This is a genomic window from Vagococcus sp. JNUCC 83, from assembly GCF_053667615.1.
In genome coordinates, this window is sequence record NZ_CM132204.1 from 1 (window position 1) to 57,671 (window position 57,671).

The following is a 57,671-nucleotide window of genomic DNA, read 5'->3' on the forward strand; positions in this document are numbered from 1 at the left end:
GTTAATCATTCACCTCGTTTAGAATGGTTAAAGCTAGTTTTATCGAATTTAGTTCCCCGTTAGCAACTAAATCTTCTTCATTGACTAAATTATTAACGCCCTCAGCTAAGTCAGCTTCGTATAAGACCACATTATTTAATATAGAAAGAGTTTGCATGTTTTTTAAGCTACCTAGGACATATAAAGCACTGCTTTCCATATCAGCTCCTAAAATACCAAAATGAGACCAGTATTTTTCTGATTCTGCATTGTTTTCCATATAAAAACCATCATGAGAGCGAGTAATACCAAAGTAAGCATTTGGACTAAATGTTTTCGCTAAATTTAATAACTCACTATCTGCCACAGCTGGAAAATCAACTGGAACATATTTTTTAGTCAATCCCTCATCACGTACAACTCCCGTTGGAATAATCAATGATCCTAGAGAAATACCGTGTTGCATTGCACCGCAACTTCCAACGCGAATGATTGTTTTTATACCAATGTTAAATAACTCTTCGATTACAATCGCAGTAGAAGGAGCACCAATCCCTGTCGCAATAACAACTAATGCAGTATTTTTGTACTCGCCTTTAATAGAAAGGTATCCTCTATTGTCACTTAATTTTTCCGCGTTTTTTAAACAATTGGCGATAGTATAGACACGTTTAGGGTCTCCAACAATGATTGCTTTTGTAATATTTTCCATTTTCTCTAATTGAATATGTGCTTGTTTTGTCATTTTTTTCCTTTCTTTTAATTATTTGTATATTATTTTTATTATTAGATAATATAATACACTAAAATAGCGTAAAATGTAATAAGACTTCGATTTAGATTATTATATAAATTATCGAGACAAAATAATTGCACAATTAAAAATGTGGTGTTAATATAAATGTATAGAAACACTTACAAAATGTAAGTTAAAATGAGGAGACGATTATTATGAAAAAATATGGTGTTATTGTAGGTTCAACTAGAAAAAATTCTTACTCAGAGGCAGTTGCTAAAGCGATTGTAAAAGGTTTACCAAATGATGCAGAGGTTACTTTTATCAACATTAGTGATTTACCTTTATACAATCAAGATTTAGATGCAGACTCTCCGAAAGAATACACTCGTTTTAGAGAAGAAGTTGCAAAACAAGATGCCATCGTTTTTGTGACGCCAGAGCATAACAGAAGTATCCCAGCAGCGCTTAAAAATGCGTTGGACGTTGCATCAAGACCATGGGGACAAAATGTATGGGCTGGAAAACCAGCTTTAGTTGCATCACAATCCATTTCAGGGATTTCTGGCGTGTTAGCACACCACGTGTTAAGACAATCACTTGTCTTTTTAGATATGCCAACCATGCAACAACCGGAACTTTATATTGGTCATTCTGATCAGTTATTTGACGAAAATTTAGAGCCAACAAACGAAGGAACAAAAGACTTTTTAGCCAATGCGGGTAAACTATTTAGTGAGTTCGCTGCAAAATTTGATTAATAAATGTCATAAAAACCAACATGGTATAGGAACTGACCCCAAAAGATGAGACAAATATAAAAACACCCCTGTTGAATTCATGTAAAATGAATTTAACGGAGGTGTATTTTTTATGGTTAAAAGGATTGCTTATCCAGTAGAAGTAAAAGAAGAAGCTATAAAAATGAAACTTGAAGGTAAAACAACATCAGAAATTATGAATAAACTCAACATTCGGAATAAAACTCAGGTGAAAACATGGTGGAAATGGTATAGAAATGGAGAATCTTATCGATTCTCTCAAGGTGTGGGAAAACAATATACTTATGGAAAAGGTAATGAACACTTTTCACCTTTAGAAGTTCTAGAAAGAGAAAACAAGTACTTGAAACAGGAAATTGATGTTTTAAAAAAATACAAGGAGTTGGAAAGGATGTGGAAAAAGAAGTATTCATAAATTTAGTTGATTCTTATAAAGGAAAACTATCTATAACATGGTTATGTCACTATTTTGGGATAGCTAGAAGTACTTACTATCGTTGGTCTAAGAAAGAATATGTTGCCGATAATCGAATTAAAATGATTGAGCAGCTGTGTAAAGAAAACAAGTTCACTTATGGTTATCGAAAAATCACTTTTTTACTTCGTAAAAAGATAAAAGTGAATCATAAAGTTGTTCAGCGTATTATGCAAAAATATGGATGGAGTTGTCAGGTGAAAATAAAGAAAGAAAAACGTCCTGGTTCTATTTATTTTAAAACTACTAATGTAATTGATAGAGACTTTAGTTCAAGTAAGCCACTAGAAAAACTAACAACAGACATCACTTATCTTGATTATGGTCCTAAAAGACTCTATCTTTCTAGCATTATGGATTTGTTTAATGGAGAAATACTTTCTTATACAATAAGTGAAAAACAGGACATATCTTGTGTTTTAGACACACTAAATAAATTACCTAAACTTCCAGATAAATGTATACTTCATTCGGATCAAGGTTCTGTGTATACTTCATATGCTTATTATCACGCAACAAAAGAAAAGAGCATTACCAGAAGTATGTCCCGAAAAGGGACTCCTGCAGATAATGCTCCAATAGAATCGTTTCATTCCATCCTAAAGTCTGAAACGTTCTCATTACACCCAGAGCTTGGAAGCTCTACAATTAGTGTAATTGAAACTGTACAAAATTTCATCAACTATTATAATAAAGAAAGAATTCAACAAAAATACGACTACTTATCTCCAGTTGACTATCGGAAAAAAGTAATCGCATAGGTGTTTTTATTACTGTCTCATTTTAGGGGTTCAGTCCCTATATAACTGTGTTGGTTTTTTCTTACTTAAAATGGTATATTTTTTGAGTAAGGGGTGATGTGTTGTTTTCATTGACGAAAATTTTAAAAGAAAAAACATTTTGGATTAGTATATTGTTTATCACATTAGTAGCAATGCTTAATGCTACTATTCCACTTGCAACAAGTTATATTTTAAATGCTAGTTTAGCAGGAGAGACAACGCGTCTTATTAAGTGGTTAATTTTGATTATTGTTAATATTGTGTTGTTAGTACTATTTGAGTCTTTTATCCAATACTACTATAGTGTAAAATTTCAAAACAGCCTGACCTAACTTTAAGAATGGTCTATCAAACACCTTATTTATTTCATGACACATTACATAATAATCTGACAATGTTTGAGAAATTTAACGATACTGACTCATTAAATTATTGGATTAATCAAATGAATTTATCAGTATCTGAAAATAATGATAAAGGATATTCTGGTGGAGAAGTTCAAAAAATTAGTTTGGTGAGAGCGTTACAGAGTCAACCAGATTGTTTGTTGCTTGATGAAGCAACCTCAGCGTTAGATGAACAAAATTATCAATTAGTGGAACACCATTTATTGACTTCGTATGAAGGATTACTGATAGCTGTTTCTCATCGCTTGACGGATGATATAAAAGAATTATATGACATAATTTTATTACTAAAAGATGGAAAATTAATCGAAATAAAAAAATAACTACTGACTCGAAAAATTGATTTTAGAGTCAGTAGTTATTTTTTTATTGTTGACAAGATAAAAAAAGTCTGATAACATTCAAAAACATAAAGCGTAATTATTACGATTTGATTTTATAAAAGTTAGGTAGGGTGTATTTACATGAAGAAAAAATGGTTACTAGGTATGTCAGTCGTGTTATTAGGAGGATTGTTAGCAGCATGTTCGACAGCTTCAAAGGAAGAAAAAAAGTCTGACAAGATAAAAGTTAGTACAACTTTTTATCCGATGTATGAATTTACGAAAGAAGTAGTCGGTGATGCTGGAGAAGTGGAGATGATTGTACCATCAGGTGTTGAAGCGCATGACTTTGAACCATCTGCAAAAGATTTGAAAAAAATTCAAGATAGTGACGTGTTTGTTTATAATAACGAAAACATGGAGACGTGGGTTCCTTCTATCAAATCTGTATTAAAAGAAGGAGATGTTGCAACAATTAAAGCCACTGAAAATATGGTACTGATGCCAGGAAACGAAGAGGAAGACGAGCATCATCACGAACACAATCATGAAACAGAGGAGTCTCATAACCATGGAGAGGAAGGGCATTCACATGAATTAGACCCACATGTTTGGTTGGCTCCTAGTTTAGCTATGAAGGAAGTTGAAGAAATTCGTGATCAATTAATAAAAAAATACCCTCAAAAGGAAAAAACATTTAAAATAAATGCTGATAATTATCTAAAAAAATTATCAACATTAGATCAATCCTATAAAGAAACATTAGCTAATGCTAAACAAAAAAGTTTTGTTACACAACATGCGGCATTTGGTTATTTAGCTTTAGAGTATGGTCTAACTCAAGTTCCTATTTCTGGGTTATCTCCAGATGAAGAGCCTTCTCCAGCAAGATTGGTAGAATTAAACAAGTTTGTTAAAGACAACGATATAAAATATATATACTTTGAATCAAATGCCACTAATGCTATTGCTAAAACATTAGCTAAGGAAACAGGAGTTGAATTGTTAGTATTAAATCCCTTGGAAGGTTTAAGCAAAGAAGAAATAAAAAATGGGGATAACTATTTGTCTGTTATGGAGAAAAATTTGAAAGCTTTAAGCAAAACAACCGGAACAAATACTTCAAAAACATCACAAGCTAAGGAACCTGAAAAAACAGTTCAGACTGGTTATTTTGAAGATAGTCAGATAGAAGACCGTCCTTTATCTAACTGGAAAGGTGAGTGGCAGTCAGTTTACCCATTGTTGAAAGATGGAACGTTGGATCAAGTGTTTGAGTATAAAGCAAAGGCAAAAAAAGATAAGTCAGCAGAAGAGTATAAAAAATATTATGAGACTGGATATAAAACGAATATTAAAGAAATTGATATTACTGATTCAAGCATGACATTTATTGATGATGATGGTAAAAAAATGAGTTCAGATTATAAGTATGTTGGTCGAGAAATTCTAACTTATGAGAAAGGCAATCGTGGAGTGAGATATTGTTTTGAGGCAGTGGATCCTAGCCAGGGAGCTTTTAAATATGTTCAGTTTAGTGACCATGAAATTACTGATACTAAATCAGGACATTTTCATTTGTACTTTGGTAATGATAGCCAAGAATCGTTGTATAAAGAACTTGAAAATTGGCCAACTTATTATCCAAAAGAATTATCAGGTAAAGAAGTAGCTCAAGAGATGATTGCACATTAGAAAGGAAGTTAATAATGAGAACACCGATTATATTAGAATGTTCTGAAACAAAAGAGAGACTGTATTTAACAAGTAAAAACAAGCGTAACACACCCGAACGATTGGAGTTAAGAAAGTATTCTCCAAAATTGAGAAAACATGTCATCTTTAAAGAAACTAAAAAATAGGAGGAATAGTTAATGGCTAAAAAATCAAAAATAGCAAAATATGAGAAGCAAAAAAAATTAGTTGCTGAATATGCAGCACTAAGACAAGAGTTAAAAGCATCAAAGGATTATGAAGCCTTGAGTAAATTACCGAAAGACTCTAACCCAAATCGTTTGAAATTACGAGATGAAATTGATGGTAGACCACGAGCTTATATGCGTAAATTTGGAATGTCTCGTATTAATTTTAGAAATTTAGCTCACAAAGGACTGATACCTGGTGTGAAAAAAGCAAGCTGGTAAATAAAAAGGAGGAAATGTTGTGGCAGTACCAAAAAGAAAAACATCAAAAGCAAAAAAACAGTCAAGACGTACACACAAAAAGTTATCATCAACTGTATCATATGATAGTATCATGGGAATCTATAAAAGAAGTCACTATATCTCTTCAGATGGTTATTACAAAGGAAGAAAAGTACTTGATTAGGAGGAAATGCATATGGAGATCATCTACCCTCCTTTAGTCGAGGATAGTTTGTCGTATTATTTTGGTCAGAAAGGGATTAATGTTGAGGATAAAATTGCTATGTATCAGCACATGGTAGATTCTGAAATCATCACAGAGCAAGGCTTACCCACACAAAAAGCATTAGATTTAGGGTGGGTAAAAGATTTTTATGAAGAAGAGAATTTATCTTTTGATGAATTTTTAGAGTTGTATCCTGTATTTAAATCCTTTGATTCTAATCATTTTAAAATGATTGAAGGATTTTGGGAAATTTCATATTCTTTTAAAGAAACACTAATTAGTTTACTTCAATCAGACACCATGGCATATGATGATAGATTACAATTGACTGAGTACTTATCAGAAAGGTAGGAAGATATGGGGATACCAATCACAATTATTTCTGGCTTTTTAGGTTCAGGAAAAACAACGTTAATAAACCAAGTTATAAAGGGTAGTCAGTTAGCCCCCGAGGAAATTGTTATTATTGAAAATGAATTTGGTGAAACGGGAATTGATCATGAATTATTGATTCATTCGAAAGAAAATATTATCCAAATGAATGGTGGTTGTATTTGTTGCAGTTTACGAGGTGATTTGCTAAATGCTTTAACAGCTGTTCTGGATGTGTTTGTTAAGCAAGGATACCCTATAAAACAAGTCATTATAGAAACCAGTGGCGTATCGGATCCACAACCAATTATTCAAACAATTGTTGCAACACCCCCTCTACAAGCATACTATTATTTGGATAGCGTGATAGGAGTCGTTGATGCGGAAAATATGACCCAAAATTTAACTCACCATGAAGCCATGAAACAACTTGTAATGGCTGATCGCTTATTAATTTCTCAAAAAGGAATAACAAATAAGCAGAGTATAGAGCAAATAAAAGAGCATTTAAGAGACGTCAATCCTCTTGCTGATAGTTATGAGTTTTCATTGATTCACTCATCAGACTCTTTAGCAGAATTAGTGTTAAATAATCAATTATTTAGTCAATCGATTGATGAAGAAACAAGTGAATCTACCCACCATCATCATCACCACCATGAATTTGAATCCATGATATTGGATGCACCATGTAGTGTGAAGGAGTCTTTATTACATAATTGGTTGTCGTGGTTGATGATGAATTATCAAGAATCTATTTTTCGTATGAAAGGATTTATCAATGTGAGTGGCCAAGAATTTCAAACGGAGATTCAAGGTGTGAATCAATTGCTAAATGTTAATTTAACGAATAGATTAACTAAAACACATGAGAATAAATTTGTAATTATTGGCAAAAATATCGATAAAAAAGAAATTACTAAAGCGTTTCAATTAGTCATTGAAAAATCAAAAGAAGGAGTATAAGAGATGGAAAAAACAGATGTTTCAAGTGCATATCGTCGTTTAAGTAGTCCAAACATCAAAACTAAAAAACGTGCACTAAAAATTATTAAAGAAGCAAAAAAAAATAAACGAGTTAGAGTGTCTTGATTATCAAGGCGCTTTTTTAGTTGATAATAATTCTCAATTATTTTATTTTATGATAAACTATAAAAATAGTTCGTTAAATATATTTTTAGGAGGAATTATTATGTATAGTGTAACTAATACTATTCATGTTGAAACACCGTTTGCGGAAAACATGATTAAGGGATTTACATCATCTCATACAAAAGATGCTATGTCAGATATAGATGGTTTTATTAATTTTCAACTGATGGTTCGTGAATTACCTGATGAAAATAATGTCACAGAATTAGTGGTACTTAGTTTATGGGAATCAAAAGAACACCAAAAAGCATGGGTTAAGAGTCAAGCATTTAAAGATGTTCACAAAAAGGATGATCCAAATAAATCAGGACAAAATAGAAGACAAGGCTTTATTAAAAATAGTATCGCTGAATTCGACATATTAGTATAAAATAATTAACCTCTTTTCATAAAAGGGGTTTTTATTTTTGGTAATATCGTAGTATAATTGGCAAATAAAAAAGGAGTGTTTTTATGAAAGATATGAAAAAAATTCAACTCTGGTTAACAATTATTGGAGTAGTGGTATTGTGTTACAATATCTATGAGCTTATTGTTTCAAAATTTTCTTTTAGTCAGAGTGTGACATTAATCATTGAAGCTATTGCTGGAATATGCTTAATTTATTTGCCCAATATTTTAAAGAAACTATTAAAACTTGTCTTCCCAGATGGAATTGTCTTATTTTATTGGTTTTTCTTATTCATTTCAGTTTTCTTAGGAACGTGTCTTCATTTTATGTCGATTATCCCATTTTGGGATAAAGTATTACATTTTATCAGTCCGATGATTTTAACTATTACAGGATATGGGATGATTGCTGCTTTGTTAAAAAAAGTCAAGCTAGCTGAGGTTAGTCCATGGTTATTTCTGGTAATGGGATTTGCCTTTGCTGGAGTGTGTGGCGTTTTTTGGGAGTTCTGGGAATTCTTTTGTGACCAATTCTTTAATATGAATCTCCAACGATACAATGCATCAGGAGGGGTCCCTCTTGTTGGAAGAGCAGCGTTAATGGATACAATGGGTGACTTAATCACTAATACGCTAGGTTCTCTTATGTTGACATTAGTTGCAACGAAAAAAAGCCATCGTAATCCTGAATGGTTTAATCATTTTAAAATTACTCGATTGTAGAGTTGTTCGTAAAAGGTATAAAAGTATAAATATGCCACAAAACGGTCAATTGATAACCGCTTTGTGGCATATTTTTTTTTAGTATTATGGACTATACTAAGTTCATAGGTAAGACACACACCAACTAGTTGCCGCTGATGGGTGTGTGAGACTTGCCAATAATCTATCTTCCTCCTAATTGAAGTATAGAACATGTTAACGCCTACAGTTACTCCCTTTTCTGTAGGTGTTTTTGTGTATAAAAAATTGATTTACATTTAAAACAATAACCCAATAAAAAATAAGACAACTTGTATCACAGCTATCATACCTAAGTTTTTGACTGCTAAAGGAAACGTTTTTGTTTTAACTTGTTCTTTTGAGTAGGTGAGAGTGTTCTTCCAAATTTTAGGGAAAATTAGCCAAATGCCAAGTAATGTGATTGGAACAATCTTTAGTATCACACTAACTGTAGCAAAAACAAATGATAAGATGACTAATAGTTTAAAAAGATTGATAGCATGCTTTTTCCCAATGTAATAAACAAGAGTGTGACGATTATTTAAGATATCCTCTTCTATATCACACGTATTGTTTGCGAGCATTAAGTTTGAAATAGCTAGTGCAGTCGGTAGTGATAGAATAGCTACATTTGCTACAAATTCCCAATTAAATGGTACAATATCAAAAAGGTTTAAATAAACACAGATTAATGGTATAACTATTCCCATAGTAAAACCAGATGTCACTTCACCAACAGGTAAACTCGAGAGTGGTTTAGGTCCTGCTGAATAGAATATGCCAATAGCATAACTAAACATACCAAGCCATAAAATAATCCAGCTTGTTTGTGAAGCTAGATAGATACCTATTAAGGCAGAGACAATGATGAGCCCAATCATGATATTTCTCACAAGAGTTAGTGATAAATTTTCACGACCAATAATATTTGTTTCATCCTTGTAGTCATGGATATCTGTTGCATTATGATAATCCATATAATTATCTAATATATCAACAGCCATATTAAATAATAACATTGAGATAAAAAATAATAGCATATAGAGTGGTTTAATTTGTTGATAATGATACCAAGAGTATAAAAATCCCATAAGAAAAGGGAACACACTCGCAGCTTTTGCTTTAAGCTCGATTAATTCGGCAAATACTTTAAAATTCATTCGTAAACTCCTTCACATTTTATCCACTGTTTATTATACTGTTAGAGTAGATATTTTTCAAAAATGAGTGATTGGAAATTGTTCATTGATTAATTTGTGTACATTATATGAGTTTATTATAGGAGGCCGCTATGACTGTTCACCCACTGTGGGAGACTTATCCTGCAATTCAAAAAGATTTAATTGAAACAAAGCGTGTCATGGAAAAATCGGTAAAAATTAGAAATAAAGAAATTACTGAAACACTGCAATTATTTTTTGGTGCTGGTGGGAAACTATTACGCCCAGCCTATTTTTTATTGTTTTCAAAATTTGGCACAATAGAGTCTGAAAAAAAACGTTATCGTATGGCTGCCTCGCTTGAGATTCTCCATGTTGCAACGCTTATTCATGATGATATTATTGATGATTCACCTATTCGTCGTTCCTTGCCTTCAGTTCAGGCATTGTATGGTAAAGATATTGCTGTCTATACAGGCGATTTTTTATTTACAGTGTATTTTCATTTATTGACTAATGCAACAAATGACTTAAAAATCATTTCTTTAAATGCGCAAAGTATGAAGCGGATTTTAGTGGGTGAGTTGGATCAAATGAATTTGCGTTATAATACGGATATTACGGTTAAACAATATTTTCAGCATATAAAAGGTAAGACAGCCCAGCTATTTGAGTTTTCATGCTATGAAGGCGCACATTATACTCATGCGCCAAAAACAGTTCAGCTACAGGCTAAACGAATTGGTTATAATATCGGGATGGCGTTTCAAATTATGGATGATATTCTTGATTATAAATCCACACAAAAAGACATGCAAAAGCCTGTCTTTGAAGATATGAAAAATGGGTATTACACATTGCCTCTTATATTAGCGATGAATGAGAATAGAGCAGCTTTTTTACCTTATTTAGAAAAGAAAACCGATTTGACTAATCAAGAGATGAAAGAAGTACAAGAGCTCATCGAAGAATATAAAGGTATTGAAAAAGCAGAAGTGATTGCTGAAAGATTTACTAACAAAGCATTAAGCAGTATAAAAAAATTACCAAATATAGCAGAAAAAGAGATTATCTATCATGTCACTGATGTGTTACTTGATCGAAATAATTAAAAAAACAACGTCTAACCTTAGTAGGGGATTTAGACGTTGTTTTTTTACTATGTAAGTTGTAATAAACTTGCTGATAACGGGACAACAATAACAGTTATCACACCAACTAAAATCATTGAAATACTTGCCATTGCTGCTTCTGTTTCCCCTAATTCAATTCCGACTGAAACACCTAAGGCATGTCCAGCTGACCCTAAGGCCAAACCTTTTGCGATAGGGTTATTGATGTGAAAGAATTTTAGAGCCATTTTACCAGTGGCATAGATAATAACTGCATTAAAGATTACTGCAAAAGCAGTTAGAGGAACAATCCCGTTCATTGATTCAGAAATAGGAACAGCAATAGCAGTTGTTGCCGCTTGTGGTAGGAGAGAGACCATCATTTGAGGGTGCATGCCAATAAGTTTTCCCACAGCAACAATACTTGCTACAGAGACAGCAGACCCAATTGTGATAGCAGCAATAATTTCTACCCAATATTTTTTAAGTAAGTCTCTTTTTTTATATAAAGGAATGGCAAAGGCAATGGTTGCAGGTTCTAAAAAGAAACTAATAACTGTGCCACCTTGGTTGTATTGCTCGTAATTGATTCCAGTTACTTTTAAAATGATGACACCTAAAATCATAGCAACAAATAGTGGGGTGAATAAGAAAAATCCTTTTGTTTTTTTAAAAAGAAAGGTTCCAATACCAAAAGCAATAAATGAAATAACGATACCAATATATGGAGTCATTATCTTTGCACCTCCTCTAATTGTTGTTTTTTAATAAAGGCCAATTTTTTCTCTTTAGCACCTGATTTCTCTTTCACACTTAATAGATAAGAAGCACTCCACCCAGTGACTGCAAGAATAATAAATGTTGCAACAAAGATTACCAGTAAAATTGGCACACCATATACTTTTAAAATGTCTAACGAATTATAAAGTGAAATACCAGAAGGAACAAATAGGAAAGAAATAATACCAGTCAAGCTTGTTCCTAAACCTTCAACTTGCTCTAATTTAACAATGTTGGTGCTTAGTGCAACAAATAGAAGAATTAAACCAATAACTGAAGCTGGCATAGGGATGGGTAGAATAAAAGCAATCCCTTTTGAAAGTAACATAATTGCTGCAAAGATAAACGCCTGGTGTAAGAATGAATAAACTTTTTTTTCCATTTGTAAAACCCCTTTTCACTGATTCATTTGATACATTGAGTATAAGTGAAAAGTTGGATGATGTGATAGGTTTGACGTAAAACGCAAAAATGTAAGCGTATAATACAAAAAATCACTCCCGAAATGCATCGCACAAAACAGGAGTGATAGCTAATTATGTTAAACCAATTGTTTCTTTAAAATCTTTGACATATGAGCGACTAACAGGGACTTTTAAACCATTGTCTAATGTAACTTGTAGGGTATTATTAAACCATGGTTGTATTTCCTGGATTTTAGTAGAATTCAATATAAAACTTCGGTGTGTCTTGATGAATCGATCATTTGGTAGTTTTGTTTCGATTTTACTTAGGCTACCGTTTGTTTGGTACGTATCATTTTTGGTGTGGACACTTAATTCCTTATCTTCAACAGAAACGAGATAAATATCTTTGGGGTGGACTAGGAAAATGCGATCTTCTCCTTGAATAGGAATTGTATCCATAGAGTCGCTTGTATGATGTTTCTGAGGTTTTGCGACATCGATAATAGAAATAGCTTTATCTAATGCTTCGTGCACGACAGCCTCATCAAATGGTTTTAGGATATAGTCCATCGCATTAACTTTAAAAGCTTTTAAGGCGTATTCGTCATAGGCAGTTGCAAAAATTAAGTAAGGTGGCTTTTTGAGTTTTTTTAATTTATTTGCTAAATCAAATCCACTTTCATCAGTTAAATGGATATCAAGGAAAATAATATCTGGCTTGTTATCCATGATTTTTTCCATCGCTTCTTCGACAGAATCAGCTTCTGCTGTTGATGTCACACTAGGATGTTGTGACACTAGGTATCCTAATTCATCGCGTGCTAAAGGTTCATCATCAACAAGTAAAACATGTGTCATAGGGAATCATTCCTTTGTATTAAAGTATCTGTGATGTTGTTTCAGTTAGTGGCATTTTAAGTGTAAACATTGCCCCATTATTTTCGTTATTTTCAACATTAAAGGAGGAGTCATCACCAAACAAATTAGTTAGTCTTTTTGCTAAATTTTCTAAGGCGGTTCCTGTTCCTTTTGCTGAATTAACAGCTTCTTGTCCGAGTTGTTTTAATCGCTCATTTGGAATACCTACACCATTGTCGTTTACGGTAATAATTAAAGAGTTGTTTTCTGTATAAATGGACACATGAGCGTGGTTATTTTCTTTTCTAGAGCTAAAGGCATGCTTGATTGTATTTTCAATTAAAATTTGCACAGCATAAGGTGGGACTACATATTGGGTGATATTATCTTCAATATCAAACGTAATATTGTAGCGATTAGGAAATCTTGCTTGTTCAAGAGAAAGGTAGGCATCAACTTGGGCTAATTCTTGTTTAAGTGGAATGAGTGTTTGTCTAGCCCCTTGTAAATTTCCTCTAAAGTATGTACTAAGTTGTAATAAAAGAGTGCGAGCTTGATCACTATTTTTTCTCATTAAGGCAGAGATGGTGTTGATAGCATTAAAGAAAAAATGAGGATTAACTTGTGCTTGCAATGATTTTATTTCAGCTTCTTTTAATAATTTTGACTGCAACTCAGCTTCTCCTAATTCTATTTGAGAAGAAAAAATGGTTCCCAAGCCTTTTGCTAATTGTTCTTCCACATGAGTTAATTGACTTGCGTCAGTAAAGTACATTTTTAAAGTACCAACAATTTTTTTATGTACAAATAGTGGGATAACAATAGCGGCTTCTAAAGGACAATTGGGATTTGAACAACCAATGTGTTCTTTATGGTGCACAATGGATAATTTTCCATTTTTTAGGACATCACGAGATAACTCGGTAATGACTTCTAATTCGGGAATGTGGTGGTCACTTCCTGCACCGTAGTGAGCTAATATTTGGTGGCTATCAGTTAAGCTAATAGCACTTACTTTAGTATAATGCTGAATAATTTCAGCCACTTCTTGAGCAGAGTGTTCTGTTAGACCCTCTCTAAAATACGGGAGGGTCGCTGCAGCAAGTTCCAATACATCGTGTGTTTGGACAGCTTTTGCTTGTTCTTCCTGTTGTAATGTAGTCGTTAAAATAGATAAGAAAATAAATGTTCCTGTACTATTTAATATAATCATAGGAAAAGCGATAAAACTTACTAGATCCATTCCTTGTTGAATACTACCACCACCACTAAATAGCATAATGAATAGCATTTGGACAATCTCCATTAACGCTCCAATCATGGCTGCTTGTGTAGGGGAGGGAAACTTTCCTTTTTTTGAGATTTTCAACCCTAACCAACCTGATAGAATACCAACAACAATCGATGAGGGGACATAAAATAAACTATAGGTGCTTCCTTGAATAAAACGATGAGTCCCAGCGATAACGCCTACCATTCCGCCGACAAATGGTCCAGCGACAATTCCGGAGACGCCAATTGCTAATGTTCTTGTATTAGCAATTGATACATTGTCATGCAGATTAGTTAGGATGCTGCTTTGCACAATTTGATTATCTTTAATCTCGATACCAGTAAAATTTGAGATAATAGCAAATAAACTAAAAATAATAGCTAGTTGCAATTTTGATTGATACTTATCTCGACTTAATAATAATTTTTTGAAGTAGGGAACGTTCACTAATAAAAAAGCAAGTAAGATGATTAGACCTACTCGCTCCATCATTAGAATAAATAATTCAACCAACAATATCACCACCTTTTGATATAAGCATAGTGTAGCACAGAAAAGTTTATTAAATGATATAAAAAAACTGTATTGATAGTATTTCTATCAACACAGTTAGGTTTATTTAACCATACCCCATTTACTTGGTGGCCAAAAAGCAATTTTCGATTTTCCAATAATATTTTCTTTAGGAATAAATCCTACTTCTGGGAATCGACTATCTTTTGAATTTTGACGGTTATCACCCATGACAAAATAGCTGTTTTCAGGGACAGTTTTCTCTCCAGTTAAAGACTCTAAAGAGAAGTCAGGGGTTAGTAAATCATCAGGATTGGTTTGTTTTAGCTCAGCTTTTTTTTCAGCTAAATAAGGCTCATCCATTTTTTTACCGTTAATATAAAGCACGTCATCTTTGTATTCTACTGTGTCTCCAGGCATTCCGATGACACGTTTGACATAATTTTTAGATGGGTCATCAGGTGCAACTAATGAAACAATATCAAATCGCTTGGTATCTCCCATTTTTAAAGCAATGTTTCTTTCTCCATCGACAAGAGTAGGCATCATAGATTCTCCACTCACAGTGACTGGAGTAAATACAAATACTCGTAACAATACTAATGCAATGATTAAGACGACATACCAAATTAAGTCTTTAATCCATGTTGGTTTTGTCATAATAAACCTCCTATAATCTAATTATCATTTCACTGAAATAATAACTTCTGGAGATTATTATACGATATATTAACAAGAATGTCATTTATTTAATGTATAGTAATAGACAATTTCTTTCAATAAAATTAAGCTATTTTTGGAAATATGTTTAGTATAGTAATTAGTAAAACGTTTATCAGATAAATACATATCTACCATTTGTCTATGATATTCTTCTGAATAAAAAGGACTAGCAATGGATAGCCACTTTTTGTGAGATAAAAATGCATCTTTGGCTAATGAATGACTAGCATCAGTGATTTGTTTATCTTCTAGTTCGTTAAGTAGAGAAAATAAGTTTTGTTCAGTAGATTGCCAGTCATTATATGTTTCTTTTGATAGATTCATCCAGTTAGAGTCATATTTTTTTAACGTTTCTTCATCATATGTTTGACGAAGTTCCTCTCCATATGTTTTTCTATTTTCTTCTATTTTTTGTTGCTTAAATGCTACAAATTTTTCTTCATTTGTCATAAGAATCTCTCCTTTGTGGTATTGAATAGTTTGTTCGAGTGAAAAAATAAGAGAATCTAACTGTTCTTTTTGTTGTAAAAGTTGTTCAAAGTGAGACGACAAAGACTTAATAACTTGCGTCGAATTAGTAGATAGGAGTGTTTTGATTTCTTCTAAGGGTAGGTTAAACTGTTTATAAAATAAAATTTGTTGCAATAAATCAAGCTGCTCTTCACTATAAAATCGGTAACCATTATCTTTCACTCGTGTTGGTTTTAATAAGTTGATGCTGTCATAATAGCGAAGTGTTCGTGTGGTGACACCTGAAAGTTTAGCAAGCTCAGTAATTGAATACATTTAAATCCTCCTTCCAACAAATTTAGTATAAGTCTTGACGTAACGTTAAAGTCAACAAATGAAATACTATCTTTTCATATCTTTTTATCGTAGAATAAGTTATATCATATTCAGTGAGGTGAAAAAATGGTTGATTTGTGGCAACGTATGAAGTCGAATGATAGTGTTCGTCGAACGATAGTTTTATTAATTATCTTTTTATGCTTGTATTTAATACGAAATATTATTAGTTTAATTTTATTAACCTTTATTTTAACATACCTAATCATTAGAGGAGTGGAAGGAATACACCACTTAACTAAACTTCCAAAAAAACTAATTGCGATAGCGATGTATCTACTGATTATTGTGTTTTTATATTTTTCGGTTACCGTATATGTTCCAAAATTGTTTAACCAAACAATTCAAATGATAGAAGAAGTTTTTAATTTTTACCAAAAAGCAGATACGAATAATAAACTATATGAATGGATTTCTCAAAATGTTGGTTTTAATGAGATTAAGCAACAATTAACAACTGGGGCTAAAGTTATTTTTACTACGATTACAAGTATTGGCTCGATGGGGATTACGTTCGTCATGTCATTGATTTTAAGTTTCTTTTTCATCATAGAAAAAGATTGGGTGACAGAATTTGGTCAAGCCTTTTTTAAAAGTAAAATAGGATTGTTTAGCAAAGATGTCGCTTATTTAGGCAAAAAATTTGTGAATACATTTGGTGTTGTGATAGAAGCCCAATTTATTATTGCTATTGTGAATACGATATTAACTATTATTGGGTTAATTTTTATGAATTTTCCACAGGATCAACTGCTAAGCTTAGCTTTAATGATTTTTATTTTAAGTTTAATTCCTGTTGCAGGGGTAATTATTTCATGTATTCCGTTGTCTTTGATTGGCTACACGGTTGGTGGCATTCAAGACGTTATATACGTCTTAATTATGATTGCTATTATCCACGCGGTTGAATCTTATTTATTAAACCCAAAATTAATGAGCAGTAAAACAGACTTACCTATTTTTTATGTGTTTGTTATCTTGATGTTTTCAGAAAAATTCTTTGGTGTTTGGGGATTAGTTATTGGAATACCAGCCTTTGTCTTTTTCCTTGATTTACTTGATGTTAAAGTTGATCATAAAAAGTCCCCTGTTATTCCACAAATTAATTCACAAAAATAAACGCGTTGTTCTCTTAAAATTGAGAACAACGCGTTTTTCCATTTAAAAGACATCTGGATTTTTATAATTTCGTAATTTAATTGCAGTCACAAGTTCTGAAACACCAGATAGAGCTAATACGATACCGAAGAATTTGAAAAGCATGATTAGACTACTAAAAGGCTTAAACAGTATAAAAATACCAGCTAAAAGCAAAAGGACGCCATAAATTAACATGGGAACATAACTAATATTGACGTACTGTTTTAAGTTCATTGCTCGTGAGATTTTTGATACACCACCAATAATCACTAAAATACCTAAAAAGATAGGAAGAATGCTAGCTATAGGACGGGCAAATAGCCAAATAATTAACGCAACAATAAAATAAAAAATACTTGTAGAGAGTTGACCATTTTGTTTAGTTCGTAAGGTAGAAAATAAATTAAGTAATCCTAACACAACGTTGTATCCAACAATTAAATAAACGGCCATATTGAATAACTTATTAGGTTGTAGAAAAATTAAAAAACCAATAATCAGATAGAGGATTCCTCTAGCAAAAGCATGATGTTGAATTGAACGAAATATTGAAGACATATAATCACTCCTTGTTAAGATAGTTTCATTATCATTATACGGGTCTCTTTAAAAAATAACCAATAAAAAGATAAAATACGCTACTTCGTTTAATTATCTGAACAGAAGTAGCGCATTTTTTTACATTGAACCTTTAAATACATGTTTATTTTTAACGAAATAGTCCACGCCAGAGTATATCGTTGCAGCTAAACAAATGTATAAAAATATTTGATCAAGTGGTAAATTTATGGCATTGAATGGTACATTGCCAATTAATAAAAGAATAATAGCAACCATTTGAGTAGCAGTTTTCACTTTGCCAGGCCATGCAGCTGCCATCACTTCGCCATCTTCAACCAGTAACAAACGTAAGCCTGTTACTGCAAGTTCACGACAAACAATAATAGAGACAACCCAAGACGGAGCCATCCCTTGACCTACTAGAACAATAAATGCAGTCATGACTAACATTTTATCTGCTAAAGGATCTGCAAACTTACCAAAATTGGTAACTAAATTGTGTTTTCTTGCAATTTTTCCATCTAGCCAATCCGTAATACTAGCGATTGCGAAAATAATTGCTGCTATAAGTTGCGTGATGAGTAGGGGAGAGCCCGCAATTGTTATTGTCCCCCAGTTTAGCGGTGCTAAAGCGACAATCATAAACAATGGAATCATACATATTCTTATTACTGTCAGCTTATTAGGTAAATTCATTTATAAACAACCTTTCTTTTAACTATTCGTTTTTATTTACTCTATTTGTTTATTCATTAAAATTTATAGTGATAATTTTTTTACCAGTTGTCGGGTTAGCTTTGTTAAAGTCTAGAGTTTTATCGTTTACTTTGACTGATAGGTTATTAGACGCTCCAATAATAATGTCAATTCCTTTTGATTCTTCAGGAACCATTGAGCTGATTTGTTCACCTGGTTGTAAAGTATATTGATAATAAATAGCGTTCGTGCCACTTTGTTGTAAGCCAATCCAGACAGGCCCTTCAAGTGCAGTAAAGTCTAATTTGACAGGTGTTGATACATCTGATCCTTCATAAGTGACAGAGTCTGTTGTATCAGCAGTAATTTTAAATTTGTTTTCATTAGAATCTTTTTTTGTAGAAGATTCTTTTGTTTTTTCAGTTGATTCAGATGTACTTGTTTCTTGGCTATCTAAAGTTGATGAATTGTTTGAGTCACTACTTCCTATAACAATGGCTTTTTCTGGTTTAGGAACTAAAGGCCCACTAGCGATATCAAGTCTCATAGCATAAATGATTGTCCCAATAATTGCTATAACAACTAAAGAAAGTAAGATAACAGGTACATAAGATTTTAAGGTTGCTTGTTTTTTTGTTTCTTTTTTGTATTTATCTTTACGAGAACCTCTTACTGGAGTTGCAGAAGGTAGTTGTTCATAATTTTCATCGGGTTTTCCTTCAAATCGGCGAATTAACGGACGTGAATTCAAACCGACAGCTTCAGCATATTGCCTAATAAAGGTTCTAGTATAATAATCACTAGGCATGGCATCGAAATCATTTGCTTCAATAGCAGATAGATAGCGACGTTGAATTTTTGTGATTTTTTGTAAATCTTCTATAGTTAACCCTTTTTTAAGTCGGGCATTTTTTAGTTGTTCACCGATTGTATCCACGTGAGCGTGCACCTTTCTTTCTAAATTTTATTAAATCATCCAGCCTCCAGATATTGGAATGGTCGCTCCTGTTATGTAAGTAGCATCATCGCTTAGTAAATAAGAGACAAGAGAGCTAACTTCTTTTGGCATAGCTAGACGATTCATAGGAATGTCAGCCATTAAGTCTTTTTTTTCCTCTATTGTCCAAGACGAATTCATTTGAGTATCAATCGCGCCTGGAGCAATCGCATTGACGGATAGATTCATTGAAGCGACTTCTTTAGCATAAGCTTTAACAAAGGAAAGTTGAGCCCCTTTAACTGTACTATACATAACTTCCATAGAGCTGCCAATCAGTCCATAGACTGAACTAATAAAAACAATATGACTTGTTTCCTGTTTAGTTAGCTTACTCTGACATAACTGACAAATTCGAATGGGTTGATGGACATGAGTATGCCATAATAACTGCAAATCGTTTTCACTTGTTTCAATTAATAATTTGTAAGTTGTTTGCCCATGAGCAAAAACAATGGCATTGAGCTCAAACAGTGAATTCACTAGATTTGTTGTACTGTTTGACTGACTTAAGTCCGCTTGGATAGCAAAAAAATCCTGTTTGGGATAATCTATCATCAATTCATTAATCATTGTATGAATTTTTTTTTCATTACTAAAATAATGACAGTAAACAGAAAATCCTTTTTTTGCTAGGTCTCTAACACAAGCTTCACCAATATCCCCGCTAGCACCTGTTACTAAAACGTATGGCATATCATCATTTACCTTTCTTCTGGATAAATGAAGAAACGACTCAGTGCTTCAGGTCTAATGAACGCCTGTTGTACAGCTTTTATGTCACTTAATTCAATACTATTAATAACAGTTACCAAATCAAATAACGTAGTATCTCCAAATTTCATCCCACTAAACTGGTTTGCAATGTATTCAAGCGAGTCTAATGATTTTAAGTGTTTTCCAATCATCTTTTTCTTCGCTAAACTTAAATTTTCTTTAGTTAATTCTGAGCTGTTATCTGATTTTAAAAGATAATTGATGATTTGATTTGCGAAACGTTCAGGTTCATCTGTGTCTGAACTGAAATCAGCAAAATGAAAACTACGGTCAAATGAAAATTCAAATGAGAAACTATCATCAATTAAGCCACTATTATACATAGCTAAATAATTTTTTGAACTCATACCAAAAAGTAATTGCAATAATAATTGAATTGTTGTTTGATATTTCAAACGCTCGAATCCATCTTCTGGAGGTGTGTCCAATCCTTTTAGCCCAACAATTGCTTTTGGTCGGTTAACAGAAAGTGTGATACTATCTTCTTTTACGATATCGTCAGCTGTTTCTTTTGGAAAATGTCGTTTGATGTCAGTTGCTTTATCAAATGTTTTAGCCGCTTGATTATCCTTAATAAATGCCATCATTTCATCAGGATTCATTTTTCCAACAATGAATAGATTCATGTTACTTGGATGATAAAAAGTGTTATAGCATAAATACAAATCATCTGCCGTAATTGGTTCAATACTCTCCACAGTCCCAGCTATATCAATGTGTAATGGGTGTTTTGGATACATGTTATTTAGGATACCAAAGAATAATCTCCAGTTAGGCTCATCTTGATACATTTGAATCTCTTGACCAATAATTCCTTTTTCTTTTTGCACGGACTCTTCAGTAAAGTAAGGGGTCTGAACAAAATCAATTAATGTTTCAACATTTTGCATGACATTATCTGTACTAGAAAACAGATAACTTGTACGAGTAAAACTGGTAAAGGCATTTGAGGAAGCACCTTGGCGACCAAATTTTTGAAAGACATCTTCGTCTTCTTTTTCAAATAATTTATGCTCTAGAAAATGCGCAATTCCATCAGGAACAGTCACCAATTCTTTTTGACCGATAGGAACAAATTCACTATCAATAGAGCCATAATTTGTTGTGAATAGGCCATATGTCTTGTGGAAGTCTTCTTTTGGTAATAACATGACTTCTAAACCATTTGGTAACACTTCAGTATAGAGCGTTTCGTTAATTGAAGGATAGTATTTTTTTTCCATGTTATTTTCCTCCTTCCATGAAATAAACTGCTTGTAAATTGACATCTGTTGCGACATTTTGGACGTCTTCTCTTGTGACAGCATTCATTTTTCTTATCCATTCTTCTTGTGACAACTCTGCATAAGGAACATTAGAGAACAGGTAGTGTTGTTCAATGACAGAACGTTGATTATCCGAAGATAATAAGTACTGATTAATCAACATTTTTTTTGTTTGTTCTAATAATTCGTCTGGAAATTCACCAGCTGTCATTTCTTTTAATTGTTCATTAACTAAACGTAAAACACGTTCTCTGTTTGAGCTATCTATACCAGTTTGCACGGTTAAAAAACCTCTGAAAGGGTCAATTGAACTACTAGCGTAATAGGCTAAACTATGCTTTTCACGTACATTTAAAAACAACTTAGAGTGTGGAAAACCACCAAATAATCCATTAAATACCATCAATGGAAAATACATATCATCGTGATAATAAACATCACAGTGATAGCCAATGTTAAGTTTTGATTGCATGACAGGTAATACTTCACTTTTTTGTTGGATAATATTTTTAAATGGTTGTTTGTAGAATAGAGTGGCATCAATTTCTTCGCGATCAGTAAATCCAAAATCTTTAAAACAACGTTCAACATAGCCTTCTTCAACATCACCACTAACAATAATATCGATTTTGTCCTGTGTAATCATTTGTTGGTAATATGTTGCAATTGATTCAGGGGTTTCTGATTTAATTTGGTCAATATCACCAAAGCTAGGTGTTTTTTGATTATTACTATCTGAGAAAAATAAATTTTGTAATGACATTGCAGCATAAGTTTGCTTATCATCAAAGATAGATTCAATATCAATCACTAGATTTTCTTTTTCTCGTTCAAAAGTTTCTTTATCAAATGCATTATTTTTTATATTAGGATTAAAAATAATTTCTTTTAAAAATGCAACAGAATCTTCTAAAATAGAAACGCCATTTGGTGCCATATTATCATTAATAACATTTAAACCAATACTTAGATAATGTTGGTTACCAGTGCGATTAACATTTACGTAAAAACCAGCACCATATAAGTCCGCCAATTTTTTACTTAGTGCCACTTGGTCTGGATAGTTTAAACTGTTTGTTTCAAGTAAGCTTGCCAGTAGTGAACGTTTACTACTAATGCTAGCATCCAATTGTGTTGCAAAACGAACAAGAATACGAGCTGTTTTATATTTTTTCGTTGGAATTATATGTAAATTTACTTGGTTATTTAATTTAATAGTCATAAAAAAACTCCTTTATTATCATCACTGTAATAGAAAATAATTATGACGATACATTCTCTAGGTTACCAAAAAAGAGGCTGGTAAGATAGGAAAACACACTACATTTCATTTTTTTTGATTAAAACTTAACAAAATTGTAATGCTATCTAAAATGATACATCATTACAATATATTATCATATATTACAACAGTGTTACATGTCAATTTATAATAAATGATTTTATGAAAAAAATTTGCTATAATATGAAAATGATTGGGGGAGTATAAATGATAAAGGAATTTAAGGAATTTATCGCACGTGGTAGTGTGATAGATATGGCAGTAGGTATTATTATTGGTGGTGCATTTACAAGTGTGGTGAATGCCATGGTTGATGGTATGATTACACCGATTATAGGATTAATTATTAGTTTTCTTTTTCCTGGAAAAGCAACTGTAGAAGATGCGACTAAAGGGATGACCTTTATGGTGAATGGTGTTACATTTGACTATGGTAAATTAATTTCAGCTATTATTACTTTTTTAATTACCGCATTTGTTTTATTTATTATTGTTAAATCTGTTAATAAGGCAGAAACGCTAATGAAAAAAGAATCAGAAGATGATAGTGAAGAAGAGCCAACCGAAACAACTGAAGATGTATTAAAAGACATTCGTCAATTATTATCAGAGCAAACTAAGTCTGACGTATCTTCTGTAACAAAAGAGGAAACACAAACAGACAAAAAATAAAACCGCGAGGAGAAATTCCTCACGGCTTTTTATTTACTTTTTTTTTCAAATAATGGACTGACAGGTTTGTTCTCATGGATTCGTTTAATCGCATCTCCCATAAGTTCGCCAACGCTAACTGTTTCAATCTTATCAGATTTCTTTTCATCAGGCAGAAGAATAGAATCAGTAATGATTAATCTTTCAATAGCTGAATTGTTAATTCGATCAATAGCAGGTCCTGATAATACTGGGTGAGTACAGCAAGCAACCACTTCTGTTGCTCCTTTTTCTTTTAGGGCTTCTGCTGCAAGGGTAATTGTACCAGCAGTATCAATCATGTCATCAATAATTACACACTTTTTACCTTTTACTTCGCCGATAATATTCATTACTTCTGCAACGTTTGCTTTAGGACGACGTTTGTCGATAATAGCGATAGGAGATTTTAAATTCTCAGCTAATTTACGAGCACGAGTTACACCACCATGGTCTGGTGAAACAACAACAACATCATCACCTTCATAGCCATGGTCAATAAAATAATCAGCCAATAAAGGGGCAGCCATTAAATGATCCACTGGAATATCGAAAAATCCTTGAATTTGAGCAGCATGTAAGTCAAGTGTTAATAAACGAGTAGCTCCTGCTGTTTCTAACATATCTGCCACAAGTTTTGACGTAATTGGCTCACGAGAACGTGCTTTTCTATCTTGTCTAGCATAGCCATAATAAGGCATAACAATGTTAATAGTCTGTGCACTGGCACGTTTAAGCGCATCAATCATAATAAGTAATTCCATTAAATGGTCATTAACTGGATTACTTGTTGATTGGATTAAGTAGACGTGACTACCACGAATACTTTGTTCGATATTGATTTGAATTTCACCATCACTAAATTTTCTAACTTCTGACTTACCAAGCTCGACACCAACAGCATCCGCAATTTTTTGAGCTAATGGTTTATTAGAATTTAACGAAAAGATTTTTAACTTTGGATCAAAGTAATGATTAGACATGAGAACCTCCACTTTCTTGTTTTAACTGAGTATACACTACATACAAATAGTAGACATATTCTACTAATAAATCAAGTGTTTGTTGTGAAATTATTTATTATAGGGTAAATTTTGTGCGTAACCTTCTAAGTTTTTTTGTCTAGCACGAGCAATTCCTAAATCATTTTTTGCTACATCTTGTGTGATAGTTGAGCCAGCTGCTGTCATACTATGATCTTCTAAGGTTAGAGGCGCGACTAGAATAGTTCCACTACCAATAAATACATGATCACCAACTGTAATATGATGCTTGTTTTTACCATCATAGTTAGCAAAAACTGTTCCACAACCAGTATTAATATCTTTTCCTAAGGTAGCATCACCAACATATGTTAAATGACCAACTTTTGAACCGTCATCAATTGAGGCATTCTTTATTTCTACAAAGTTTCCAATATGAACGCCGTTATTAATAACAGTATTGGGGCGTAAGTGAGCATATGGACCTACATCAGAGTGGTTACCCACAATAGCGTTTTGTAAAGTAGAAGATTTTATCTCAACAAAATGTCCAAGTTTACTATCGACAATAGTAGAGTTAGAACGGATTAAACAATTTTCACCAATAATAGTATTTCCTTTAATCATCACACCTGGTTCAATGATAGTATCTGCACCAATGATAACATCAGACTCAATGTAAGTATTGTCTGGATCAACAAAAGAGACCCCTTGAGTCATATGCTTGTTATTGATACGTTGTTTCATTAATTGATTAGCTTTGGCTAAAGCAATACGATCATTCACTCCCATAGATTCTTCTTCTGAATCCATGATGTAAGCAGTCACCACTTCACCTTGCTGTTTTAAAATACTAATGACATCTGGTAAATAATATTCCCCTTGAGCATTATCATTTCCTACTTTTGATAGAGCATCAAACAAGAATTGATTATCAAAACAATAGGTTCCAGTGTTGAACTCTGTTACAGCAAGTTCAGATTCTGACGCATCTTTTTGTTCTACAATTTTTTCCACTAAATTTTCATTATTACGGATAATTCTTCCATAACCTGTTGGATCTTCTGCGATAGCAGAGAGAATGGTCGCTTTAGCATTTAATTGTTCATGATGATTAACTAACTTAGTTAACGTCTCTTTAGTTAGTAAAGGAGTATCCCCACAAATAACTAGAGTTGTTCCTTCTTTACCTTTTAACAAATCGGCTGTTGCTAATACAGCATGACCTGTACCGAGCTGTTCTGTTTGAAGAGCATATTTAGAGCGTTCGCCTAACTGTTCTTGAACTTTTTCAGCACCATATCCTACCACTGTCACAATTTCTGTGGTATCTAATGGCTCAATTTGTTCTAGTACATGTTCGACCATAGGTTTTCCAGCAACAGGATGGAGAACCTTGTACAAAGAAGACTTCATTCGAGAGCCTTTTCCAGCCGCTAAAATAATTGCGTATCTATTTTTCACGTATTTGACACTCCTTAAGTGTAGTTTTAAACACTTTATTTTAACAAAAAAAGGACTTGATATTCAAGTCCTTAACAATACTATATTTCTTCATTTTCCATTACTGAAAAATAGTTACCAGGAACGACGGTAATGTTTTTGGTTTTGGTATCGACTTCTTTGACACAGATAAGCGACGTATAATCTTCTACCATGCGTCTTCCACTGAATGTCGATTCAGCAAAAACAGTGATCCCAACAAGCTCTGCTTCAAATTCTTCGATGAGAGCTTTCATCCCGTTAACCGTTCCGCCACCTTTCATAAAGTCATCAACTACTAATACTCTTGATCCACGTTTTAGGCTTCGTTTAGATAATTCCATTTTTTCAATACGCTCCGATGAGCCAGAGACGTAATTAACACTAACTGTTGACCCCTCAGTGATTTTTGAATCGCGTCGAACAATAACAAACGGTACATTTAAAAAGTAAGAGACAGCTTGAGCAATCGGCACCCCTTTTGTTGCGACCGTCATAACAGCATCTATGTTTTTATTGGCATATTGAGTGGCAATAATTTGCCCGATTTGTTTTAGCAGTTGTGGTTCGCCTAATAAATCTGATAAATAAACGTAACCACCAGGTAGTAAACGATCTTGTTCAGATAAGCGTTCACATAATGAGTCAATCATCTCTTTTGATTCGCTAAAGGGGATAGAGGGGGTGAAAATCACTCCACCAGCAGCACCAGCAACTGTTTCTAGTACTCCAAAGCCACGCTCTTTAAATGTTTTCTTGATAATAGTTAGATCTTCACTAATAGAAGATTTTGCTGATTCATATTTTTTCACAAAATAAGTCAGAGGAGTGAGTGTATGTGGATGATTTAAGATATAAGCAGTCATATCAATCAGTCGTTCACTTCGTTTTATTTTCATGATGCTACTCCTTTTTAAAGTTAAATTTAAGTAATATACACCATTATAGTATGAAAATTCAATAAAGCAAAGTATTTTTAAAAATAAATAAAAAATGTTCGTAAAAACGAACAGATTATTTTAATATCTGTCTGTATTTTTTACGAACATTAGTTAGTAAATTAATCAAGATGAAAATTGCTATAAAGATTAAAGTAATCGTTGCACCAGGAGGGGTATCAAGTTGATATGATGTAACTAAACCAGACGTCATACCAATAAATCCAACAACAATACTACTTAAAATAACGGTGGAAAACGTTTTTCCTATCTTCATTGATATCGTTGCTGGAAGTATCATGATTGCTGATACAAGAAGAGCTCCGGCGATAGGAATCATCACAGTAATAGCTACACCAGTAATTACATTGAATAACATAGACAAGATGTGTATTGGTAATCCATCTACATGTGCTGTATCTTCATCAAATGTTAAAACGTACATTGGTTTTCTTAAAATTAAAAATAGAATGACAATCACAATAAGCAATGCCGATAATATTTTGACTTGTTGCCAGTTAATCGTAACGATAGACCCAAATAAATATTGTTGAATATTCATAGAATTTTTTCCTTTAGTTAAATTCATTAAAACTAAAGCAACTGCTAAGCCACCTGACATAAGGATAGCTGTTGAAACTTCCGAATATGATTTATATAAATTTTTAATATATTCTAATGCAAAGGCTGAAACAATCACTACGATTAAAGTTGTAATGGTTGGGTTAATATTAATAAAAAAACCTAGAGCAATACCAGCAAGAGAGACATGTGATAGTGTGTCAGCTAGAAGTGATTGTCTACGTAATACGAGAAATACCCCAAGAGATGGTGCGATGACTGCCATCATAGACGCAGCAATCAACGCTCGTCTCATGAACTCATATGAAAACATCTCCATTCTGTTTCCTCCTTTCTAACAAGGTGAATATGTCTATCCATGTATTCTTTTATTTCTTCATGATCATGTGTCACCATCAAAATAGCTTTATTATGCTCTTTGACGCTATGCTGTAATAATTTATAAAAATCATTGCGAGAAGATTCATCCATTCCAGTTGTTGGTTCATCTAGAATAAATAAATCTGGGTCAGTAGCAAATACTCGTGCTAGACAGACACGCTGTTTTTGTCCACCTGATAAATCGCCGATTCTTTTTTTTCGCATGTCCCACATGCCAACAGAATTTAATGCTTTTTCTACGTGTTTATGATCGACATTATCTAATCGTTTAAACCATTTTCCACGTTGAAAACGTCCTGATTGAACAAATTCTAAAACAGTGCTTGGAAACCCAGCATTGAAAGAAGCAATTTGTTGGGGGATGTATCCTATTGTCAATTTATCGCCATCTATATTTGTAGGCGAGATATAAACTTCTCCCTCATCAGGTTTTAATAAGCCCAATGTATTTCTAATCAGTGTTGATTTTGCTGCACCGTTTTCACCTGTTAAAATAACAAACTCACCTGGACTAACTGTATACGAAATATCCTGTAACACAGGTTCGTCGTCATAGTAAAACGTGAGGTGTTTAACATCTATATAATTCATGGTAACCTCCTTTAATCGTAACTGTTACGTTTTAAACCAAAAGAATCATAGCATGTGTAAAAAAATAAAGCAAGAATTGTTGATTCGTTTAAGTAAGTATAAAACAGATAAAAAGTAGATAGTTGACCTACTTCTTATCTGTTTAGTGTTCTAACCAAATAAACTTCATCACAAAAACCTTTTAAAGCATTTGCAACATGAACTGCTCGTGAACGTTTTTTGCAAAACGCCAGAACAGTTGGACCACTGCCACTCATGACCGCTGCATCTGCACCAAAATCTATCATTTTATTTTTTATATAACGAACAATAGGAAAGACATCCATTGTATATGATTCTAAAGAGTTACCTAAATGTTGAATCATTTCATTGTAGTCTTGGTTTTCAATTGCTTGGTAGATAGCGTGAATATTAGGGTGTGATAGTGAATCTACTTCTATTTTTGAAAATACGCGAGGGGTAGACACACTTATTTTAGGCTTTACAAGTACGATCCAACACTGTGGCATAGGATGTGATAAAGGCTTAACGCATTCTCCAACTCCTGTGACCAGTGCCGTTTGACCATACAAGCAATAAGGAATATCTGTCCCAATAGGAACGGATAGTTTTGCCATATCTTCTAAAGAAGCCCCTAAGTCAAACAATCTATTAACACCTCTAAAAGCAGCAGCAGCGTCACTGCTACCACCACCCAATCCAGCAGCGACTGGTAGGTTTTTCTTTAAATTTACCTCAACACCTTGAGTAAAGCCATATGTTTTTTTCATGACATCTATGGCTTGATAGATATTGTTTTTACGATCCACTGGTAGGAAGCCATTATCTGTCTTGATGATAATTTCATCAGTTGAAATAGGCTTTAAAATCAGTCGATCAGAAAAATCAACACTAGCCATAATCATTTCAAGTTCATGATAACCATCATCGCGTTTATATAGAACATCAAGTCCTAAATTAATTTTCGCGGGCGCCTTTTCAATGATTTCCATTGACTACCTCCAATTCTCAATTGATTCTATTTGTTTGATTATACATGAAAAAAGAGTGAATATAAAATTTTTTCGATGTTTTGACAGGTATTTTTTAGTATAAATAAAGATAGGAAAGAATCCTATCTTTAACGATACATTTTAAATTTTAAAAATAAATCATTGTATAATTCTAAGTATGTTTGACCTAAGTCATCGTAGACTTCTAAATGTTCGATAATTTTATCATTTGGGTAAAACTGTGAGTCACTAGTAATTTCTTTTGGCAAAATATCAAGAGCTTTTTTATTTGGTGTGGAATAACCAATGTATTCAGCATTTTGTGCAGCGACATCAGGTTTTAACATGAAATTTATAAAATCATAAGCACCATCAATGTTTTTTGCAGTTTTTGGGATAACAAAATTATCAAACCATAAATTAGATCCTTCTTCAGGAATGACATAATGTAAGTGCTCATTTTCTTCTAACATACTGGCAGCTTCACCAGAAAAAGTAACGGCGGCGGCACTTTCGCCATTAATCATATACATTTTAATTTCATCAGCGACAATGGCTTTAACATTTGGGCTTAAACGATCTAATTTTTTTGACACATCTTCTAATTGTTTATTGTTTTTACTGTTTAATGAATGGCCATCACTGTTTAAAGCTAATCCCATCACTTCTCTAGCACCATCAATTAGCATCAAATTATTTTTTAAAGCAGGATCCCATAAATCATCCCAATGCTTAATTTGACCTTCTTTAATAAATTGATCATTGTAAATAATCCCTAAAGTTCCCCAAAAGTAAGGAATAGAAAACTTATTATTCGGATCAAAAGGGATATTTAAAAAACGACTATCAATGTTTTCCAAACCTTTTATCTTAGAATGGTCAAGGGGAATCAGCATATCTTGTTTGACCATTTTTTGAATCATGTATTCACTAGGGATGGTGAGGTCATAAGCTGTTCCTCCTTGTTTGATTTTCGTCATCATCGATTCATTTGAGTCAAACGTTTCATAAATGACTTTATAATTATATTCTTTTTCAAATTGTTTAATGAGTGAGGGATCAATGTAATCACCCCAATTATAAATAGTTAGAACACGTCCACCTGAAGCACCACTTGTTTTTTCAAGATTAAAAGAGGCAAATGTTAGTAAGATGATAATTAGAACAATACCTGAAAATAAAGCATTAAGTTTTTTCATCTCATTTTCCTCCTAGCTGTTGTGTTTTTTTCTTTTTATATTTGAGTTTGTTGTCCTTACTAATAAAGTAGTATCCTGTCACTAATAAAATAGAGAACAAAAATAAGAGGGCACTCAAAGCATTTATCTCTAAGCTAATTCCTTGTCTAGCTCTGGAATAAATTTCAACAGATAAGGTACTAAAGCCATTTCCGGTTACAAAGAACGTTACGGCAAAGTCATCGAGCGAATAAGTAAAGGCCATGAAATAACCTGCAATAATACCTGGTGTTAAATAAGGTAGAATAATTTGTTTTAGTACTTGCCAATTATTTGCTCCTAAATCTCTTGCAGCATCAATAAGTGAGGGGTTCATTTCTTGCATTTTTGGTAAGACCATTAAGACTACGATGGGGATACTAAAAGCAATATGAGACAACAATACAGAAATAAAACCTAATTGAAATCCAAACCAAGCGCCAAGCGAAGTAAATAAAATTAAAAAGCTAGCTCCGATAATAACATCTGGAGAGACCATTAAAATATTGTTTAAGCTAAGTAATGTATTTCTCATGCCACGTTGTTTGGTGTAATGAATACCCATAGCACCAAACGTTCCAATTATAGTGGCAATTAATGCAGATAAAAAAGCAAGTAAGAAAGTATCAACTACTATTCCAATTAGTCTTGTATCTTCAAAGACAGATTGATAATGTTCCAGCGTAAAGCCTGTGAAAGAGGTCATTGTGCCACCAGCATTAAACGAATAATAAATGAGATAAAGAATTGGAGCATAAAGAATAATGAAAACAAAAATTAAATAAAGATGACTCCAGTTAAATTTACGTTGACTCATTTTTTCTTCGCTCCTTTCTTTTTCTTTTCACCTGTTAACATCATAATGATAAACATCGCGATAATGAGAACAACACCAATAGTTGAGCCCATTCCCCAATTTTGTGTCACAAGGAAATGCTGTTCAATTGCTGTCCCAAGTGTAATTACGCGGTTTCCACCAATTAAACGTGTTAACATGAATAAGCTGAGTGATGGAATAAATACTGCTTGAACACCACTTTTCACCCCGTTTAAAGATAAGGGGAAAATCACTCGCCTAAATGTTTCAAAATTACTCGCTCCTAAATCACGACTAGCAAAAATAAGAGAAGGATTAATTTCTTCTAGCGCATTAAAAATCGGTAAAATCATAAAAGGTATTTCAATGTAAGTTGCAACGGTCAAAAAACTAAAATTAGTAAACAATAACTGCTGTGTGCCAATGCTAATTGTATCAAGAAAGTTATTAATACCTCCATGAATGCTAAAAATACCAATAAATGCATAAGCTTTTAGAAGTAAATTTATCCATGTAGGTAAAATAATTAACATGAGCCATAATTGTTTGTGTTTTAATTTTGTTAAAAAATAAGCAGTCGGATAGCTTATTAGTAACGTAAACAGAGTGATTAATAGAGCATAAAATAATGAATTAAAGGTCATGCTTAGATAGGTTCCACTTGTTAAGTATTGCTGATAGTTACTTAACGTAAAGTTCCCATTAATGTCGAAAAATGATTGATAAACTATCAAAATGACTGGAGCGATAACAAAAAGTCCAATCCATAAAAAATAGGGGATAGTGTAGAATTTCTTTGTTTGTGTCACGTTATTGCCTCCTTTTAGTCGTCATAGCTTTCTAGTCGTGCATCAAAATCCTCTTCCGATTCATTAAAACGCATAACATGGATATCTTCTGGTTCGAAAAATAACCCAACAGCTTGCCCTTCGAGAGGTTTTTTGGTTGAGTGAACAACCCATTCATTTCCTTCAGAATCGATACAGAAAATTTCATAGTGAACCCCTCTAAATAGCAGTGTGTCCACTGTTGCTTTTAGTTTTCCTTTTTCTACTGGAACAAGTGAAATATCTTCTGGTCGCATGACAATATCGACAGGTTCGTTTTCTCTCATCCCACTATCGACACACTCGAATTGTTTGCCGACGAATTCAACTAGATTGTCTTCAATCATGGTTCCTTTAACGATATTACTTTCGCCAATAAAATCAGCAACAAATCGGTTGATTGGTTCGTCATAAATATCAGAAGGAGAACCACTTTGCTCTATTTTTCCATCGTGCATGACAAAAATTTCATCACTCATAGCTAAAGCTTCTTCTTGGTCATGGGTAACAAAAATAAATGTAATCCCTAAACGTTTTTGTAGGTCACGTAATTCTGATTGCATCGCTGTTCGAAGTTTTAAATCCAGTGCAGATAAAGGTTCATCTAATAATAAAATTTCAGGCTCATTGACAAGAGCACGAGCAATTGCGACTCGTTGTCTTTGACCACCAGACATCTCGCTAATTTGTCTTTCTTCTAAACCTGACAATTGAACAAGTCTTAGCGCTTCACGAACTTTTGCATCAATCTGTTCTTTTGGTAATTTTTTAATTTTTAATCCAAATGCTACATTTTCATAAACATCCATATGAGGGAAAAGAGCATAATCTTGAAAAACAGTATTGACTTTACGTTTATTTGCTGGGATTTTATTAATCACTTTTTCATCAAATAGAATCTCCCCAGAAGTTGGTTCACTAAAACCAGCAATCAAACGTAAAATAGTTGTTTTCCCACAGCCAGAAGGGCCTAGTAAGGTATAAAATTTTCCTTGTTCAATATCGAAACTAACATTTTTTAATACGGTTGTGTCATCATACTCTTTGACAACGTCTTTAAATTCAATAATTGTGTGACTCATATAATCCCGCCTTTACTATAAATAAGAATTTGTTGCAACGATTAATAGTTGACTTGTTCCATCATGTGCATTTGATATGTGATGTTGACTGAGAGCTTGGTAGTAAATGCTCTCTCCTTTTTTGGCGATATAAGTGTCTTCTCCTATGGTAACATAGATCTTTCCCTTTAATACATACCCAAATGTTTCAGATTGTGAGGGTTCAAATTCTTTATATTCGCCAAATTTTTGCAATGTTAGTATTATAGGTTCCATCTCATTTTCATTTGAATCTGCTACGAGCCAATTAATTTCATATCCTTTATCTTCATCTAAGTGGATGGTTTGTTCGTTCGCAGGATAGACGACTTGTTGCTTTTGATTTTTTTCATCGAAAAATTGCTTAGGTGACACACCTAGAACTTCAAGTATTGAAAAAAAAGTATCAAGAGAAGGAGAACTTAAATCACGTTCTAATTGGGATATATAGCCTTTTGTTAAATCAGTTCTTTCACCAAGTTCTTCTTGTGTTAAATTTTTTTGTAACCTTAAATTTTTGATTTTTTTCCCTATTAATATATTAAACACCTCCAGAGTTTAAGTTTATTTATACTAAACATAAAGTGATATTGGTTTATTAATATTAAACTTTTAGTTTACTTTCTCATGGTAGTATACAAGATGACTTTGAACAAATCAATGCATTTTTTATATCAAACAAGTGATGTTTTTTTATGATAAAATAAAGACATAGTAAAGGTAAAGGGGACGAGATAAATGGTGGATAGAATGTTTAAAGCGTTAGTTGTAGATGAAAAAAATGATAGCGTTATCGCGACAGTAAAAAATTGTTCGATAGACTCTCTATCAGAAGGGGACACAGTCATTGAGATTGCCTATTCAGCGATTAATTACAAAGATGCATTGGCGACTATAAAAAATGGAGGAGTTATTCGCTCTTACCCAATGATTCCAGGGATTGATTTATCCGGAACGATTATTGAAACGACTCATGAGGGGTTATCAGTAGGCGATAGAGTCGTAGTAACTGGTCAAGGAACAGGTGTGAGCCATACCGGTGGGTTTAGTGAACTTGCGCGAGTGCCAGGTGAATGGGTGCAAGTTATTCCAAATAGTCTTGACTTGAAGGTTGCAGCATTTGTTGGAACAGCAGGTATTACTGCAGCCCAAGCGATTCATCGACTCCAATCAATTGGTTTAGGCGACAATAAAGAGGCAAATATTTTAATTACAGGAGCAACAGGTGGCGTAGGAAGTATGGCTATCAATTTACTACATGCTCAAGGATTTAAACATATGACAGCATTAACTCGAAAGAAATCAACTGTTTATTTGGAAAAATTGGGTGTGACAAACTTTATTAGTTATGATGACTTAATAGAAAATACACGACCATTGCAAAAACAACTGTTTGATTATGTTATCGATACAATTGGTGGTGACACTTTAGAAGCTATTTTACCAAAAATTTCTTACGGTGGAGGCATTGCTTTATGTGGAAATGCGAGTGGTATTAAGTTTAGTACAACGGTTTTACCATTTATCTTACGAGGAATTACGATGTTTGGAATTGATTCAGTTCAGTTATCATCTGAAGACAAATCAGCTTTATGGGTGACAATCAATAACAATCTAAGTAAAGAGATGGTTGAATCAACCACTTCAAATGAAGTATCCTTAGATGGCATAATATCAGTCACAAAACAATTATTAGAAGGAACACATTCTGGTAGAACGATTGTTAAAGTGAAATAATAAAACAGGAGAAGCAGATAAAATGACCTGCTTCTCCTGTTTATTATTAAAATTTTAAACTGTTTGGTTTAACATCTTCTGGGATTGGATTGACATAAGGTGTGATATCAGTAATTGCTTTTAATTCTTCTTTTGCTTGGTCAATATATTCAGGTTCTTCAATGACTTTAACAGCTGTGGCAGCCATAATCTTTGCTGCTTGGATCATTCCTTTTTTAGCAATACCACTTTTTCCATTAGTTACCCATTGCCAAGTATGCATGGCAGTATTTTGTACTTCGGTTGCAACAATACATTGAACAGTAGGGACAATCCAGCTAACATCTCCAACATCAGATGAACCAGGTAGTGTTACATTAGTTAATATTTCGTTAAATGGGTACACATAATCAGCTAATACTTTACCTGGATTTTCTTTCAATACTTTTTGTTCGACAGGAGTAGCAGGAGGGACCATTCTAAATTGTTTTTCTTCTTCAGTTAATGTATCATGAATGGTTTTAGCGAATAATTCGTCTTCTTCATTAAATTCAGGAGCCCCGTAGTGAGTCATTACGTCACCCATGATTTTAGAGTAAACAACGTTTGGAATATAATTTGAACAAGCTTTATCAAAATGTACGGTGACTTGTGTTTCAGTCATTAAAGCAGCACCTTCAGCGATTTTACAAAGACGATCATAGATTTCTTTTGCTTGACTGCCTTTAGGTGCACGGATTAAATAAAGTAACTTAGCGTGATCTTGAACGACACTAGGAGCTACTCCACCAGCATCCATATAAGCGTAGTGATATCTTGCTTCAGGTGTGACATGCTCACGTAAATAGTTTCCACCGACATTCATTAACTCACATGCATCAAGTGCACTTCGTCCCATATCAGGTGCATTAGCAGCATGTGCTGATTTTCCTTTAAATTCAAACGCAGCTTGGATATTTGCTAGAGTTTTTACACCCCAAATGGCATTGTCAGTACCAGGATGCCAACAAATAGCCATGTCAAGTCCATCAAAAGCCCCGGCTCTTGCCATAAAAGTTTTTCCAGAGCCACCTTCTTCAGCAGGACAACCAAAGTATTTTATTTGTGCAGGAATATTGTGTTCGATCATATAATCTTTCGTTGCAATAGCAGCTGCTAGTGAAGCTGTACCAAGTAAGTTGTGACCACAACCATGTCCATTAGTATTTTCTGTCTCAGGATTAACTTCTTTTTTTATAGAACCTGATTTTTGTGACATTCCAGGTAGTGCATCATATTCTCCTAGAAAACCAATTACTGGACCTTCATTTCCATAGCTAGCGACAAATGCTGTATCAATATCACCAATGTTTTTTTCGATAGAAAAACCTTCGTCTTTTAGGACATTCATCAACACGTCTGCCGATTCTTTTTCATGGAATTTTGTCTCAGCAATATCCCATATAGTATCACTTGTATTAAAATAAGTTTGTTTCTTTTGATTAATTAATTCTTCAATTTGTTTATACATAAATATCCTCCTAATGATAATTGATTACATAAATAAAGTTATGCCGTAAGATAAAACAATGGATAGGGCAGTTATAATTATTCCCGGTATGATGAAACTAAATACCTTCGTTCGTCCCGTTCGATCTAATTCGACGGCTAATAACAATGTAGGTTGTGCAGGAATAACAAAATTAACATTTAGACACTGAACAATAATAATAAGTAACATGGGTGAAATACCTAGTGTTAAAGCTAGTGGAAAAATAATAGCTGCAACAGCTGTTTGGGCACCAATAATCATGGCTACAAACGCGCATATAAAGATAATTACCCAAGGATAGTCAGCTAATATTTGTCCGACACTTGAAACAAGTACAGCTTGGTTTTTTGGAGCCCCAAAAATAGTAGAGCCGACCCAACCTAATCCCAATACAATGAGAGTCGCTCCTAGAGCATTTGCTGTGGCAGGTGCATGTAAAATATCTTTAGATTTTACTTTAAATAGCATGATATTTATGGCTGCTGAAAGATACATAAACATCTGTACTAAATCTGCTGTAGCAATTCTGATTGGTTCACCATCCACATTATATTCTGGTAATATGCTTGGAAATAATCCTAACACAATAATACATAAAACACATAATAAAAAGACAATGGTAGACTTTTTAGCAGCAGGAGCGAGTTCTTTTTCTTCCTCGGTAATAACCATATCCTCGAGAACTGACTCATCAAATGGTAATTTTTTATTCACTAATGTTAATAATATACTTAAAATAATAATCGATAACAAAGTTGCAGGCAAGGCAATTGTTAAATAAGTTCCTAAGGTAATCCCGTAAGCAGCCAACAGTGTGACTACGTAAGCAGTAGATGATGATGCTGGGCTACAAAGCAGTGCCATATTGGACGCCAAAACAGATGATATTAACGCACCTTTAGGATTTACTTTCGATTTTAGAGCAGTTTCTGAAATAATGGGTTCTAAAGATAAAGCAATCATGGCAGTTCCCATACCAAAAACAAATAAAAAACAAACAAGTGGGGCAACGATTGTAATCGCTTTCGGGAAACGTTGGATAATTTTGGTTGCTACCCTTATCATGTAATCCATTCCTCCAGATGCCTGCAAAGCGCCACTTGCTATACCGATAGACATGATAATTAAGACAGCAGTGACAGGTGGTGAAGATGGAGGGAGTTTAAATATAAATAGCATAATAAATAAAGCAACAATTGCAGAAACACCAGATCCTAAAGCGCCACCTTTCATGAGACCATAGATGATTGTCCCTACCATAATAACAATTTCAATTAGTAGTAATGCCATATGATTCCTCCTGATTTTATAATTAATATTGTGTAAATATTTTTTCTAAATGTCATCAAAAAAAATACGTAATTACGTTACATGTGAATATTATCAGTTGATTATGTTTTTTTTATATAAGAAGTATGAATTTTATGTGTTATTTTAAACGTTTTATAGTTATGTGTATTTAACTTTTTCTGATGAGATGGATGATAGTCTATTGCTATTTTTTTAATAAATAAGTAGAATGAAAATAACTCAAGATTTAAGCAAGATAAGTTCACCAGAATAGTTACCAAACGATGAGCGATATTTATTTAATTAGTTGAGTCTGCATACTTTTTCAAAAGTATGTGGCTTTTTTGTGTTAAAAATGGGAGAAGAAGGGTTAGTAGATGGTCAATTTTATAAGGAATTTTCAGTGGCTTGTTTTTGGATTAATTGTTGGTATTTGTGTAGGTGTTTTAGAAGTTATTTTTGGAAAGGGAATTATAGTTGTTACGGCTATCAGGCTTCAATATTTTTATCCACTAGTCTTTTTTTTACCGTTTGTTGGTATGATTATTCAGTGGCTGTATAGCACATATGGTAAAGAAAGTAAAAAAGGGATGGCACTTTTATTTGAGGTCGGTCAATACAACAGAGAGGTGATACCCATTACTTTAATACCTATTGTGGTAGTGAGTACATGGCTGACTCACCTCTTTGGAGGAAGTGCGGGACGAGAGGGTGTTGCAATTCAAATAGGTGGCACATTTACTAATTGGTTTTCTACCCATTTTTTTAAACGTTTTTTGCCAATTCATAAGAAACAACAACAAATTGTTTTGATTACAGGAATGGCGGCTGGTTTTGCTGGATTATTTCATACACCGATTGCCGCTACGTTTTTTTCAATGGAATTATTAGTAATGGGTGAGTTATCATTAGCAGCATTACTATCAGCTAGTACAGCTGCTGTAACTTCGACTTATGTATCAAAAACTCTTGGCTTAGCAGCTTTTTCAACAACTATTAATCATTTGCCTAAGCTAACGATTCGTTTAATCATTCTTTTAGCTATATTAGGATGTGTCTTTGGTTTGATTGGTCGGATTTTTTCACTAGGATTAAGATGGACAAAGCAATTTATCCAGACGTTAAAATGGCCACCATATAAAAAAATATGGTTATTATCAATTATCCTAGTGTTAGGTTTAACGACTGCACATCAAGGTAGGTATTCTGGTTTAGGTAGCAATCTAGTTGAGGCAGTATTTCATCAAGGAACAGTTTATTATTATGATTTTTTATTAAAACTTATGTTTACGATTTTTACGTTGTCTATTGGGTTTCAAGGTGGGGAAGTGACACCACTATTTTCAATAGGGGCAACAAGTGGTGTATTATTAGCTCATATAGTAGGTTTGCCAGTAGAATTTGTGGCTTCTTTGGGGTTTGTCGCTGTTTTTTCAAGTGCAACAAACACATTAGTTGGTCCACTGTTAATTACTGGTGAAATTTTCGGATTTAATTTAGTTCCTTATGCTTTTTTTGTGATTATGACATCCTATATTATTAATGGAAATGAATCAATTTATCCAAAACAAAAAGTATGACATTACATCGTGTAGTGCCATACTTTTTATTATTTTCTACCAATAATTCGTACCTCTGTTTCTAGTTGGACATCAAATTTATCTAAAATCGTTTGTTGAATGTATTCGATGAGAGTGACATAGTCAGTAGCAGTTGCTTGATTGATATTGACAATAAATCCAGCATGTTTTGTGGAAATTTGTGCCCCACCAATCATATGACCTTGTAAACCGGCATCTTGAATCAGTTTTCCTGTAAAATGTCCTTCAGGTCGTTTGAACACACTTCCACATGAAGGGTACTCAAGCGGTTGTTTTGATTCACGTAGGTAAGTTAATTCATCCATTTTTTCTTTGATGAGGTCGTACTCACCATGCTCTAAATGGAATGTTACCGATAAAACAATTCCTTTTAATGTTTGTATCACGCTATGTCGATAAGAAAAGTCCATGTCATCTTTATATAGTGTTTTTATCGTACCGTCTTTTAAAATAATATCTGCTGAGTAAAACACGTCAGACAACTCTCCACCATATGCACCGGCATTCATATAAGCTGCCCCACCAATGCTTCCTGGAATACCACAGGCAAATTCTAGTCCAGTCAGATGATGCTCTAATGCATCGCGTGTCACATCAATTAATTTCGCACCAGCTTCGGCAATGATTGTTGTATCATTGACAGATACATGGTTCATTTCAGTCAATACAATTACCACGTCTTGAATACCACCATCTCGAACAATCAGATTGCTAGCATTTCCTAGACAAATCCATTGTAGTTGGTGAGTTTGACAAAAAGTAATTAAATCTTTGACCTCTTGTTGTGTCTTGGGAAATGCTAGAAAGTCAGCAGGTCCACCTGTTTTTGTATAAGTATAATTAGATAATGGCTCATTGGTTAGAATCGTTATATTTGGAAAATGTTGAACAATAGTTTTGGTTGTCACAATAATACCCTCTCTTAATTAAAATAATGATGTTGTCATTATTTTAACATATATTCTTATAAAAAGAATAAACACATCCGCTTGATTAAGTATTAATTAGATAAAGCTCACAATATTCCTATATTTTATGATAAAATATGTCTACAGTGAAAATTAGGAGGAACATCATGAAATTAATTTCGTGGAATGTGAATGGATTACGAGCTGTCGTAAAAAAGAATTTTTACGATGACATAGAAAAAATAGATGCAGACATTATCTCATTGCAAGAAACAAAGTTACAAAAGGGTCAAATTGAGATGGATTTACCAAACTACTATCAATATTGGAACTATGCTGAGAAGAAAGGTTATTCTGGTGTAGCAGTATTTACAAAAGTAGAGCCACTTTCAGTAACTAAAGGAATGGGCATAGAGGAATTTGATACAGAAGGACGACTTCTGACGCTTGAATTTGATACATTTTATTTAGTAAACTGTTACACACCAAATGCGCAAGCCGAATTAAAACGACTTGATTTTAGACTGGCTTGGGAAAATGCATTCAGACATTATTTAGCTGACTTAAATGAAAAAAAACCTGTTGTATTGTGTGGAGACTTAAATGTAGCACATGAAAACATTGATTTAAAAAATTGGAAAACCAATCGAAATAATCCTGGATTTTCAGATCAAGAACGTGCAGCTTTTACAGAGTTATTAGATAGCGGGTTCATTGATACATTCCGTTATTTTTATCCAGAAAAAGAAGGTGTATATAGTTGGTGGAGTTACCGATTTAATGCACGAAAAAATAATGCGGGATGGCGCATTGATTATTTCTGTGTGACTAAAGATCTAGAAGGTAAATTAAAACAAGCAGATATTTTATCAGATGTACAGGGTAGTGATCATTGTCCAGTGGAACTAGTATTAGAGGGATAAAAAGGGGGATTAATGATGTTTAAAAAATGGAAGAAAATAATTTTAATAAGTTTATTGATTGTTGGAATGAATGGGTTTTCTAGCATGGTGCATGCAGCAGATGATAAACTACTATATGATTTAACATATGATAAAGATCGAAAGGTACTGACAGGAAAAACAACACCAAATGCTAATGTATTTTTAACCAACTTAGCAGGATCAATTGTAGCCAATGATAAAGGGGAATTTGAAGTACCTATTCCTAATGGTACAAAAGAAGCAATGGTAGGAATGTTAGATGCGGAAGGGGATAAGTCAACAGACGTTAGATATAATTTTGAAGAAGGAAAAGTGATTGCAACAGAAGAAACCAAAGAATCAGATAAAGATGCTACAAAAGATTCTAAATCGAAAACTGATGATAGTCAAAAAGAGTCTAGCGATGATGCAAATGCTGAAAATCAAGACTCAAGTAATCAAAGTGACGTAGCTTCTAGCCAAAGTTCTAATGAATCATCTAGTAATGGGTCAACTAAAACATCAACATCTAAATCAGACGATTCACAAAAGAAAAAAACAACACCTGTCTGGTTGTGGTTAGCTAGTGTCGTGTTACTTATTGCATTAGGTGGTGGTGGTTATTATTTCTGGAATAAACAAAAATCATCTAAAAAAGGAAAACAGTCATCAAAAGGTAAATCAAAAGGAAAAAGAAAATCAACATCAAAAACAAGTAGCTCTAAAGAAAAAAAAGCTAAAAGTAAAAGTAGTCATACTGCTTCTAAAACAGCTACTAAGAAAAAATCAAGTTCATCAAAACGTAAAAATAAACCATCGAAAAAGTAAAAAAGTCGAATGAGTAAATAGTTGCTCATTCGACTTTTTTATTTTAGTAAATAACTCATGAGAGCGACATCAATAAGGGTATTATCTTCTGACAAAAAGGCATGCTTCTTGATACCTTCCAACGAGAACCCTGTTTTTTCGTACAAATGGATTGCTCGTTTATTACGAGTTTGAACGTTTATTTCAATTCGTTTGGTGACATTATGTTCACGACAAAGAGCGATAATTTCTTCAATCATAGTACTTCCTAAACCAAGGCCCCAATATTTTTTTTCTATTGTAATACCAAGTTCCCCTATATGTCTAAAGGAGGTTTCATCATCACTAACAATGGTTGCAATACCAATAATATCGTCATGATTAAGGGCTAATAAAATAAATTGATTGGGTTGCTTATAGATAAAATCAATCTCTTGAGCCATACTATCAACAGACATGTTTAAAGCATGGGGGCTTACGACTAAGTAAGGTGTTTCTTTATTTAATAGTGAAATAGCATCAATCAATCTTTTTGCGTCCGAAGGGATGGCTTGTCTTAAAGTGATGTCGATATCAGTCATGTGCTTCCTCATTTCCTATTGTTGTCATTAGGTCATTAATTTGAGTGAAACGTTCATTTGCCCCAGAATGATTTATTGTGACATATCGAGTATTTTCAGGTGTTTTATGTAGTATGATTTCTATAAAATCATTTTCTATCGTATCTTTTATTAGTGTGCCCCACTCGATTAGGCAAACCCCATCATCATCTAAATATTCTTCAAGACCGAGCTCGTCACTACTGCCTTCTAAACGATAAACATCCATATGATATAACGGTAGACGTCCAGTATCATATTCTCTAATTAATGTATAAGTAGGACTTTTAATCATTTGTTTTATTCCCAAACCCTTAGCAAACCCTTTTGAAAAGGTTGTTTTACCGGCACCTAAGTCTCCAGTAAGGATAAAAATATCACCAGGTTGTGCCAATGTAGAAAGTTTTTCGCCAAATTGTTGCGTTTCAGTATCATTGTTTAAATAAATAGTCATAAATTATCTCCTTTAATAATATCTGATAACAGTATATCATTTACAGAAAAAATAAAAAAATACGTAAATCATAAAGATTTACGTATTAATACATTGAAATTATTTTTCCATAATAGCTTGTCCAGCAGTGATGATAGAAAGTTTATAAACATCTTCCTCATTACATCCACGAGATAAGTCAGAAATTGGCTTATTTAAACCTTGTAAGATAGGACCAATTGCTTGGAATCCACCTAAACGTTGAGCAATTTTGTAACCAATGTTTCCTGATTGAATTTCAGGGAAGATGAAGACATTTGCTTGTCCAGCAACATCTGAATTTGGTGCTTTTTGTTTAGCAACAGAAGGCACATAAGAAGCATCAAATTGCAATTCGCCGTCAATAGCCATATCTGGTGCTAATTCTTTTGCAATACGAGTAGCCTCAGCGACTTTTGTCACTTCTTCAGATTTAGCAGAACCTTTTGTTGAAAAGCTTAATAAAGCAACTTTAGGATCGATATCGAATAATTCAGCTGTTTTAGCACTTTCGACAGCAATTTCTGCTAATGCTTGAGCGTCAGGGTTGATATTAATGGCACAGTCAGAGAAAATATATTTTTCTGAATCACGGTTACCTAACATTAGGAAAGCACCGCTTGTACGACTAACACCTGGTTTAGTTTTAACGATTTGTAAAGCTGGACGAATAGTATCGCCTGTTGAGTGAACAGCACCACTCACTAAACCATCAGCTAAATCCATATATACTAACATCGTACCAAAATAATTTTCATCTTTAAGAATTGTGCGTGCTTGGTCTTCAGTTGCCTTTCCTTTACGACGTTCAATGAAGGCAGTAACCATTTCATCAAATTTATCATACGTTTCAGGATTAATAATTTCTAGATTTTCAAGACTTAATCCACGTGAAGCAGCGATAGCTTCGATTTCTTCAGGGTTACCAATTAATACTGGTTCAATTAAATTGTCTGATTTCAAGCGAACAGCAGCACCTAAAACGCGTTCATCTGTTGGTTCAGGAAATACCATGCGTATATTTTTGTTAACAATTTTATGTTTAAGTTGGTCAAATAATTCCACGAAAACATCCTCCAATTTTCTTATACTTTTTACACATCTATCATATCATGTTTATGAACAAAAAGAACAGTATTTTATTCTGTTTTTTTTAAAAAACAAAGACAAAACATAATTATCTTACGTTTTTTTGTATAAAAACAAAACAGTTTTTTTGTTTTTATAATACAGATTAAGGTAACGACCAATCAATTGGTTTTTGTCCAGTTTTTATAAGGTATTCGTTTGTTTTAGAGAACGGTTTCGAGCCAAAAAAACCACGATAAGCTGACAAGGGACTGGGATGTGGTGCCTCTATAATAATGTGTTTATCTAAATCAATAAGTTCCTTTTTTTCTTGAGCAGGTTTGCCCCACAAAACAAAGATAATAGGTTGTTCTTTTTCATTGAGTGATTTTATTATACAATTTGTGAAATTTTCCCATCCTTTGTTTTTATGTGAATGAGCTTTTCCTTTTTCAACAGTTAAGACTGTGTTTAGTAACAGAACACTTTGTTTAGACCAAGGCATTAAATAACCACTATTTGGTACAACTATGTCACAATCAGAAGAGAGTTCTTTAAAAATATTAACTAGTGATGGTGGTAATTTTGTTCCAGGTAAAACTGAAAAGCTAAGTCCATGAGCTTGGTTTTCTCCGTGATAAGGATCTTGCCCTAAAATAACGACTTTTGTATCACTGTAGGGTGTATTGTTTAGGGCGCTAAAAATATCTTTTTTCTGTGGGAAAATAGTTTTCGTTTGGTATTCTATTTCTAAAAATGATTCTAATTTTTTCACATAGTCTTTTTCTAATTCATCTTTTAGTATGTCTTTCCAATCAGATTGGATTAATGTTGCAAACATATATTTCACCTCTTTGTTTAGTTTATCATAATTTATTTATTATAAATGTATCTTTCAAAAAAAAAGTGGTACACTAATAGTATAAAAAAACTAGGAGGAACGTTATGATTAAATTGATTGCATCTGATATGGACGGCACGCTTTTATCATCTCATCTAGATATTTCTGAATTAAATAAACAAGCTATAAAAACAGCTGCTGAAAACGGAATAGAGTTTATGGTTGCAACAGGAAGAGGTTACTCTGAAGCTAGACCAGTATTAAATGAAGCAGGTATTCATTGTGGGATGATTACAGGAAATGGTGCCCAGATATTTGACGAATTTGATAATGTGTTACATACCGTGAGTTTAGAAAAAGAGACGGTTAGACAGGCTATGGCTATTTTAGAAGAAGAAGATTTATATTATGAGTTGATGACAACAGAAGGGGTTTATTCAAATAATGAAGCACAACGTATTGAAAAGTTTGCCATTCTATTGTCTGAAAACATTCCTCATTTGACGTTTAAAATGGCTATTGCCATGGCTTCTACTCAGTTAAAAATGTTACCAGTAAACTACACTGAGGACTATAATATTTTAGTGGATGATCCACACGTTCAGATATTAAAAGTTATTGCATTTAATGAGGAAGGGGCAAAACGCTTTGAGTCTGCTCTTGAAAAATTACATCAACTAAATGATATCCATGTAACATCTTCTGGAGTGAATAATTTGGAGATTAATCATGTGGATGCGACAAAAGGGAATGCTGTTAGATACATTGCGAAAAAACGTGGTATTTCAATGGATGAGGTTTTCACTATTGGAGATAATTTTAACGATTTACCAATGTTAGAAGTCGCTGGTGTTAGCTTTGCAATGGGAAATGCAGAAGATAAAGTGAAAGAAGTTGCTAAGTATCAAACTGATACAAATGTAGAAGATGGTGTAGGAAAAGCAATTTTAAGAGCAATTGAGGAGAACCTGTAAGGATTTCTTATTTTTATTGAAGGAAGTTGATAGAGATGGAGACGTATTACATCAAGGAACATATCCTAACTGCAAATGTTCGTACAGTGATAAAAAATTCTCAGGATCGATCCGTCTATATTTTAGTTGGACGTTGGGGAGTAAAAGGCGATGTCTTATCAATTTATAATATGAATGGTGAAACGTTAGCAACTGTTAAGCAGACGACGTATGCTTTTCCGTCTCACTTTGATTTGTACAGTAAAGGTGAAAAAATCGGTTCTTTAGGCAGATTGTTTTCGCTTAATCGAGATGTTTATTTAGTGAAACAGTTAAACTGGCTAGTGTTAGCAAATGTCAATAAACAATCATATAGATTGTATTCTTTAAGAGAACGGATGATGTTGATGAATAAACATACATCCTACAAGGGTGATTACTACAAATTATCTATCACAAATGACGAGTTGGCACCTGTTTGTATTTGTATTGGAGCCGTGATGGATTATTGGGCAAAAAATAATGAAAAAAATTGGCAAGGGGTCAATTCATTTTTAAGACCAAAACCATCCTATCAATCAATAGAACTAATGAGAAAAGAGTAAAGCACTTTAGGGATTTTCCTAAAGTGCTTTTTCATTGTTGCTATAGTAGATTTATTTTTCCACGACAGGCATTTATAGTCTCTTCATCCCATAAAGATACCTGTACTTCACCAATATGGGCTTTTTCAAGAAGTAACATACACATACGGCTTTGTCCAATTCCACCACCAATTGTTAATGGTAGTTCTTGTGCTAAAATCTGTTGATGATAAGGATACTTTAATCGATCTGTTGCATTAGCTTTTTCTAATTGCTCTTTTAATGATTTTTCGTCCACACGAATCCCCATGCTAGATAACTCTACAGCACATTGCAATGGTTCATGCCAAAATAGTAAGTCCCCATTTAATTGCCAATCATCATAATCAGGTGATCTGCCATCATGTGGTTCTCCACTTTTTAATTTATCTCCTATTTGCATGATAAAAGTAGTGGGATGTTCTTTAACGTAGGCTTGTTCACGCTCTTTATCATTAAAATCCGGGTAGAGGTCTTCTAACTCTTGAGTAGTAATGAATGATACATTGCTATCAAGTTCAATGGATAATTCAGGATATTTTGTATGTAAACGACTCGATGTTTCTATTATAGCGTTGACGATTTGTTGCACAGTTTGTTTAAGATATTCTAGTGAACGTTGTTCTTTAGAAATAACACGTTCCCAATCCCATTGATCAACGTAGATAGAGTGAAGATTATCCAGTTCCTCATCACGACGAATCGCATTCATATCAGTATAAATTCCATTACCAACGTGAAAGTCATATTGTTTTAAAGCAGTTCTTTTCCATTTAGCTAATGAATGAACAACTTCAGCTGGGTCATCTAACGCCGGTACGTCAAATTGAACCGGTCTTTCCACGCCATTTAAATTATCATTTAACCCAGATGTCGCATCCACAAATAAAGGGGCAGACACTCTTTTTAATTTCAAGCTTCCAGTTAAAGCTTCTTCAAACCAGTGTTTTGTTAAACCAATTGCCTTTTGTGTGTCATAAACAGTCAACGAAGACTGGTAATTTTTTGGAACAATCGTTTTTTCCTTCATACAAGTCACCCCTAATAAATTATTTCTCACTATTTTATCATAGATTGTTAATAATTGGAAAAATAAATTTAGTTTTTTAGCACATTATTATTCATAAGAATGATATAACTATTTTTTAGCGTGAACAAAGAAAGAATGCTTGAAATAAATGTTTGAGATTTACGTTATTTTATATCGTTCAGTGTAAGTTCATTAGTTGGTTGCTATAATGCGATAACAATCAAAATAAGGAGTTGGAATATGGAAAAGAAAGTAACTATAACTATTTTATTGTTATTTATGCTGACTCAGTTTGTTTCTCCTGTACAAGGAATTATCTCAATGGCATCTGAAGAGAATTCAAGTTTTTTTACAGTTAATACTGAAAAAATAAATAAAGATAAAGCAAGTTTTAAAATAAAAATCGATAAACAAGTTGAGTATGATTCTTTTGATATAAACATCCCAAAAGATTCAAATTATAACCAAGAAGAGCTTTTTAAAGAATTTGAAACAGATGATATATCATTTGATATAAAAGAAAATAAATTGACTTTTAAAAAATCAAAAGTGTCTCAATTTTCTTTAGAACTATCTAATTTGGAACAGAAAAAAAATAAATTAACTTTTACTTCATATAAGGATAATAAGAAAATTGATAAATATACGCATGATTTTGAATTAGATAAAGAAATTAAAAGTAGCACTGTATCAGATACGTCCATTGATACTAGCTCGATGATATTAAGTGAATCTTCATCACCAAGTCTTATAGAAGAATCATCAGCAATGATTCCTGAAGAAATTACTATAGAAGAAAATATGAATGAAGTCGATACATCTGAGAGTATAGCTCCCTTTAGTCTAGTACCAAGTTTAGAAACTAATAAAATAGCACCAAGGGCTTCTATTTCAAATCGTGCCGCACCGACAGCACCAAATTTGCAAAGAGATATTAAAATAGTACCAATATCGAAAACTGTAGATGCAGGTAATGATGCTCTTTTTAAAATGATTTTAAAAGTGACTGGTTCACAAGTCGAATATAAGAATGTGAAGTTAAACATACAGTTACCAACTTATGATAAAACAAATTTTACACAAGCATTATCAGAGTTGAAAATTGCCGGGGTAACACCAACATATAATAAAAACCAAAAGAGATTAGAATATACATTTGCCACATTAAAGTCTGGTCAAACGTATGAAAATGTAATTAAAGTTGGAACAACAAATGGCGAAATTCCAAATAATAGAGACATTACAGTAAAAGCTTCTATGGTATTTCCTAAAGAGTATAGCAAACATGATCAAGAAAATTCAGGGATAGTAACCATTAAAGCAAGTGGTGAAATAACTGTTGAAAAAGAAGCTACTAGAATAACTGATGTAAATGAACGACTTGCAATTGCTGCACCAAATGGATTTGTACAATGGCGTGTAAAAGTAGTTGTTCCTAAAAAAAATACAGGTCAATTATATTTAAAACATGGTAGTAACGTAGTAGTAAAAGATATTTTACCTAGTGGACTGACATACTTGGGTAATAAGTTAGTTACTGGAACACCAAAAGCGGCTCAAAACGGACAAACTTTGACTTGGACGTTTAAAGCACCAACTATAGCCGAACAAAAAAATGCGAAGAATAATTTATACGAACAAACATTAGTTTTCTGGACCAGAATTAATAACAATAATAATTTAGTTGGAAAAACACTTACTAATAATGTTAGAACAGGAAATGCATTTGTAGGTATGGATTTTAAAGAACCTAGTTCAACTGCAAAATCTAGTTTAAAAGTATTCGCGAACAATGCAAATAGTGGGGAAATTTCTGGGAATGTGATTGTTCCTATCCATATTGGACCACTTAATGGAAGTACGAATATAGGGAATGTTGACAATAAAAACCCTAATCCAATAGTGAAAAACACTGGCAAACTGCGTTTTGCGCACCAAGTTGCACCTGGATATTATAACAAAAATCATAATTTAGATGAGTTAGAAGTCATCTATAGTATTGATAATAATTTGTTTTTAGAAAGTCTAAAGCTTCCAGAGAGTGACCAATGGAAAATGGGAAGAACTGTGGCAGAGTCACAAAAAGATATTCCTTTGCCTGTACCTGTAAAGTATGATATCCAGTTAACGTTTTTTAGAAACGGTACTAAACTAACTAGGACAATCAAGGCACCGAAAGAAGGAGAAACATATAGTTTAACTGATTTAGGATTACAGTCTACTGATCGGGTGAAGGAAGTTAGGTATATCTTTAATAAAGTAATACCTAAGGGAATAATGACGAATGCATTATTCTTATATGATTTTACTATTAAGTCAAACTATACAGGAAATGTAAAAAATACTTTCAATATGGTTGGTAAATCAACTTATAATCCAAGTTTACAAGGTAATTATAGTAACGGAGTACAGTATCCATTTAATTATCGTCAGCAATTTAAAGAACTATATGAAGGAAAAACAGATTTGTCAGGTGATAGGACCGCACGTATAATCGCTTCAAATAATAACGGGACACCAACAACGAGGATTTCTATAGAATTAAAAAATCATAATAGTGGAGTTGTACAAAAAGGTGGGAATAGAGTTTTAATAAAATTAATTAATATGAATAGTTCTGATACTACTTTAAATAGTAAATTAGAATCGGTTATTCTATTGCCACCAAATGTTAAGTTGGGAGCTAATCCAAACGCTTCATATACAAAACAATCGGGTGTTTCTACTGATGCTAAAGGCAGTTACACTGTTTTAAATAACAATTATAACAATAGTGGAAGACAACTTATCAAAGTAGTTTGGAATGAAAATTATATTCGACCGTCAGAACAATTAGAAGCTGAATTGAATGTGACAATTGGAAAATCAGCACCCACAGATTTGTATTTTGATGTTTATGGCTTTTCAGGTAATAATAATCTGAAAGTGCCAACGGGCGAAGCAAATAACATAAGAAAAACAATTAAACAAGATGATACTGATGATTTAAATAAAGATGGTAATAAGTCACGGCCGCGTATTAAATCTGGAAATAGATATACGTTAATAGGTGAATATGACTTAAAAACAGAAAAATTTGTAAAAGGACCTAGTGATACAGCATGGAAGAAATTCACTAAAACAACCCCTGGTGGAAAAGTTGACTATAAGTTACACCTTGATAATGTTTCAGGGAAAGATTTATCAAGTATGACACTGATTGATGTTTTACCATCTGGTGGAGATTTAGGGATAACAGATAACATTTCTAGAGGTAGTCAATTTACTCCTAGACTAACAGGACCTATAAAACTACCTGAAGCTTGGAAAGGGAAAGTGAATGTATTTTATAGTACTTCAAAAAAACCTAAACGAGATGATTTAATTAGACATACAGATTACGCTCCAGGAACTACTAAATTAGGGAATCCATCAGGAGCAGAAAATCCAAATTGGCAAACACAAGCAAATGTTAAAAATTGGTCTGATATTCACTCATTTAAAATAGAACTATTACCAGGTAAAACTTGGATTAAAGGCCAAAAGATTGATATAACTTTTAACATGACAACTCCAACAGTAGCACAGGCATCAAACAAAGCAATTTTTGATCCTAAAGTAAATAAGGAAGAAAGAGCAGCTTGGAATTCATTCGCAGTTGCCACAGATAAGGGGCAACCTGTAGAACCAGAACGTGTTGGTGTGTATATGGATGAACATATTGGAAGTTTAACCATCAATAAAGTTGATGCAGACAACAATAAAGTTTTATCAGGAGCCAAATTTGAATTAAAGAAATCTGACGGTACACTTACTTATTCATTAACAACAAATGATAAAGGAGTAGCCACTCTAAATAAAATTCCTCTAGGTAAGTATGAATTGAAAGAAGTAAAAGCACCATCTGGATATGAGTTACTAGATAAACCAATTGATGTGACGATTACAAATAATGACTATAAGATTACAAAAACTATCAAGAATCATAAACAAAAAGGTAGTATTACTATTAAAAAAGTTGATGCAAAAGATAATAAAGTATTATCCGGAGCTAAATTTGAAATTAGAAAAGAGAATGGTGCATTAGTTGATACGATTACGACTAATAACCAAGGAATAGCTAAGTTAGGAAACTTAGATTTAGGCAAATATACCATTAAAGAAGTTACTTCTCCTACTGGTTATGAATTATCTAAAACAGCTATACCTTTTGAAATAACTGGAAATAATTTAGTTATTGAAAAAATAATTAAAAATGATCGTAAAAAAGGAAGTTTAATTATTAAAAAAGTTGATGATTCTGACACTAATAAAACGTTAGAAAATGCTGAGTTTGAGATAAGTGATGTATCAGGAAAAGTGATAAAAACGGTTAAAACTGATATGAAAGGCACAATAAAAATAGATAATCTTGAATTTGGTCAATACGCAATTAAAGAGATTAAAGCACCTAATGGGTATCAATTACTCGATAAATCAATTTCATTTGAAATAAGTGCAACTCAATTAGTAATAGAAAAGATGATTGAGAATAGTAAGAAAACAGATGGAGATTTAGTCATTAAAAAAATAGATGGCAATAATGGAAAAGTATTAGCTAATGCTGAGTTTGAAGTGGCTAGTGCAGATGGAACATTCAAGCGAACGATTCGCACAAATGATAAAGGTATTGCGACATTAGAAAAAATCCCTTATGGAAAATATGAATTAAAAGAAGTGAAAGCTCCAGATGGATATGGGCTATCTCGAAAATCAATAGTATTTGAAGTGAATGATCAAAATACATTAATTGAATTAACGGTGAAAAACTTCAAAAAAGGCCCCCCACTACCTAACACAGGTGGTATAGGAACGCTGATGTTTTATGCGGTGGGTAGCGCTATTATGTTAGGCGGAGGATGGTTCTTTATATCATCTAAACGTCGAGAATCTAAATAAACTTGTTATAAAACAGAGAAAGGGCTTTGTCCCTTTCTCCTTTATAAAAATATAAAAAAGGAGAATAACTATGAAATTAGTTAAAAGTAAAGTAGCAACATTATTTTTAATGTTTGCTTTAGTATTACCTACATTTTTATCAGGTGTAGTCGCTGTTAATGCAGCTGTTTCGGGGTCGGTGGAGAATCCTTCTCTAACGATTCTGAAAAAAGAACAAGAACCAGGAACAAAACCTGGTGATGCTGGGACTGGGTTACCAGGACAAAAGGCTGAGGGAACACCAGTTAAAGATGTAACTTTTACCCTTAAAAAGACACATCATTTTGATCCAACAACAGATACATGGACAGAAGTATCTGGTGATGATGCAGTAGAAATATCTGCAGTTACAAACAAAGAAGGTCTTGCAGTATTTAATAAAGATAACGGATTAGAGTTAGGGCGTTATGAAGTTCATGAAACAGATGGACCAGCTCATGTTATTTTAAACAAAGAAGCATTCACAGTAGATGTTCCAATGACATCAAAAGATGGAAAAGATTTAAACTATGATGTTCACGTATATCCAAAGAACGAAACTGTTCGTGGAGATGTTGAGTTAACAAAGAAAAATGAAGAAGGTGCAGTATTACCAGGTATTACATTTGATTTATTTAATGCTGACGGTACAAAAGCAAAGGACTCTGAAGGAAACGAAATTCCAGTATTTACGACAGATGAACATGGTAAGGTTGCAATGAGTGGTTTAGCAGCTGGAAAATACTATTTCCAAGAAAAAACTACATTACCAGGTTTAGCACTTAATACAACTAAATTAGAATTTGAAGTGAAAAAAGATGCAGAGGGTCAAAAAGTAGTCGTTGAATGGACAACAGATGGTAAATACTTATCAGCAAATGGTAAAGAAGCTGAAATGATTAACTACAAACAGCCAAAAGTTGAAAAAGACGTTGAAGAAAAAACACATCATGATGTTGATCGTGGTGCAGAATATAAATATAATTTAACAATTAAAACACCAAATGATATTGAAAATTACGCTCTATTAGGTGTAAAAGATACATTAGATGAGCGTTTAGAGTATGCCGGTAACTGGGAAGTAACTGGCACAACAAAAGATAACATTGACTTTAAACAAAATGGACAAACATTAGTATGGGAAGTAAAAGATTTATCTAAATTAGCACCAGGTAAAGATGTAAGAGTAACATTTACAGCAAAAATCAAAAAAGATGCTGTATTGAAGCCAGAGGAAATGGATACAGGAATTCCAAACACGGCTAACATTGACTTTGATAACGGAAGAGAATCATATACAAAACCAAAAGATCCCAATAACCCACCAACGACACCACCGTTAGATCCACCACCAACACCACCAGTAACTGTGCGTCCAAAAGATGGTGGACTTAAAGTGTTGAAAGTTGATAAAAATGATCATGCTTTATTCTTAGAAGGGGCAGAATTCAAATTAACAACAGATAAAGAAGGAAATGACGTGATTGATGCAACAGAAACATCAATCCGTGTTAATGGTGAAGTATTTACAGGAAAACTTGAAAATATCGCAACAGATAAAGATGGTGCCATTAGTATTACAGGGTTAACACCTGGAACATATTACTTACATGAAACAAAAGCACCAACATATTCAATTGATGGAGAAGAAAAATCATACCGTTTATTAACAAAGCCATTAGAAGTAACGGTTTTAGATAAGGTTAATGACAAAGAAGTAACAGTAGAAAACTCAAAATCAGGTTGGAACTTACCAACAACTGGTGGATTGGGAACATTACTATTTACTTTAGGTGGTTTAAGCTTTATGTTTATGGCATTTGTATTAATTTTCAAACGCGATAAAAAAGCTGCTTAAAAGTTAGTTAAATTAAAGAGTTCTAATCAACAGGTTAGAGCTCTTTCTTTTAATTTTCTTTATGAACTGAAAATGAACGAAAAGGAGAAGAACATGAAAAAAAATAAAATAAGTATTTTTATTTTAATATGGTTTGTTTTTATTCAATTTATCTATCCCGTACAGACAATAATTGCAATCGAGAAAGATGAACTTTTATCAATAAAAGAGATTGATACTGAAAAAGGTTTATTTGAATTAAGTATTAATGAGGCGATAGATTTTGATGAATTGAAATTGCAAGTACCTCAAAACAGTCAATATGACTTTTATGATACACAGTACACTTATGATAATTTGAATGATAAAATCAATATAAGCAGAGAAAATATCAAAAATAACAAAATTATATTTAAGATAGAAAACAATAATGACGAAGAGTATGAAATTATTTTTAATTCATACAAAAATAATCTTCTTATTGATAAAACTAATTATAAAGTTGTGTCCAAAGGTTTGGCTTTACAAGGACTTAGTGATGATATAGAAAAAAAAACTATACAAGAAGAAGACGTTATTAAGGAAAGTGAAAATAATATTAGTTCACCTGATTTACAGCGACATATTGGAGTAACCCCAATACTAAATACAGTCTTATCAGGAAATGATGCTGCTTACAAAATATCATTAAAAATTACAGGATCTCAAGTTTATTATACTGATGTTAAGTTGAAAATAAAGTTACCTAAAAATGATTATTCATCATTTACACAAAATTTAAGTGATTTAAAAATACGTAATGTGGTACCAATATATTCAGCCAAAGATCATTCGTTGAATTATGATTTTGATATGTTAAAGTCAGGTCAGACATATGAAACTGTATTGAAAGTTAATACGACAAATGGTTATATGATACATGGAGAAAAACTTCCTGTAGAGGCTATGTTAAAGTTCAAGGAAAATTTCAACGAACTAAATCAAACAAGTATTGGTATTGTCACGATTAATGCTTCCTCATCAATGAGTATTAGCAAAAAAATGATAAAAGCAACTCACTCTGGGTCGGATTCTTTACCGACACCTAATGGAAATATTAGATGGGAAATAAAAGTATCTATTCCTTTCAAAAATTCAGGGCAAATGTTTTTAAGGCCAGATGCCGATATTATTATAAAAGATATATTACCGACAGGCTTGACTTTTAGGAAAGATATTAAAGAAGATGGAACACCACTACCAGATGTAAAAGGAAATGAACTTATTTGGAAGTTTAAAGCTCCATCAATTGAAGAGCAAGAAAAAAACAGTGATTTGTTATTTGAAAAAACTCTCTACTTTTGGACGCAGATTGAGAATGATAAAAAATACGTTGATCAAACATTAAGTAATAAAGCTGAATTAGCAACAACCTTCATCGATGACGTTTTTTTAAATCCTGGGGCTGAAACATCATCAAATGTAACGATATATGCTTCAAATCCTAGTTCAGGAAATGACACTACGACAGGCACTAAAGAAGCTCCATATAGGCCAACCTTTTATGGGCCATTAGACGGGAGTGGAAATTATCCAAAAGGTAAAAATTATAACCCTAATCCTGTTGTTCCAGACACTGCTTATATAAGATTTTACCATGATATTTTTACTTATAAATATGGTGTAAAAGATAATTTTAAATCTCTAGAAATAATTAATAAATTTGATAAAAATTTGTTTTTAGAGAAAGTGACCGTTCCAGAAGATAAGTGGGTATCTTCATATGGTAGTAAAGCTAAAGTGCCACTTATTCCTAAACCGCAATATGATATGGAACTCTATGTTAGTGGTAAGAGTAAACCTATAATAGTACAAGATCCCATACCAGGACATACATATGAAATTGAAGAATTAGGTATTGACCGTGGGACTTATGTAAACGAAATTCGATTAGTTTTTAAAGGACTAATCCCTAAGGAATTAGGTAATTCATCGATGACTTCCTATTATTTTTCTATTAAAGAAGGATATGTTGGTGAAGTAAAAAATACGTTTGACATGGTTGGTGAGTCTACATTAATATCACCAGAAGGTAAGTATGGAGGTAAATATCGTCGTTTTAATTTAAGAACTGATTATCCAGAATTTTATGACAATACTAAAAGTAATGTTGTAGGGGATAGGACAGCACAGATTAAACCAAGAAATACTTTTTCTACTCCTATTTCTCAAATTACTGTTGACTTATTGGAGCATAACAAAGGTGAAGTTAAATCAGGACAGAATAGATTAAAAGTAGAGTATTTAAATAATGCTAGTTCGCAAAGGTCAATTGAAGATCCAATTGAATCTGTTGTTTTATTACCACCAGGTGTGAAGGTTGCAAGTGTTCCTAACGAATCTTTTACGAACGATATTCGGATGTCTTCAAGTGGAAAATATCAATTATTAGAAGATAATTATAATAATAGTGGCCGTCAACTTATAAAATTTAGTTGGGATGATAAATACATTCGGAATAATCGTAAAATGTCAGCTGAATTAGATATAGATATTTCGGATAAAGCTCCTAGCTCATTGGTTTTTGATGTTTATGGTTTTTCTGGAAATCCATCCATGAAAGTACCAACGACAAATAATGATGTCATTACTAATACTGTACTTCAAACAGATATTGAAGATTTAAACAATGATGGAAATAAAAAATCATGGAGAATAAAATCTGCCAATTCATATATTATGCTAGGTACCTATGATCTAGAAACTGAAAAATTTGTTAAAGGACCGGGAGAAGATTGGTCAAAATTTGCTAAAACAACTCCAGGTGGAGATATAGATTATCGACTGTTTTTAACAAATAGTACTGGAAAAGATATTTCAAGTATGACGTTGATGGATGTTTTACCTGCTGGTGGAGATTTAGGACTGACAGATAACATTGCGAGAGGAAGTAAATTTATGCCTTACCTAAAAGGTCCTATAGAACTTCCAAAAGAATGGCAAGGAAAAGTTAATGTCTTTTATAGTACAGTAAAAAATCCTAAACGCGATGATTTAATTCGTCAAACTGATTACCC

58 protein-coding genes (1 of these 58 running past the window's edge) are annotated in these 57,671 nt (G+C 33.0%); 25 read left to right on the plus strand and 33 right to left on the minus strand.

The features are described from left to right. Position 1: 1 nt before the first annotated feature. Positions 2–724, minus strand: coding sequence for a nucleoside phosphorylase (locus JNUCC83_RS00005; protein ID WP_454460224.1), 723 nt, complete (start codon positions 722–724; stop codon positions 2–4). A gap of 206 nt (positions 725–930) precedes the next feature. On the opposite strand from JNUCC83_RS00005, the gene JNUCC83_RS00010 reads away from it, so the two are divergent. The 13 genes from JNUCC83_RS00010 to JNUCC83_RS00070 all read left to right on the plus strand — a co-directional run bounded on the left by JNUCC83_RS00010 (position 931) and on the right by JNUCC83_RS00070 (position 8,491). Next, a complete protein-coding gene (locus tag JNUCC83_RS00010; RefSeq protein WP_454460225.1) occupies positions 931–1,476 on the plus strand; it encodes an NADPH-dependent FMN reductase in 546 nt (181 codons plus the stop codon). A gap of 112 nt (positions 1,477–1,588) precedes the next feature. Further along, a protein-coding gene (locus JNUCC83_RS00015) for an IS3 family transposase (RefSeq protein WP_454459279.1) occupies positions 1,589–2,733 on the plus strand; the annotation gives its coding sequence in 2 pieces (ribosomal slippage) (positions 1,589–1,871 and positions 1,871–2,733; 1,146 coding nt in all). Positions 2,734–2,834: 101 nt separating this feature from the next. Next, entirely contained in the window at positions 2,835–3,086 is a 252-nt protein-coding gene (locus JNUCC83_RS00020; RefSeq protein ID WP_454460226.1) for a hypothetical protein, read from the plus strand. Between the two features lie 8 nt (positions 3,087–3,094). After that, complete coding sequence (locus JNUCC83_RS00025) at positions 3,095–3,484, plus strand: ATP-binding cassette domain-containing protein (RefSeq protein WP_454460227.1); 390 nt, start codon at positions 3,095–3,097, stop codon at positions 3,482–3,484. A gap of 141 nt (positions 3,485–3,625) precedes the next feature. Then, positions 3,626–5,179: a metal ABC transporter solute-binding protein, Zn/Mn family gene (locus tag JNUCC83_RS00030; RefSeq protein WP_454460228.1), complete on the plus strand. Its 1,554-nt coding sequence runs from the start codon at positions 3,626–3,628 to the stop codon at positions 5,177–5,179. A 14-nt stretch (positions 5,180–5,193) separates the two neighbouring features. Continuing rightward, positions 5,194–5,346: a 50S ribosomal protein L33 gene (gene rpmG, locus JNUCC83_RS00035; protein WP_454460229.1), complete on the plus strand. Its 153-nt coding sequence runs from the start codon at positions 5,194–5,196 to the stop codon at positions 5,344–5,346. 12 nt (positions 5,347–5,358) lie between these two features. After that, complete coding sequence (gene rpsN, locus JNUCC83_RS00040) at positions 5,359–5,628, plus strand: 30S ribosomal protein S14 (protein ID WP_454460230.1); 270 nt, start codon at positions 5,359–5,361, stop codon at positions 5,626–5,628. A gap of 19 nt (positions 5,629–5,647) precedes the next feature. Continuing rightward, complete coding sequence (rpmF, locus tag JNUCC83_RS00045) at positions 5,648–5,812, plus strand: 50S ribosomal protein L32 (protein ID WP_454460231.1); 165 nt, start codon at positions 5,648–5,650, stop codon at positions 5,810–5,812. A gap of 12 nt (positions 5,813–5,824) precedes the next feature. Next, positions 5,825–6,205, plus strand: coding sequence for a hypothetical protein (locus JNUCC83_RS00050; protein WP_454460232.1), 381 nt, complete (start codon positions 5,825–5,827; stop codon positions 6,203–6,205). Between the two features lie 6 nt (positions 6,206–6,211). After that, on the plus strand, positions 6,212–7,192 hold the full coding sequence (locus JNUCC83_RS00055; RefSeq protein WP_454460233.1) for a CobW family GTP-binding protein: 981 nt from the start codon (positions 6,212–6,214) through the stop codon (positions 7,190–7,192). A gap of 3 nt (positions 7,193–7,195) precedes the next feature. Continuing rightward, positions 7,196–7,318: a putative metal homeostasis protein gene (locus JNUCC83_RS00060; RefSeq protein ID WP_454460234.1), complete on the plus strand. Its 123-nt coding sequence runs from the start codon at positions 7,196–7,198 to the stop codon at positions 7,316–7,318. 100 nt (positions 7,319–7,418) lie between these two features. After that, the gene (locus JNUCC83_RS00065; protein WP_454460235.1) at positions 7,419–7,748 is read left to right on the plus strand and encodes an antibiotic biosynthesis monooxygenase; all 330 of its coding nucleotides are present in this window, start codon (positions 7,419–7,421) and stop codon (positions 7,746–7,748) included. Between the two features lie 83 nt (positions 7,749–7,831). Beyond that, positions 7,832–8,491 (plus strand): DUF2238 domain-containing protein, encoded by a 660-nt coding sequence (locus tag JNUCC83_RS00070; RefSeq protein ID WP_454460236.1) that lies wholly within the window; start codon positions 7,832–7,834, stop codon positions 8,489–8,491. A gap of 257 nt (positions 8,492–8,748) precedes the next feature. Here the strand turns inward: JNUCC83_RS00070 and JNUCC83_RS00075 are convergent, their stop codons facing one another. Continuing rightward, positions 8,749–9,651: a prenyltransferase gene (locus JNUCC83_RS00075; protein ID WP_454460237.1), complete on the minus strand. Its 903-nt coding sequence runs from the start codon at positions 9,649–9,651 to the stop codon at positions 8,749–8,751. A gap of 131 nt (positions 9,652–9,782) precedes the next feature. On the opposite strand from JNUCC83_RS00075, the gene JNUCC83_RS00080 reads away from it, so the two are divergent. Further along, the gene (locus JNUCC83_RS00080) at positions 9,783–10,763 is read left to right on the plus strand and encodes a polyprenyl synthetase family protein (RefSeq protein ID WP_454460238.1); all 981 of its coding nucleotides are present in this window, start codon (positions 9,783–9,785) and stop codon (positions 10,761–10,763) included. A 47-nt stretch (positions 10,764–10,810) separates the two neighbouring features. Here JNUCC83_RS00080 and lrgB read toward each other — a convergent pair whose 3' ends face one another. The 6 genes from lrgB to JNUCC83_RS00110 form a co-directional block, all read right to left on the minus strand. Further along, positions 10,811–11,497, minus strand: coding sequence for an antiholin-like protein LrgB (gene lrgB / locus JNUCC83_RS00085; protein ID WP_454460239.1), 687 nt, complete (start codon positions 11,495–11,497; stop codon positions 10,811–10,813). Beyond that, on the minus strand, positions 11,497–11,925 hold the full coding sequence (gene lrgA, locus JNUCC83_RS00090) for an antiholin-like murein hydrolase modulator LrgA (RefSeq protein WP_454460240.1): 429 nt from the start codon (positions 11,923–11,925) through the stop codon (positions 11,497–11,499). Before lrgA ends, lrgB begins: the two co-directional genes overlap by 1 nt. Positions 11,926–12,079: 154 nt before the next feature. Beyond that, positions 12,080–12,808, minus strand: coding sequence for a LytR/AlgR family response regulator transcription factor (locus JNUCC83_RS00095; protein ID WP_454460241.1), 729 nt, complete (start codon positions 12,806–12,808; stop codon positions 12,080–12,082). A gap of 19 nt (positions 12,809–12,827) precedes the next feature. After that, positions 12,828–14,594, minus strand: coding sequence for a LytS/YhcK type 5TM receptor domain-containing protein (locus JNUCC83_RS00100; RefSeq protein WP_454460242.1), 1,767 nt, complete (start codon positions 14,592–14,594; stop codon positions 12,828–12,830). Between the two features lie 102 nt (positions 14,595–14,696). Next, positions 14,697–15,254 (minus strand): signal peptidase I, encoded by a 558-nt coding sequence (lepB, locus tag JNUCC83_RS00105; RefSeq protein ID WP_454460243.1) that lies wholly within the window; start codon positions 15,252–15,254, stop codon positions 14,697–14,699. Between the two features lie 81 nt (positions 15,255–15,335). Then, on the minus strand, positions 15,336–16,103 hold the full coding sequence (locus tag JNUCC83_RS00110) for a MerR family transcriptional regulator (RefSeq protein ID WP_454460244.1): 768 nt from the start codon (positions 16,101–16,103) through the stop codon (positions 15,336–15,338). A 126-nt stretch (positions 16,104–16,229) separates the two neighbouring features. Here JNUCC83_RS00110 and JNUCC83_RS00115 point away from each other — a divergent pair, with 126 nt between their 5' ends. Further along, entirely contained in the window at positions 16,230–17,282 is a 1,053-nt protein-coding gene (locus tag JNUCC83_RS00115) for an AI-2E family transporter (RefSeq protein ID WP_454460245.1), read from the plus strand. 42 nt (positions 17,283–17,324) lie between these two features. Here the strand turns inward: JNUCC83_RS00115 and JNUCC83_RS00120 are convergent, their stop codons facing one another. From JNUCC83_RS00120 to yfmF, 6 genes are all read right to left on the minus strand, one after another. Beyond that, positions 17,325–17,861, minus strand: coding sequence for an HdeD family acid-resistance protein (locus tag JNUCC83_RS00120; protein WP_454460246.1), 537 nt, complete (start codon positions 17,859–17,861; stop codon positions 17,325–17,327). A 120-nt stretch (positions 17,862–17,981) separates the two neighbouring features. Next, positions 17,982–18,560, minus strand: a complete 579-nt coding sequence (gene pgsA, locus JNUCC83_RS00125; protein WP_454460247.1) for a CDP-diacylglycerol--glycerol-3-phosphate 3-phosphatidyltransferase — start codon at positions 18,558–18,560, stop codon at positions 17,982–17,984. Between the two features lie 49 nt (positions 18,561–18,609). Continuing rightward, complete coding sequence (locus JNUCC83_RS00130; RefSeq protein ID WP_454460248.1) at positions 18,610–19,497, minus strand: helix-turn-helix domain-containing protein; 888 nt, start codon at positions 19,495–19,497, stop codon at positions 18,610–18,612. A gap of 30 nt (positions 19,498–19,527) precedes the next feature. Beyond that, the gene (gene ymfI / locus JNUCC83_RS00135) at positions 19,528–20,253 is read right to left on the minus strand and encodes an elongation factor P 5-aminopentanone reductase (RefSeq protein ID WP_454460249.1); all 726 of its coding nucleotides are present in this window, start codon (positions 20,251–20,253) and stop codon (positions 19,528–19,530) included. Between the two features lie 8 nt (positions 20,254–20,261). Then, positions 20,262–21,557 carry an EF-P 5-aminopentanol modification-associated protein YfmH gene (gene yfmH, locus JNUCC83_RS00140; protein ID WP_454460250.1) on the minus strand — a complete coding sequence of 432 codons (1,296 nt, stop codon included), beginning with the start codon at positions 21,555–21,557 and terminating at the stop codon, positions 20,262–20,264. A gap of 1 nt (position 21,558) precedes the next feature. Then, a complete protein-coding gene (gene yfmF, locus JNUCC83_RS00145; protein ID WP_454460251.1) occupies positions 21,559–22,821 on the minus strand; it encodes an EF-P 5-aminopentanol modification-associated protein YfmF in 1,263 nt (420 codons plus the stop codon). Between the two features lie 267 nt (positions 22,822–23,088). Here yfmF and mscL point away from each other — a divergent pair, with 267 nt between their 5' ends. After that, entirely contained in the window at positions 23,089–23,553 is a 465-nt protein-coding gene (mscL, locus tag JNUCC83_RS00150; protein WP_454460252.1) for a large conductance mechanosensitive channel protein MscL, read from the plus strand. Between the two features lie 29 nt (positions 23,554–23,582). Here mscL and JNUCC83_RS00155 read toward each other — a convergent pair whose 3' ends face one another. The 11 genes from JNUCC83_RS00155 to JNUCC83_RS00205 form a co-directional block, all read right to left on the minus strand. Continuing rightward, entirely contained in the window at positions 23,583–24,554 is a 972-nt protein-coding gene (locus JNUCC83_RS00155) for a ribose-phosphate diphosphokinase (protein ID WP_454460253.1), read from the minus strand. 90 nt (positions 24,555–24,644) lie between these two features. Continuing rightward, entirely contained in the window at positions 24,645–26,018 is a 1,374-nt protein-coding gene (gene glmU, locus JNUCC83_RS00160) for a bifunctional UDP-N-acetylglucosamine diphosphorylase/glucosamine-1-phosphate N-acetyltransferase GlmU (protein ID WP_454460254.1), read from the minus strand. Positions 26,019–26,098: 80 nt separating this feature from the next. After that, on the minus strand, positions 26,099–26,935 hold the full coding sequence (gene purR / locus JNUCC83_RS00165; RefSeq protein ID WP_454460255.1) for a pur operon repressor: 837 nt from the start codon (positions 26,933–26,935) through the stop codon (positions 26,099–26,101). A 115-nt stretch (positions 26,936–27,050) separates the two neighbouring features. Next, positions 27,051–27,875, minus strand: coding sequence for a metal ABC transporter permease (locus tag JNUCC83_RS00170; RefSeq protein ID WP_454460256.1), 825 nt, complete (start codon positions 27,873–27,875; stop codon positions 27,051–27,053). After that, positions 27,848–28,528 (minus strand): metal ABC transporter ATP-binding protein, encoded by a 681-nt coding sequence (locus JNUCC83_RS00175; protein WP_454460257.1) that lies wholly within the window; start codon positions 28,526–28,528, stop codon positions 27,848–27,850. The genes JNUCC83_RS00170 and JNUCC83_RS00175 overlap by 28 nt, the downstream gene beginning before the upstream one ends. Positions 28,529–28,662: 134 nt before the next feature. Beyond that, the gene (gene ispE, locus JNUCC83_RS00180) at positions 28,663–29,520 is read right to left on the minus strand and encodes a 4-(cytidine 5'-diphospho)-2-C-methyl-D-erythritol kinase (RefSeq protein WP_454460258.1); all 858 of its coding nucleotides are present in this window, start codon (positions 29,518–29,520) and stop codon (positions 28,663–28,665) included. A gap of 128 nt (positions 29,521–29,648) precedes the next feature. After that, positions 29,649–30,719, minus strand: coding sequence for an ABC transporter substrate-binding protein (locus JNUCC83_RS00185; RefSeq protein ID WP_454460259.1), 1,071 nt, complete (start codon positions 30,717–30,719; stop codon positions 29,649–29,651). A 1-nt stretch (position 30,720) separates the two neighbouring features. Next, on the minus strand, positions 30,721–31,554 hold the full coding sequence (locus JNUCC83_RS00190) for an ABC transporter permease (protein WP_454460260.1): 834 nt from the start codon (positions 31,552–31,554) through the stop codon (positions 30,721–30,723). Further along, complete coding sequence (locus tag JNUCC83_RS00195) at positions 31,551–32,363, minus strand: ABC transporter permease (RefSeq protein WP_454460261.1); 813 nt, start codon at positions 32,361–32,363, stop codon at positions 31,551–31,553. Before JNUCC83_RS00195 ends, JNUCC83_RS00190 begins: the two co-directional genes overlap by 4 nt. A 14-nt stretch (positions 32,364–32,377) precedes the next feature. Next, positions 32,378–33,463: an ABC transporter ATP-binding protein gene (locus JNUCC83_RS00200; RefSeq protein ID WP_454460262.1), complete on the minus strand. Its 1,086-nt coding sequence runs from the start codon at positions 33,461–33,463 to the stop codon at positions 32,378–32,380. A 15-nt stretch (positions 33,464–33,478) separates the two neighbouring features. Further along, positions 33,479–34,021, minus strand: coding sequence for a helix-turn-helix domain-containing protein (locus JNUCC83_RS00205; RefSeq protein WP_454461371.1), 543 nt, complete (start codon positions 34,019–34,021; stop codon positions 33,479–33,481). Between the two features lie 198 nt (positions 34,022–34,219). Here JNUCC83_RS00205 and JNUCC83_RS00210 point away from each other — a divergent pair, with 198 nt between their 5' ends. Then, on the plus strand, positions 34,220–35,218 hold the full coding sequence (locus JNUCC83_RS00210; protein ID WP_454460263.1) for a YhdH/YhfP family quinone oxidoreductase: 999 nt from the start codon (positions 34,220–34,222) through the stop codon (positions 35,216–35,218). A gap of 46 nt (positions 35,219–35,264) precedes the next feature. On the opposite strand, the gene JNUCC83_RS00215 is transcribed toward JNUCC83_RS00210, so the two are convergent. Both JNUCC83_RS00215 and JNUCC83_RS00220 read right to left on the minus strand, forming a co-directional pair. Further along, a complete protein-coding gene (locus tag JNUCC83_RS00215) occupies positions 35,265–36,707 on the minus strand; it encodes a M20 family metallopeptidase (RefSeq protein WP_454460264.1) in 1,443 nt (480 codons plus the stop codon). Positions 36,708–36,731: 24 nt separating this feature from the next. After that, the gene (locus JNUCC83_RS00220) at positions 36,732–38,018 is read right to left on the minus strand and encodes an anaerobic C4-dicarboxylate transporter family protein (protein WP_454460265.1); all 1,287 of its coding nucleotides are present in this window, start codon (positions 38,016–38,018) and stop codon (positions 36,732–36,734) included. Between the two features lie 377 nt (positions 38,019–38,395). Here JNUCC83_RS00220 and JNUCC83_RS00225 point away from each other — a divergent pair, with 377 nt between their 5' ends. Beyond that, on the plus strand, positions 38,396–39,598 hold the full coding sequence (locus JNUCC83_RS00225; protein ID WP_454460266.1) for a chloride channel protein: 1,203 nt from the start codon (positions 38,396–38,398) through the stop codon (positions 39,596–39,598). Between the two features lie 29 nt (positions 39,599–39,627). Here JNUCC83_RS00225 and murB read toward each other — a convergent pair whose 3' ends face one another. Further along, positions 39,628–40,527, minus strand: a complete 900-nt coding sequence (murB, locus tag JNUCC83_RS00230) for a UDP-N-acetylmuramate dehydrogenase (protein ID WP_454460267.1) — start codon at positions 40,525–40,527, stop codon at positions 39,628–39,630. A gap of 167 nt (positions 40,528–40,694) precedes the next feature. Between murB and JNUCC83_RS00235 the strand changes: the two genes are divergently transcribed. Beyond that, positions 40,695–41,450, plus strand: coding sequence for an exodeoxyribonuclease III (locus JNUCC83_RS00235; RefSeq protein WP_454460268.1), 756 nt, complete (start codon positions 40,695–40,697; stop codon positions 41,448–41,450). 15 nt (positions 41,451–41,465) lie between these two features. After that, positions 41,466–42,278: a hypothetical protein gene (locus tag JNUCC83_RS00240; RefSeq protein WP_454460269.1), complete on the plus strand. Its 813-nt coding sequence runs from the start codon at positions 41,466–41,468 to the stop codon at positions 42,276–42,278. Positions 42,279–42,316: 38 nt separating this feature from the next. Here JNUCC83_RS00240 and JNUCC83_RS00245 read toward each other — a convergent pair whose 3' ends face one another. The 4 genes from JNUCC83_RS00245 to JNUCC83_RS00260 all read right to left on the minus strand — a co-directional run bounded on the left by JNUCC83_RS00245 (position 42,317) and on the right by JNUCC83_RS00260 (position 45,237). Next, positions 42,317–42,838 (minus strand): GNAT family N-acetyltransferase, encoded by a 522-nt coding sequence (locus tag JNUCC83_RS00245; protein WP_454460270.1) that lies wholly within the window; start codon positions 42,836–42,838, stop codon positions 42,317–42,319. Further along, the gene (gene tsaE, locus JNUCC83_RS00250; RefSeq protein ID WP_454460271.1) at positions 42,831–43,310 is read right to left on the minus strand and encodes a tRNA (adenosine(37)-N6)-threonylcarbamoyltransferase complex ATPase subunit type 1 TsaE; all 480 of its coding nucleotides are present in this window, start codon (positions 43,308–43,310) and stop codon (positions 42,831–42,833) included. The genes JNUCC83_RS00245 and tsaE overlap by 8 nt, the downstream gene beginning before the upstream one ends. Positions 43,311–43,409: 99 nt before the next feature. Beyond that, positions 43,410–44,393 (minus strand): phosphate acetyltransferase, encoded by a 984-nt coding sequence (gene pta / locus JNUCC83_RS00255; RefSeq protein ID WP_454460272.1) that lies wholly within the window; start codon positions 44,391–44,393, stop codon positions 43,410–43,412. Between the two features lie 169 nt (positions 44,394–44,562). Beyond that, entirely contained in the window at positions 44,563–45,237 is a 675-nt protein-coding gene (locus tag JNUCC83_RS00260; RefSeq protein ID WP_454460273.1) for a uracil-DNA glycosylase, read from the minus strand. 104 nt (positions 45,238–45,341) lie between these two features. Here JNUCC83_RS00260 and JNUCC83_RS00265 point away from each other — a divergent pair, with 104 nt between their 5' ends. Both JNUCC83_RS00265 and JNUCC83_RS00270 read left to right on the plus strand, forming a co-directional pair. Next, positions 45,342–46,211, plus strand: a complete 870-nt coding sequence (locus tag JNUCC83_RS00265) for a Cof-type HAD-IIB family hydrolase (RefSeq protein WP_454460274.1) — start codon at positions 45,342–45,344, stop codon at positions 46,209–46,211. 35 nt (positions 46,212–46,246) lie between these two features. After that, complete coding sequence (locus tag JNUCC83_RS00270; RefSeq protein WP_454460275.1) at positions 46,247–46,795, plus strand: LURP-one-related/scramblase family protein; 549 nt, start codon at positions 46,247–46,249, stop codon at positions 46,793–46,795. A 40-nt stretch (positions 46,796–46,835) separates the two neighbouring features. Here JNUCC83_RS00270 and asnA read toward each other — a convergent pair whose 3' ends face one another. Further along, positions 46,836–47,843 carry an aspartate--ammonia ligase gene (gene asnA / locus JNUCC83_RS00275; protein WP_454460276.1) on the minus strand — a complete coding sequence of 336 codons (1,008 nt, stop codon included), beginning with the start codon at positions 47,841–47,843 and terminating at the stop codon, positions 46,836–46,838. A gap of 240 nt (positions 47,844–48,083) precedes the next feature. On the opposite strand from asnA, the gene JNUCC83_RS00280 reads away from it, so the two are divergent. From JNUCC83_RS00280 to JNUCC83_RS00290, 3 genes are all read left to right on the plus strand, one after another. Beyond that, on the plus strand, positions 48,084–52,760 hold the full coding sequence (locus JNUCC83_RS00280) for a SpaA isopeptide-forming pilin-related protein (protein ID WP_454460277.1): 4,677 nt from the start codon (positions 48,084–48,086) through the stop codon (positions 52,758–52,760). Between the two features lie 70 nt (positions 52,761–52,830). Then, positions 52,831–54,636, plus strand: coding sequence for a SpaH/EbpB family LPXTG-anchored major pilin (locus JNUCC83_RS00285; protein WP_454460278.1), 1,806 nt, complete (start codon positions 52,831–52,833; stop codon positions 54,634–54,636). 93 nt (positions 54,637–54,729) lie between these two features. Continuing rightward, positions 54,730–57,671, plus strand: the 5' portion of a protein-coding gene (locus JNUCC83_RS00290; RefSeq protein WP_454460279.1) for an MSCRAMM family protein. 970 nt of this gene lie beyond the right edge of the window; 2,942 of the gene's 3,912 nt are visible here — the first part of the coding sequence; it begins with the start codon at positions 54,730–54,732; its stop codon lies off the right edge, out of view.

Excerpts from the sequence above, each read along its gene's own strand:
- JNUCC83_RS00055 (WP_454460233.1), top strand. The coding sequence starts at position 6,212 with ATGGGGATACCAATCACAATTATTTCTGGCTTTTTAGGTTCAGGAAAA.
- JNUCC83_RS00010 (WP_454460225.1), top strand. The coding sequence starts at position 931 with ATGAAAAAATATGGTGTTATTGTAGGTTCAACTAGAAAAAATTCTTAC.
- JNUCC83_RS00060 (WP_454460234.1), top strand. The coding sequence starts at position 7,196 with ATGGAAAAAACAGATGTTTCAAGTGCATATCGTCGTTTAAGTAGTCCA.
- JNUCC83_RS00075 (WP_454460237.1), bottom strand. The coding sequence starts at position 9,651 with ATGAATTTTAAAGTATTTGCCGAATTAATCGAGCTTAAAGCAAAAGCT.
- JNUCC83_RS00030 (WP_454460228.1), top strand. The coding sequence starts at position 3,626 with ATGAAGAAAAAATGGTTACTAGGTATGTCAGTCGTGTTATTAGGAGGA.
- JNUCC83_RS00065 (WP_454460235.1), top strand. The coding sequence starts at position 7,419 with ATGTATAGTGTAACTAATACTATTCATGTTGAAACACCGTTTGCGGAA.
- ymfI (WP_454460249.1), bottom strand. The coding sequence starts at position 20,253 with ATGCCATACGTTTTAGTAACAGGTGCTAGCGGGGATATTGGTGAAGCT.
- yfmH (WP_454460250.1), bottom strand. The coding sequence starts at position 21,557 with ATGGAAAAAAAATACTATCCTTCAATTAACGAAACGCTCTATACTGAA.
- lepB (WP_454460243.1), bottom strand. The coding sequence starts at position 15,254 with ATGACAAAACCAACATGGATTAAAGACTTAATTTGGTATGTCGTCTTA.
- JNUCC83_RS00270 (WP_454460275.1), top strand. The coding sequence starts at position 46,247 with ATGGAGACGTATTACATCAAGGAACATATCCTAACTGCAAATGTTCGT.
- JNUCC83_RS00225 (WP_454460266.1), top strand. The coding sequence starts at position 38,396 with ATGGTCAATTTTATAAGGAATTTTCAGTGGCTTGTTTTTGGATTAATT.
- JNUCC83_RS00115 (WP_454460245.1), top strand. The coding sequence starts at position 16,230 with ATGGTTGATTTGTGGCAACGTATGAAGTCGAATGATAGTGTTCGTCGA.
- JNUCC83_RS00025 (WP_454460227.1), top strand. The coding sequence starts at position 3,095 with ATGGTCTATCAAACACCTTATTTATTTCATGACACATTACATAATAAT.
- JNUCC83_RS00080 (WP_454460238.1), top strand. The coding sequence starts at position 9,783 with ATGACTGTTCACCCACTGTGGGAGACTTATCCTGCAATTCAAAAAGAT.
- JNUCC83_RS00265 (WP_454460274.1), top strand. The coding sequence starts at position 45,342 with ATGATTAAATTGATTGCATCTGATATGGACGGCACGCTTTTATCATCT.
- JNUCC83_RS00190 (WP_454460260.1), bottom strand. The coding sequence starts at position 31,554 with ATGAGTCAACGTAAATTTAACTGGAGTCATCTTTATTTAATTTTTGTT.
- JNUCC83_RS00170 (WP_454460256.1), bottom strand. The coding sequence starts at position 27,875 with ATGGAGATGTTTTCATATGAGTTCATGAGACGAGCGTTGATTGCTGCG.
- JNUCC83_RS00260 (WP_454460273.1), bottom strand. The coding sequence starts at position 45,237 with ATGTTTGCAACATTAATCCAATCTGATTGGAAAGACATACTAAAAGAT.
- asnA (WP_454460276.1), bottom strand. The coding sequence starts at position 47,843 with ATGAAGGAAAAAACGATTGTTCCAAAAAATTACCAGTCTTCGTTGACT.
- JNUCC83_RS00240 (WP_454460269.1), top strand. The coding sequence starts at position 41,466 with ATGTTTAAAAAATGGAAGAAAATAATTTTAATAAGTTTATTGATTGTT.
- JNUCC83_RS00220 (WP_454460265.1), bottom strand. The coding sequence starts at position 38,018 with ATGGCATTACTACTAATTGAAATTGTTATTATGGTAGGGACAATCATC.
- JNUCC83_RS00280 (WP_454460277.1), top strand. The coding sequence starts at position 48,084 with ATGGAAAAGAAAGTAACTATAACTATTTTATTGTTATTTATGCTGACT.
- JNUCC83_RS00120 (WP_454460246.1), bottom strand. The coding sequence starts at position 17,861 with ATGTCTTCAATATTTCGTTCAATTCAACATCATGCTTTTGCTAGAGGA.
- purR (WP_454460255.1), bottom strand. The coding sequence starts at position 26,935 with ATGAAAATAAAACGAAGTGAACGACTGATTGATATGACTGCTTATATC.
- lrgB (WP_454460239.1), bottom strand. The coding sequence starts at position 11,497 with ATGACTCCATATATTGGTATCGTTATTTCATTTATTGCTTTTGGTATT.
- rpsN (WP_454460230.1), top strand. The coding sequence starts at position 5,359 with ATGGCTAAAAAATCAAAAATAGCAAAATATGAGAAGCAAAAAAAATTA.
- JNUCC83_RS00235 (WP_454460268.1), top strand. The coding sequence starts at position 40,695 with ATGAAATTAATTTCGTGGAATGTGAATGGATTACGAGCTGTCGTAAAA.
- JNUCC83_RS00070 (WP_454460236.1), top strand. The coding sequence starts at position 7,832 with ATGAAAGATATGAAAAAAATTCAACTCTGGTTAACAATTATTGGAGTA.
- JNUCC83_RS00215 (WP_454460264.1), bottom strand. The coding sequence starts at position 36,707 with ATGTATAAACAAATTGAAGAATTAATTAATCAAAAGAAACAAACTTAT.
- JNUCC83_RS00110 (WP_454460244.1), bottom strand. The coding sequence starts at position 16,103 with ATGTATTCAATTACTGAGCTTGCTAAACTTTCAGGTGTCACCACACGA.
- JNUCC83_RS00185 (WP_454460259.1), bottom strand. The coding sequence starts at position 30,719 with ATGAAAAAACTTAATGCTTTATTTTCAGGTATTGTTCTAATTATCATC.
- lrgA (WP_454460240.1), bottom strand. The coding sequence starts at position 11,925 with ATGGAAAAAAAAGTTTATTCATTCTTACACCAGGCGTTTATCTTTGCA.
- JNUCC83_RS00245 (WP_454460270.1), bottom strand. The coding sequence starts at position 42,838 with ATGACTGATATCGACATCACTTTAAGACAAGCCATCCCTTCGGACGCA.
- JNUCC83_RS00095 (WP_454460241.1), bottom strand. The coding sequence starts at position 12,808 with ATGACACATGTTTTACTTGTTGATGATGAACCTTTAGCACGCGATGAA.
- JNUCC83_RS00210 (WP_454460263.1), top strand. The coding sequence starts at position 34,220 with ATGGTGGATAGAATGTTTAAAGCGTTAGTTGTAGATGAAAAAAATGAT.
- tsaE (WP_454460271.1), bottom strand. The coding sequence starts at position 43,310 with ATGACTATTTATTTAAACAATGATACTGAAACGCAACAATTTGGCGAA.
- JNUCC83_RS00200 (WP_454460262.1), bottom strand. The coding sequence starts at position 33,463 with ATGAGTCACACAATTATTGAATTTAAAGACGTTGTCAAAGAGTATGAT.
- rpmG (WP_454460229.1), top strand. The coding sequence starts at position 5,194 with ATGAGAACACCGATTATATTAGAATGTTCTGAAACAAAAGAGAGACTG.
- JNUCC83_RS00050 (WP_454460232.1), top strand. The coding sequence starts at position 5,825 with ATGGAGATCATCTACCCTCCTTTAGTCGAGGATAGTTTGTCGTATTAT.
- pgsA (WP_454460247.1), bottom strand. The coding sequence starts at position 18,560 with ATGAATTTACCTAATAAGCTGACAGTAATAAGAATATGTATGATTCCA.
- JNUCC83_RS00285 (WP_454460278.1), top strand. The coding sequence starts at position 52,831 with ATGAAATTAGTTAAAAGTAAAGTAGCAACATTATTTTTAATGTTTGCT.
- JNUCC83_RS00005 (WP_454460224.1), bottom strand. The coding sequence starts at position 724 with ATGACAAAACAAGCACATATTCAATTAGAGAAAATGGAAAATATTACA.
- yfmF (WP_454460251.1), bottom strand. The coding sequence starts at position 22,821 with ATGACTATTAAATTAAATAACCAAGTAAATTTACATATAATTCCAACG.
- JNUCC83_RS00155 (WP_454460253.1), bottom strand. The coding sequence starts at position 24,554 with ATGTCTAATCATTACTTTGATCCAAAGTTAAAAATCTTTTCGTTAAAT.
- JNUCC83_RS00175 (WP_454460257.1), bottom strand. The coding sequence starts at position 28,528 with ATGAATTATATAGATGTTAAACACCTCACGTTTTACTATGACGACGAA.
- mscL (WP_454460252.1), top strand. The coding sequence starts at position 23,089 with ATGATAAAGGAATTTAAGGAATTTATCGCACGTGGTAGTGTGATAGAT.
- ispE (WP_454460258.1), bottom strand. The coding sequence starts at position 29,520 with ATGGAAATCATTGAAAAGGCGCCCGCGAAAATTAATTTAGGACTTGAT.